Source organism: Pseudomonas sp. MF09150, assembly GCF_059862355.1.
On record NZ_JCBCUS010000018.1, the window covers coordinates 1 to 52,979 of the forward strand.

Sequence of the window (52,979 nt, forward strand, 5' to 3'; positions counted from 1 at the left end):
CGATGCTGCTGCCGCCGTGGGAGGCCAATGAGGACTGCTGCTCGCTGCTGGCCAGCTTCGCGGCGTCACTCCCGCTACGGCGGCCATCCCCGATTGCCACGCTGGACATGGCCCGCTACCTGCTCACCCGGAGCGAAGGCACCATCGGCGAGCTTGCACATCTGCTGGTGGCGGCGGCCGTCGCCGCCGTGGAGAGTGGCGAGGAAGCGATCAACCACCGCACGCTCAGCATGGCCGACTACATCGGCCCCAGTGAGCGGCGGCGACAGTTCGAGCGGGAACTGATGTGAAGTCCGCGCCGCGCTGGCCGCTGCATCCGGCACCCAAGGAAGGCGAAGCCCTGTCCTCATGGCTCAACCGGGTCGCCGCCTGCTACCAGATGGACGTGCACGAGCTGCTGGCCCACGATCTTGGTCACAGCCAACTTGATGACCTGGATACCGCACCATCCTTGTCGTTGCTGACGGCGCTCTGCCAGCGCAGTGGCGTCGAGCTGGAGCGGTTGCGCAGCATGAGTCTTGCAGGCTGGGTGCCGTGGCTGCTCGACAGTCTCGACGATTCGGTACCAGCAGCCTTGGAAACCTATACATTCCAATGCGCGGTGCTCCTGCCCAAGCGCACCCGCAAGGTGCGGTCCATCACTCGCTGGCGTGCCTGGCTACCGAGCCAGACGATTCGCCGGGCGTGTCCGCAGTGTCTGAACGATCCAACGAATCAAGCTGTGCTACTCGTCTGGCAGCTCCCCTTGATGCTGAGCTGCCCGCAGCATGGCTGCTGGCTGGAGTCCTACTGGGGCATGCACGGCCGGTATCTTCAGTGGGAAATCGCCGATGCTGCGCCGCGCCCTGCCGATGACGCAATCGCCTGCATGGACCGGCGCACCTGGCAGGCGCTGACGACGGGTTTTGTGGAGCTGCCGCGTCGGCGTGTCCACGCCGGCTTGTGGTTCCGGCTGCTGCGCACCCTGCTTGATGAGCTGAACACGCCGCTCTCGCACTGCGGCAGTTGCTCGGCGAGCATCCGCCATGTCTGGGAGCGCTGCGGCCATCCGCTGCGCGCCGGGCAGAGTCTGTGGCGTCCCTACGAGATTCTGGCCCCGGCGGTGCAGTGGCAGATGCTGGAGGCGGCGGCCACCGCCATCACGCTGATCGAGTCAAAGGCGCTGATCCCGCGCGGGGAACAGGCCGCGCTGTTTCAGACGGAGCCGCACACTGGTTTCACCAACGGCCTGCCGGCGAAGGTGCCGAAGCCGGAACCCATCAACCACTGGCAACGAGCAGCCCAGGCCATCGATGAGGCCATCATTGAAGCGCGACACAACCCGGAGACGGCCCGCTTGCTGTTCACACTGGCGTCCTACGGGCGACGCGACCCCGAATCCCTGGAACGTTTGCGCGCCACGTTCACCAAGGAGGGCATCCCGCCGGAGTTTTTGTCACATTACGAGCCTGAATGGCCGTTTGCAGGTCTTAGACTAAATGACGGGTTAAGTGACAGTTTTTGACGGCGAGAACTTTCTGGCTCACACTGTCACATAATCGAACGTATATGTGACAGGTACGACATGCTGATAGGCTACATGCGGGTATCGAAGGCGGACGGCTCCCAGGCTACCGATTTGCAGCGCGACGCGCTGATTGCCGCCGGGGTCGATCCAGTACATCTTTACGAGGACCAGGCATCCGGCATGCGCGAGGATCGGCCCGGCTTGACGAGCTGCCTGAAGGCGTTGCGAACTGGCGACACACTGGTCGTGTGGAAACTGGATCGGCTCGGACGCGACCTGCGACATCTCATCAACACCGTGCACGACCTGACTGGGCGCGGCATCGGCTTGAAGGTATTAACCGGGCACGGCGCGGCCATCGACACCACGACCGCCGCCGGCAAGCTGGTCTTTGGCATCTTCGCCGCCCTGGCCGAGTTCGAGCGCGAGTTGATCGCGGAGCGCACGATTGCCGGCCTAGCCTCGGCCCGCGCGCGCGGGCGGAAAGGCGGCCGGCCGTTCAAGATGACCGCCGCCAAGCTGCGGCTGGCGATGGCGGCAATGGGTCAGCCAGAGACCAAGGTCGGCGACCTGTGCCAGGAACTTGGCGTCACGCGGCAGACCCTGTATCGGCATGTTTCACCCAAGGGTGAGCTACGTCCAGATGGCGAGAAGCTACTCAGCCGAATTTGATGCCGGCATGAGGCAACGTAGCGACAGCGTGGTTTGTCTCAATGGGAAGCGCTCATGATCGATCTTTGAAGGCCCGCAGCAGTCGTGTCACAGACAGGACGAACAAACCGGTCAGCGTGAGGGCTGCGATACCCCAGTACTCTCCGATGAACGCGCCGGCCGTCGTGCCGGCCAGCACAATGGCGAGAATCGGCAAATGGCAGGGACAGGTGAGCACGGCCAGCGCGCCCCACAGGTAGCCGGTGATCGGTTTGTGCGTCTCGGACGGCAAGCGCTCGGGGCTGTTCATGGCAGACTCTCCGCGTGCTGTGCCGGCTCGGTCGGCATGGTGGCCAACTGCACCTCCAGATCGGCCAACGCTTCGCGCCGACGCTCGACGAACTGGCGCAGAACGGCAAGCTGCGCGGCCGCTTCATCGCCGTCCGCAGCATCCAGCGCCCGGCACAGCCGCGCCAGCGCGTCCAGGCCGATGCCCGCCTCGAAGGCCGCCCGCACGAAGCACAGCCGTTGCAAGGCGGCATCATCGAACAGGCCATAGCCGCCCGGGGTGCACGCCACCGGACGCAGAAATCCGCGCAGCAGGTAGTCGCGCACGATATGCACGCTCACCCCGGCATCAAGGGCCAGCCGGGACACGGTGTAGGCGCTCATTGAAAACCTCCTTTTTTTATCCAGCGCAGCAGGAAAGCTGCTTCACGTCCTTGTTGAAGGTCTGCGCCGCAAGCTTCAACCCCTCGACCATTGTCAGGTAGGGGAACAACTGGTCGGCCAGTTCCTGCACCGTCATGCGGTTGCGGATGGCGAGCACCGCCGTCTGGATCAGTTCGCCCGCTTCCGGGGCCACCGCCTGCACGCCGATGAGCCGTCCGCTACCTTCCTCGATGACCAGCTTGATGAAGCCGCGTGTGTCGAAGTTGGCAAGCGCTCGCGGAACGTTGTCGAGTGTCAGCGTGCGACTGTCGGTCTCGATGCCATCGTGGTGCGCTTCCGCCTCGCTGTAGCCCACGGTGGCGACTTGCGGGTCGGTGAACACCACTGCCGGCATCGCGGTCAGATTGAGGGCTGCGTCGCCGCCGGTCATGTTGATCGCGGCACGGGTGCCGGCGGCCGCTGCCACGTAGACGAACTGCGGCTGGTCGGTGCAGTCGCCGGCCGCGTAGATGTTCGGGTTGCTCGTGCGCATGCCTTGGTCGATAACGATGGCCCCTTGCGCATTGACAGTGACCCCCGCCGCGTCCAGCGCGAGGCTGCGCGTATTCGGTGCCCGACCGGTGGCAACCAGCAACTTGTCAGCGCGCAATTCACCGTGTCCGGTGGTCAGCACGAATTCGCCGTTCACATGGGCGACCTGGCTGGCTTGCGTGTGCTCCAGCACCTCGATGCCCTCGGCGCGGAAAGCGGCTGTCACGGCCTCGCCGATGGCCGGGTCTTCCCGGAAGAACAAGGTGCTGCGTGCCAGGATCGTGACCTGGCTGCCGAGCCGGGCAAAGGCTTGCGCCAGTTCCAACGCCACCACCGACGAACCGATCACGGCCAGGCGTGCGGGAATGGTGTCGCTGACAAGCGCTTCGGTGGAAGTCCAGTAGGGTGACTCTTTCAGGCCCGGAATCGGCGGCACGGCCGGACTGGCACCGGTGGCGACCAGGCAGCGGTCGAACGTTACCTCGCGCTCGCTACCCTCGTTCAAACGGACGACCAGGCTCTGGTCGTCCTTGAAACGCGCTTCACCGTGCAAAACGGTGATGGCTGGATTGCCGTCCAGGATGCCTTCGTATTTGGCGTGCCGCAGTTCATCGACACGGGCCTGCTGCTGGGCCAGCAGTTTGCTGCGGTCAATCGCAGGCACAGTTGCCGCAATACCGCCGTCGAACGGACTTTCCCGGCGCAGATGGGCAATATGGGCAGCGCGGATCATGATCTTGGACGGCACACAGCCGATATTGACGCAGGTGCCGCCGATGGTGCCGCGTTCGATCAGCGTGACCGTCGCGCCTTGCTCGACGGCCTTCAGCGCCGCCGCCATCGCGGCCCCGCCGCTGCCAATGATGGCGATATGCAAACCGGCGCCCTCAAGTGCATCACGGATTTTTGGTTCATCTTTGAAATCACCAACCCGGATCGAGCCTTGATAACCCAATGCGGCGATGGCGGCCAGCAGTTGGTTGTGGCTCACGGCGGTGTCTGCCATGACTTGCGCGCGGCTTTCTGGATAGGACACCACAGCGGCATTCACGCCGGGAATCTTTTCCAAAGCATCTTTGACATGGGTGGCGCAGGATGTGCAGGTCATGCCATTCACGGTGATTTCGGTCATTTTTTTACTCCATTGAATTTCGGGGTGCAGCAGGCATCGGCTTGGCGTTTTCGTTGGATGGCGTAGATGGTCAAGCCGATGAAAATCGCCAGCGCAGGCAGCAGCACATAGTCCAGATAGCCGGTCAGCGCGGACAAGCCGACCACACCGAGCAAAATGACCAGAACAGGGGTGAAGCAACACAGCGCCACGAGGGTTGTGCCAATGATGCTGACCCGCAGCAGTGTCTTCGGGTCTTTCATGATCAGTTCTTGACTGATGATGGGTAGCCCGCATCCTCGGTAGCCTTGGTCAGTTTCTGCACGCTGGTCTTGGCATCATCGAAGGTGACCACCGCTTCGCGCGTCTCGAAGGTCACGTCAACTTTACTGACGCCATCGACCTTGGAAATCGCCTTCTTGACAGTGATCGGACAGGCCGAGCAGGTCATGCCCGGTACGGACAGCGTAACGGTCTGGGTGGCGGCCCACACGGGGGCAACAACGGCAGCGAGGGCAAGGGCGGAAAGCAGCTTTTTCATGGTGAACTCCTGTGATCAATAGAAAAATGGCACGACGTAGGGAAATCCGAGCGCGACCAAAACCAGCACGGCCACGCCCCAGAAAATGAGCTTGTAAGTAGCTCGCACTTGGGGAATCGCGCAAACCTCACCCGGTTTGCAGGCGGCTGACGGCCGGTAGATGCGCCGCCAGGCGAAGAACAACGCCACCAGCGCCACGCCGATAAAGATGGGGCGATAGGGTTCCAACACCGTCAAGTTGCCGATCCAAGCGCCGCTGAACCCCAAGGCGATCAGAACCAGCGGCCCGAGGCAGCAAGCCGAGGCGAGGATGGCGGCCAGCCCGCCAGTGAAGAGCGCGCCGCGCCCGTTTTGAGGTTCAGACATACGTTTGTCCTTTCGAATCTGAATTGGATAGCTTAAGCTTACTTCCGTAGTTATGTACGGAGTCAAGCGATATGGAAAACAATTTGGAGAACCTGACCATTGGCGTTTTCGCCAGGACGGCCGGGGTCAATGTGGAGACCATCCGGTTCTATCAGCGCAAGGGCTTGCTCCCGGAACCGGACAAGCCTTACGGCAGCATTCGCCGCTATGGCGAGACGGATGTAACGCGGGTGCGCTTCGTGAAATCAGCCCAGCGGTTGGGCTTCAGCCTGGATGAGATCGCCGAGCTGCTGCGGCTGGAGGATGGCACCCATTGCGAGGAAGCCAGCAGCCTGGCCGAGCACAAGCTCAAGGACGTGCGCGAGAGGATGGCTGACCTGGCGCGCATGGAGGCCGTGCTGTCTGATTTGGTGTGCGCCTGCCATGCGCGGAAGGGGAACGTTTCCTGCCCGCTGATTGCGTCACTGCAAGGGAAGAAAGAACCGCGCAGTGCGGACGCGGTGTAGCCCGAGGGAACTACGCCTTAGCGTGCTTTATTTTCCGTTTTCTGAGGCGACTCCAACGTCAGAAAAGACCGTGCGGTCGACTTTTGATATTTCGTGCTGTCGCCTTCTGAAAGTGACAGCGCGGCACGGGAATCAAGGCATTGCGATTCTCGAAAATAGTTCTTGAAATTCTATTCTTGATTGCATATCATCTCAACGAGTTTCGATAAGAAAGGATGCCCATGCGACCGTCTGTTGTGCTTGACATGAAGCGAAGCGCAGTGCGTGAAGCGGTAGGCCGCTTTCGCGCCGCGAACCCGCGCGTCTTCGGCTCGGTGCTGCATGGCACCGACCGGGATGGCAGCGACCTCGACCTGTTGGTCGATGCGCTGCCCGGTGCCACGTTGTTGGACTTGGGCGATTTGGAAGAAGAACTGAAATCGCTGCTCGGCGTTGACGTCGATCTGCTGACTCCCGGCGACCTGCCGCCGAAGTTCCGGGCCAAGGTGCTCGCGGAGGCGCAACCGATATGAGCGAGAACCGCCTGCCCGATTACCTCGACCACATTCAGCAGGCCGCAACCGATGCGCGCAGCTTCGTGGAAGGGATGGCCAAGGACGACTTCTTGGCCGACAAGCGCACCCAGCAGGCCGTCATCATGAGCCTGATCGTCATCGGCGAGGCGGCCACAAAGGTGATGGATGGCTACGTCGAGTTCACCCAGGCGCATGCCGACGTGCCGTGGCGCAGCATGCGCAATATGCGTAATCGCATGGCTCACGGCTATTTCGACATCAACCTCGATGTGGTGTGGGAGACGGTACAGGAATGGCTGCCGGCGTTGCTCCAGCAATTGCCCGCCGTGCGTCAGGATGCCGACGATGAAGACCGTAACGACAAAGGCATGGAGCCATGACCAATCAAGCCGCCGATGTTCGGCCCCTCTGGCGTGTTCGATCCCGCGACCTATGAGCCGCGCTCGGGCAAGACCTTCTGGATGGCCGCAACGGACGTGAGTTCGCTGGTGGGCAAGGAGGCAGCAGCCGACACGCTCATCGGCAACTGCACGACCGCACGACCAGCCTCCCGTTCAAATTCGAGTTAGAACTCATATCCAGCCTGTCTGGGGGCACTGTGAAAGAGGGATCTCCGATGACTGTTGAATCGAGAATATTTTCTGTAGCCGAGTATGTTCAGCCGTCCGAAGGCGAGCCTATTCGTTCCGTTGTGCTTGAAACCCGAGACTCAATTATCGTGGTTTGGCATGTCCATCCCGGGCAGGAAATTGCGGCTCACATTCATCCTCACGGCCAAGACACGTGGACTGTTTTGTCGGGAATGGCTGATTACTTTCAGGGCAATGGGATTGTTCGTGCCCTCAGGGAAGGTGAGATAGCCGTGGCAAGACCGGGCCAAGTGCACGGGGCGCGAAATACAGGTACCGAGCCATTTGTGTTCGTCTCGGTTGTGGCATCAGCCAATGCCGGTTTCGTATTGGCTGAGCGATAGAGCCCAATCTCTGGAGTTGGTCCAATGAGCGGTCGGGGAGATAGGTAACAGACATGCAGCGGACACGGCTGCTAAACCAGGTCGCAAACCTCCTTGCGTCGCAGCGTGCCGCAAGCGACGCGATCAATCGAATGGGGTCGGCATGAGACTGAACACCATCCAGTTCCCGACCGCGTAGCCGCCTGTCCTGCCGATCAGGTCTTGACCATCGACGCCTGGGATCAGTCCTGAATGTTCTTGGAGACCACTACGTTATGAGCCGCAGCCGCCGCAAAACACCCATCGTCGGGCACACGACCTGCGGCAGCGAGCGCGAGGACAAGAAGCTCTGGCATCAGCGCTGGCGCACCCGTGAGCGCACGGCGCTGACCAGCGCGTCGCCCGAAGCCCTGAGCGCCCATCTGCCCCTGCTGGAAAACCAGGCCAGCAGCGTCTGGTCGATGGGCAAGGATGGCCGCTCCTACTGGCCCGTCAAGCGCCAGGCCGCCACGGCGGATCGCATCGCCAATCACAAGGGACGCAACCCGCAAGAACGCGCCTCCCTGAAAAAGCGCCTGCTGCGCAAGTGGATGAGCAAATGAAGCTCTCCTTCCATCAGCACATTGCGCTGTTCTGGATGATCGGTGCTCCGGGCGTCTTCGCGCCCGTGATCGAGAACGCCAAGCGGCCCGATGCCGGCGCCGTCATGGCGTGGGGTGTCGCGATCGTGGCGGTGATGATCCTCTTCACCCCTTTGCTGCTGCGCTGTCCACCATTCCGGCGCTGGTATGGCCGGACGGATGCGCTGTCGGAGCGGCAGCGCCAGGCGCTTGCCGAGCGCGGCCTGCGCCGCTACTACCAGACCGCTTTCGATGACGGCTACGTGCCCCGCGTGATGCCCTACGTGTGGCGCATCATCTGGACGGTCGGCGGGTTGATGGCTGTGACCGCCGTACTGCCTACCAACACCGGACGGCCAGCCTTCGATGCCTTGGTGGTCTTCTCGACCTGGTATCCGATAGGCGTGATGCTGCTGGTTTTCGCGTCGAGGCCCCTTGGCCGGTTGATTCGCCAAAGAGCACAGGAGCGGCGGAAATGAGCACGTCAACCATCGAGGCGCTGGCCAGCGCCTGGGCAAGGATTGCCGAGGAAGCGGAATTCCCCGCTGACTACGAGGGGACTGCCACACCACAAGCGCATCGGGCTAGCGAAGCTATTCAGGAGCAGATTCGGGAGCGCATCGTCGCCACCAACGACATGCGGCTGTTCAGCCTGCTGCACCTGCTGGGTCAGGCGTCGCTGCGCATGGAGCAAGCGCTGTGGCCGGAGGATTACGAGCGGATGACGCGCGAGGTTGAGGAAGCCCTGCGGCAAGCCACCGACGCCAACGCCAGATCGTACACCCACGAAGAAGTGATGCAGGCGATGCAGGAACGCATCGACCGGGCGCGAGACAAGCCATGTTGATTGGCTATGCGCGCGTCTCGACGCAGGATCAGAACCTGGAGCTGCAACGCGAAGCCTTGAGCAAGGCCGGATGTAAAAAGGTCTTCGAGGACAAGGTGAGTGGCACGCGGGCAGACCGGCCTGGCTTGGCCAAGACGCTCGAAATGCTGCGCGAAGGCGATACTTTGGTCGTCTGGAAGCTCGACCGGCTGGGCCGGTCGGTCAAGCAACTGGTCGATCTGGTCGGCGATCTGCACAAGCACGGTGTCCAGTTCAGGAGCCTCACCGACTCCATCGACACCGGCACACCATCCGGGCGGTTCTTCTTCCACGTCATGGCGAGCCTTGCCGAAATGGAGCGCGAGCTGACCGTCGAGCGCACCCGCGCCGGGCTGGAAGTCGCCAAGCAGCTCGGCCGCAAAGGCGGCCGCAAGCCGAAGATGACCGACAGCAAGATCGAGTCGGCCAAGAAGCTGCTGGCCAGCGGGGTGCCGCCCAAGGACGTGGCCAAGAACCTCGGCGTGTCCATTCCGACGCTGTACCGCTGGGTGCCAGCCTCCACGCACGCTTAGCGTGCTTTATTTTCCGTTTTCTGAGACGACCCCATGAGCGATCAATGAGCAACCCCTACCCTATTCAAACCCTCAATCACTCTTACCTGGGCAGTGGCATCTACGAGTTGCTGCGCGAGGCACTGATCACCGGGCGTTTCCAGCCCGATGACCGCCTGCGCATCCGCGACCTGGCCGAACAACTGGGCACCAGCGTCACACCGGTGCGCGACGCGATCCTGCAACTGGCCAAGGAACAGGCGCTGATCCTCAAGACCCCGCGTGACATCCGCGTACCCATCCTCACCGCCGCGCAATACGGCGAGATCCGCAGCATCCGCCTGGCGCTTGAAGGCCTGGCTGCGGAGACGGCCGCCGCGCTGGTGACCGACAGCGAACTCGCAGACCTGCAAGCCTGCATCGAAAACAACATCGCCGCGATCAACGCCCAGGACTTGCAAGCCGCTCTCAAGTGCAATCAGCAATTTCACTACGCGCTGACCACCATCGCGCGCATGCCGGTGCTGGCGGGTTTGCTCGATAGCCTGTGGATGCGCACCGGCCCACTGATCGCCCGTGTCTATGGCAACTTCAACGAGCGCATGGCCATCGACCATCACTGGGAAGTGCTCGACGCACTCAAGCGCCGCGATGGCGCGGCGGCACGGGCGGCCATCTGCCGTGACATTCTCGATGGCAACGAGAAGATGCTCGAGTACATCGAGATGGCGCAGGCGGACTGATTGGCAGTCAATTCGACTGTTGACGAAACATAGATGACCAGTTAGTTTATTAAAACTTTCTCATCACTGGATGTCTCTGTCATGGCTCGCCCGGTCAACCTCGAAGTCAGATCCCGTTTGCTGTCGATTGGCCGCCAGGTGGTTCACAACCGTGGCTTCAACGGCTGCGGCGTCCAGGACATCACCGCCGCTGCCGAGATTCCCAAGGGCTCTTTCTACAACTACTTCGCCAGCAAGGAAGACTTCGCGGCAGAGATCCTCGAGGAATACTGGACCTCGATCGAAACCCGCCACGGGCCGATCTTCTACGACGCCCGGGTCAAGCCGCTGGAGCGCATCGGCCAGTTCTTCCAGGCCCTGGTGCTCGAGCACGGCGAGCATGAATACAGCCTGGGTTGCCTGATTGGCAACCTGTCCCTGGAAATGTCCAATGGCAGCGAACAAACCCGCAAGCGTCTGGCCGATGTGCTGGCGCGCTGGGAAGGTTTGCTCGCGAGCTGCCTGCGTGAAGCGCAGCAGCGCCGCGAACTCTCTGAAACTCACGACGCCGAAGCGCTGGCCAGTGTCATCGTCGAAGGCTGGGAAGGTGCGGTCATGCGCGGCAAGGTCCTGCGCGACGGTGCACCTCTGCAGCGTTTCGTATCGATGGTCTTGCCTCGGCTATTGGAGTGAGTTTTTTTTCCTCATTAATAAGACGACTGGTCATTTATATAAAGCAACATTCACGTCTCATCCACGCAAGCACCCAAGAGGTAAATCGTCATGAGCCATCTGTACGCCGACCCCGCCGAACCCGCACTGCCTGCCACTGGTTTCAAGCTCGACCTGAGCAAAGCCGCCCTGGTGGTCATCGACCCACAGAACGACTTCCTCAGCCCTGCCGGCGCCAGTTGGGCGGTGTTCGGTGAGAGCATCGTCGAGAACAACACCGTCGAAAACCTGGAAAAACTGTTCAAGGCCTTCAAGGCTCACGACCTGCCCGTGGCCGTGTCGCCACACTATTACTACCCGCACGACCACGACTGGCATTTTGGCGGTCCGCTGGAAAAGGTCATGCACAGCATCTGCATGTTCGATCGCAAGGGACCGAACACCCTGGAAAACTTCGAAGGCTCCGGCGCCGATTTCCTCGAGATCTACAAGCCGTACATTCTCGACGGCGAGACCATCATCGCCTCGCCGCACAAGGTCTACGGCCCGGAAACCAACGACCTGGCGCTGCAATTGCGCAAGAAAGGCGTGTCGCAGATCATCCTCGCCGGCATGGCGGCCAACCTTTGCGTGGAATCACACCTGCGCGAACTGCTCGAACAGGGCTTTGAAATAGTCGTGGTACGCGACGCCACCGCCGGCCCGCGCCTGCCGGATGGCGACGGCTACCTGGCGGCCATCATCAATTACCGCTTCCTCGCCCACGGGCTGTGGACCACCGAAGAGACTATCGCGCAACTGCAACCGGCTTGATCGTGCCCGAGCGGCCGGGCATCGCGCCCCCCCGCTCTTTCTCGAGAACCCCCGATGAAAATCCCCGCCCGTTATGAGCATTTCGTTTTCGGCGTCGTTCAATCCGGCCTGACCTGCGCGGTCGCGGCCGCCATCGCCACCACACCCCATGCGCTCGACCTGGCCTTTGCCGGCCGCTGGTTGAACGCGTGGGCGCTGTCGTGGGTATCGATGTTGCCGGTGGTGGTGCTGGCGGCGCCGATGATTCGGCGCGTGGTGAGGCGGATGACGGTGGGCTGAATGACTTGGCTATGACTCACCCAACACACCGCCATCGCGAGCATGCTCGCTCCTACCGGGGGCTTCGGGGCTGCTCGCGACAGGCGCGCAAGCCCGCACCCGACGCACGAAATACTGTGCCCGTTCGCATTTTCGCAATAAACCACTTTTCATCCGCGCATTTGTAGCCGCTTCGTTCACGGACAAGCCGGTACATTAGACCTCCATGGTCCCGCAGAGCGACCGACAACAAAACCTACAGCTCGCCCAAGAAAATCTGCCAACCATTCGGAGTCTTTCCATGAGCACATTGCGCACTACAGCTTTCCAACTCGCGAGTCTGGCCCTGTTCATCGGTAGCGCCACCCAGGCCATGGCCGAGGACATCACGTTCGTATCCCAGGGCGGTGCTTATCAGGAAGCCCAGAGCAAGGCGATCCTGGAGCCTGCGGCGAAAAAGCTCGGTCTGACGCTCAAACAGGACAGCTCGCCCAAGGCCTACCCGATCATCAAGACCCAGGTCGAGAGCGGCAAGGTCACCTGGGACGTGGTGGACCTGCCCACTGGCGACTGCATCCGTGGCGAAGCCGAAGGGCTGTTCGAGAAGCTCGACCTTGCGCTGATTCCCAATGCCGCGCAAATACCCGACAGCCTCAAGGACGAATACAGCGTCGGCTACATCAGCTACTCCACGGTGCTGGCGTATCGCACGGACGCGTTCAAAGGCGCGGACGTACCCAAGACCTGGGCCGACTTCTGGGACACCAAAAAATACCCGGGCCAGCGCTCCCTACGTAACCTGCCACGTCCAACCCTGGAAATCGCGCTGCTGGCCGATGGCGTGCCGATGGACAAGCTCTATCCGCTGGACGTCGATCGCGCCTTCCGCAAGCTTGAGCAGATCAAGCCCGACATCGCCACCTGGTGGACGTCCGGCGGGCAGTCGGCGCAGCTGATCAGCGACGGCGAAGTGGACATGATCCAGGCCTGGAACGGCCGTATCACCGCCGTACAGGCCGCCGGCGCACCCGTGGCATTCGACTACAACCAGGGTGTGCTGGAAACCAACTCGTTGTGCGTCCTCAAAGGCTCGCCGCACAAGGTGGCCGCCATGAAATTCGTCAACGAGGCCATCGATGCCAAACTGCAAGCGGCGTTGCCGATGATCATCGACTACGGCCCGCTCAACCCCGAAGCCTTCAAGACCGGGGTAATCCCGGCCGAGCGCGAGGCCAAGCTGCCTTCCGCACCCGGCAACATCTCGCGCCAGGCCCTGCTCTCGGCGCAATGGTGGGCCTCCGAAGCCGGGGTCAAGGCCGAAGAACGCTGGTTGTCCTTCGTCCAGAAAAAATAGCCATCGGCCGTTGCTGCGCCGCAGGCCAGAGGCCTCGGCGCAGGACATGCCGTCTGCCCCCGCGATTTCGACATAAAGCGCTTGCGCACCGGTCAATTGCGTCCACTTCATTCGTTGGCATCCCGGTACATTAGGCCTGAGGGTCCCGCAGAGTGACCTGTGCAGACAACTCGCGCTCGCCTCAAGTACCTGCCCACCATTGGGAGTTCTTCACATGACATTACCCGAGCACCGCACCCTGCTGTCCGCCAGGACGACTGCCACCGCCAGCGCTACCCGTCAGTGCTGGATACCCTCCAGCACTGCGCAGTGACGAGAGGTCATCATGTCCAACGCCTATCTCGCCAAATCCATGCCCGACTCCAGCGACCAGCAGCACCAGCCGCCCATGACCAGCGAAGACGCCCTGGCCCGTGAAGAACGCAAGGAGCACACCTCCATGCTGTTGCTGCTCACCCCGGCGCTGGTCATGGTCGTGGTGCTGTTGATCATGCCGCTGTGCTGGCTGGCCTTTCAGTCGGTCCAGACCGAGGAAGGGTTTTCCCTGGCCAACTACATCCGGATTTTCCAGGAAAGCATTTACTGGGACACCTTCGCCCTGACCTTCAAGATCAGTTTCCTGGTGACGATCCTGTCGATCGTCATGGGCTTCCCCATTGCCTACGCCGCTTCGCGCCTGCAGGGTTTCTGGGCCAACCTGATTCTGATCTGCGTGATCCTGCCGTTCTGGACCAGCGTGCTGGTGCGGGCCTATGCCTGGCTGGTGCTCCTGCAACGCCGCGGACTGGTCAATCAGACGCTGATGGACCTTGGCATCATCGACCAACCCCTGACGCTGATGCACAACACCACTGGCACGGTAATCGGCACCCTGCACGTCATGCTGCCCTTTATGGTCCTGCCGCTGTATTCGGTGATGAAAAAAATCCCCCAGGACCTCATGCAAGCGTCCGAGAGCCTTGGCGCCAAACCCTTCTACACCTTCCGCCGGGTCTTCCTGCCGATGGCAGCGCCGGGGGTCATGGCCGGTTCCATCCTGGTGTTCGTCATCTGCCTAGGCTTCTTCATCACCCCGGAACTGCTCGGCGGTGGCCGCACGATCCTGGTGTCGATGCTGGTGCAACGCAACGTCGAGCTCTATCACGCCTGGGGCGCAGCCAGCGCAGTCGGCCTGGTGCTGCTGTTTGTGGTGTTCCTGATCTTCTGGGGCATCAATCGCTTCATCCCCATCGAACGCATCCTGGGAGCGCGCTAAATGAACCTGCTTGCCAACCTGCGTCACCTTCGCCTGTCCCACGTGCTGTTCACGGTGCTGGTCGCGGCGATCCTGCTGTACCTGATCATCCCGGTGCTGATCGTGGTACCCATGTCGTTCTCCGAGGCGCGCTTCCTGCAATTCCCTCCCAAGCAATGGTCCTTCCACTGGTACGAGGCGTTCTTCAACAGCGTGGAGTGGATGTCGGCGGCGCGGGTCAGTCTGATCACGGCATTTTTCACCATGGCCATCAGCCTGCCGATTGGTATGGCGGCCGCCTACGCCATCAACAACTCCAGCCTGAAGGTGGTGCGTACGCTGCAGATCATCCTGCTGCTGCCGATGATGGTGCCCATCATCCTGATCGCCGCCGGCGTGTTCTTCGTTTACGCCCGGGTCGGCCTGATCAGCACGCTGACCGGCCTGGTGCTGGCGCACATCATGCTCGCCTTGCCCTACGTGATCATCGCGCTGCTGGCCGGTCTGCGTAACTTCGACATGTCCCAGGAAATGGTGGCGCGCAGCCTGGGCATGAACCGCTTTCGCGCCTTCATGGCCGTGACCCTGCCGCAGATCAAGCCCAGTGTGGTCTCGGCGACACTGTTCGCCTTCATCACCTCGCTGGATGAAACTGTGGTGGCGCTGTTCATCTCCGGCGGCGACAACCAGACTCTGACCAAGCGCATGTTCACGGCGCTGCGCGACGAGATCGATCCGACCATTGCCGCTATCAGTTCGATCCTGATCCTGGCGTCGCTGATCCTGGTGGTGATTGCCGGTCGCAACAAACAATAACCAACAACGCACTCCCCCTCTGCAAACACACTTGCCCGCCATTGCGGGCAAGTGTGTTTTTGCGTCCTGACCACGCACGCCCATGCCGACGTGCAGCCCAGCACAGCCTGCCGTCACACGGCTTAATTCAGCATCTATCACCCGTGTCCAGGCCCATCTCGGGGGAACCGCAGAATTCGGAAAAAATCGTACGCTAAGCTAACGGTGTTCTCGTGACAGCTCTTTGACTAGGCTTTCTAAGGCCATTCTGATAGCCCTGACTTCCTGAAAAGCCATGGCTAAAATTTGTGCGGCTAAAAGGGATAACCGATGGTAAAGTAAGTTATCCCTGTCGAGATACTGAAAAGCGTTATCCTCGTTTTTCCCAAAACTGTTTTGTCAGTTCGCTCAGAGCGCTAGTTAACTGAGCGACAGATTTCGCACTTTGCAAATTATTCTGCCCGGTCTGTACATTGGTATCAGCAGCATCGCGTATATTGATAATACTGCGGTTTATGTCTTCACTTACTGCTCCCTGCTGCTCGACCGCAGTCGCTATTTGCGCGTTCATGTCGGTAATTTCGTTAACGCGTTGGCCAATTCCATCAAGAGCTGTAGCTGCTTCCTCTGCGTGAGCTACACTCGTGTGCGCTTGCCGACTACTTTGCTCCATGACTGTAACAGCGGATTGCGCTCGCTCTTGTAGAGCGCTGATCATGCTTTGAATATCCGTTGTCGATTGCTGTGTGCGAGCAGCAAGACTGCGAACCTCATCGGCGACAACAGCAAAACCACGCCCCTGCTCACCAGCACGCGCGGCCTCAATTGCTGCGTTGAGTGCCAACAAATTCGTTTGCTCGGCGATCCCTCGTATAACGTCAAGAACTTTTGATATCTCGTTACTTTGACCTTCAAGCTCATGAATAACCTGAGCGGCTTGCCTAATTTCACCTTCAAGGGCAGTGATTGACTGGCTTGTGTGGGCTACCAGACGCTGGCCAGATGCCGTCTCAGTGTCTGCTCTTCCGGCCGCATCTGCAGCATGCTGTGCATTGCTCGCAACCTCTTGAATGCTTGCCGCCATTTGGTTTACTGCCGTTGCTATTTGATCTGTCTCTGCCTGCTGCTCAACTGTAAGTACATTGCTTGACTCAATATCCTTTAGTAGGCCTCGGGTGTGTTCGCTAAGCCGATTTGATGCATCACCTATGCGACCTACTATGGCGCCTGTTTCAGCTTGCATCATTCGTAAAGCAAACTCTATTTGGCCAAACTCATCGGTGCGCCCAGTGTAGAGGGATTGACTTAATGGGTTATTGGAAATATTCCTGGCTCTTTCAACCAGTCTTCCAAGAGGAGAGAGAATAGCCAAAACACTAACAGAGCTTAAGCTTCCTGACATTAAAGTGGGCGGTTACAGGAGCTGAGTGCAACACGGTTATTGAATTGAAGCTGGAGCATCATGCCGCATAGCCATAGCTTCCTGCATCACCTCGTCCATAACCTCGATCGGACACTTGAAGTCGAAGCGCTTACGGGGGCGCATGTTCAGTTGCAGTGCGATGGCATCCAGTTCCTCCTGGCTATGCACCGACAAGTCCGTGCCTTTGGGCAGGTACTGGCGGATCAGGCCATTGATGTTTTCGTTACTGCCGCGCTGCCAAGGGCTGTGCGGGTCGCAGAAGTAAATCGCCACCCCGGTCTGCTGGGTGATTTCAGCATGCCGCGCCATTTCTCGGCCCTGGTCGTAGGTCATGCTCTTGCGCATCGCCAGCGGCATGCCATTGAGCGCTGCACTGAAGCCTTCCATCGCCGAGGTCGCCGTCGCGTCGTTCATCTTCACCAGCATCAGGTAGCCACTGGTGCGCTCCACCAGCGTACCTACAGACGAGGCGTTGGCCTTGCCCTTGATCAGGTCGCCTTCCCAATGCCCTGGCATCAGTCGGTCTTCGATCTCCGGCGGACGTACATGAATACTGACCCTCTCAGGGATCTGACCGCGCCGATCCACGCCGCCAGAGCGCGGCCTGCGCATCGTCTTGCTTTGGCGCAGGCAGATGATCAGCTCTTTACGCAGCTCGCCGACTGGCAAGGCATAGATCGCGTTATAGATCGTCTCGCGACAGACGTAGGCATCTCTGAGGCTGGGAATATTCATGCTGCGCAGCTTGCCGGCAATCTGCTCGGGAGACAAACGCTCACGCAGCATATGCGCCACCAATTCGAAGCGCTCGCTACCCGGCAACAGCTTTTGCTTCGGTCGACACACCTGACGGCGGGCCTGCATCTGCTGCTGGGCCACGCGGGCCGAGTAGCCGCCACAGGCATCTCGATTGCGGCGCAGCTCCCGGCTGATGGTCGAAGGGGATCGGTTGATCAAGCAGGCAATCCCGCGCAGGCTGAAACCTTGGGCATGACCGATTTGAATGGTGGCGCGCTCTTCAACGCTGAGTTCGGAATAAGACATAGGGACAGCACCGTACCGGAAAGGTCAGGTGTTGCACTCAGTTTTCGCCGCCGCCCCCTTATTATCACTGCGAGGTGAATAGCTTTTCTGCCAATTGATTATGCCAATGCGATTCTCTTCGCCGAAGATTTCGTCCATGAGCATGCCAAGTCTAAATAGTTCCCTATGATCAATACAGATAGCCATAACCCCGCCTGGGGTTAGCATCTCACGCATCATCCAGATTCTGGGTGTCATGAAGCGCAACCATTTGCTGTGCTTGGACCCATCATCTTTAGGAACTACATCGCCGAGATCTGGATCGTTTGGATCCTTGTCCCACTTGTCGTTATAGCGGAAGTCCTCGCCGGTGTTGTACGGCGGGTCTGTTACTACAAGATCAACTTGACCACGATATTTATAGAGCGTGACCATCGCAGAAAGGTTTTCACCGTCCCAGATCTCATTCTCTGACTGGGCGGTTTCCTCTCCAAAGGATACTTTCTTGATAATACGATGCAGCTTCGGCTTGACCTGGCGGATGATCTGCCAGGGAGCAGCCCGCCCGGTGTAACTCATAACGATGCCATTCTTGCCAGCATCGGCAAGCGCCGCATCATGCTCCTGCAGCATACGGACCAAGGCGGCCCTCGGCAGTTGTTCGTAATCCATGCTTGCCCCTTGAATTCGTGCGGCGGCACCGAAAAGCTGAAAATTCTAGTACCGCTCGTGGATGCTTCACCATCCCTAGGGTGGCGAGTGTACTTGTGAACGTATTGATTTGGCTGTTAAACCGTTGAAAAAGACGGATCAACTGAGTTCCAAACGGGCTGCGTACTGGCTGGCAGATGCGAATCCGGCGCACGCCGCTCCCTTCTGGGCTCAAGCCCGCGAAGCGGGCATAAAGAACCCGGCCGAGGCCGGGATCCTTATGGGCTTATGGGCCGGCGTATTGGTCTGCCCAGTCCAAAGCCGGTGCCACGGGAGCTTGCACCTCCTGAGGCCAGGTTTTGGAGCCCACTGCAAATCGCCCGTAACCCATTAAAAGATAGCTGGGCATCCGACGAAAAGAGCACCAAGGCACCATTACCCTTGAGCTACAGCGCCGCTACGGGGCACCAGTTTGATTTCAACGCGGCGATTTTGGGCGCGACCCTCGGCGGTGTCGTTGGGGGCAATGGGCGAGCTGGAGCCTGCACCAAAGGTTTGCAGGCGCGAAGGATCGACGCCATTGCTGCGCAAAGAGAAAAAGGGGACTGATTTATGTGCGCCAGGCAAAGCTTGGTCGCCTGGGAATGACGGCGCAAGCCGTCACGAAATGGCGTAAGAAACCCAGCGGGTATGACCCCCGCCCGGTAAAGGTTAGCCACCGACCGGAAGCGAGTCTTGCGTGGTGACCGGGTAACCGGCGCTGCGAAGCGTAGACAGCAGAAAAGGGGATTTATTTTCCCTACTCTAAAACGGCCGCTGTTGGCCGATTGCTGCCTGTCGTGGACGACCGTTTAACTTCAAAGCCTGACTGGATTGCAAACTGCTGACACGCGTAGATTCTGTTTTCGACTCGTTTAATGCCGTCGATGCCAGGCCATAAACAGAGAGGAAACAACCGCTCGAAAATTCGAGCCATAGACTCTAGAGCCAGTGGGTAGTCGGAGTCATGTTCCTGCAACCATCAAATCCAGATTCTGCACCGCCGCTCCAGCGGCTCCCTTCCCAAGATTGTCAAACACCGCAGCCAACAAAACCTGCCCCGTCTCATCATTTTCACACACCACCAATCGCAAACTATCAGTCCCGTTAAGCGCCTGAGGATCAAGGCACGTCAACCCTTTGGCCTCCTGCATCGACATCACCTGTACATGGTCCGCATCGACGTAGTGCTGCATAAGACACGCATGCAACCGCACCGCATCCACGCCCGGCGCCAACAAGCGAAGTTGCAACGGTATGGTCAGCACGATCCCCTGCCGAAAAGCCCCATAAGCCGGCACAAACATCGGCCGCTCCATCAGACCGCTTTGCTGCTGAATCTCCGGAATATGTTTGTGTGCCAGCCCCAGACCATAAACCTGAAACGCGGGCGCCTGTGATGCGCCCTCTCCCTCATGCTCTTGCACGCCAACGCGCCCTTTTCCGGAATAGCCCGACACAGCATGAATGTTCGTCGGATAGTCCCTGGGCAGCAACCCGGCCTCCAGCAATGGGCGCAGCAGCCCTATCGCCCCCGTGGGATAGCAACCGGGATTGCTGACCCGCCGTGCCGTGGCGATGCGTTGGGCCTGCTGCGAGTTCATCTCCGCGAAACCATAGGTCCAGTCTGGATGGGTGCGGTGCGCCGAACTCGCATCGATCACCCGAACGGCGGGGTTTTCGATGCTCGCTACAGCGTCGCGTGCGGCTTGGTCGGGCAAGCAGAGAATCGCGATGTCGCAGGCGTTGATGATTTCGGCGCGACGTTGCGGATCCTTGCGATGTTCGGGGCTGAGCGTGATAAGCCGCAGATCGGTCCGGTCGCGTAGACGTTGATGGATTTGCAACCCGGTGGTGCCTTGGTCGCCGTCGATGAATATAAGAGGACTTGCCATGGAATGCTCTCGGACATAGGAAATCAGGAGTTCCAATCTTCAGTGAGGGGCTAAGATAGGAAAAGTTGAATTTCTAAACGATGAAATTCAGCTTTTCTGAACAAGGAGTGACTCATGCGCGAAATCAGCCTGGACCGTCTGCGCACGTTGGTGGCCATTGCCGACCTGGGTTCGTTTGCCGAGGCGGCCCGTGTGCTGCACCTCGCGCCACCCACGGTCAGTTTGCATATTGCCGACCTGGAGTCGCGGGTTGGCGGAAAGCTGTTGTCGCGCACACGTGGGCGCATTCAGCCTTCGGCGATTGGAGAAACGCTGGTGGAGCGCGCGCGGCGCCTGTTGGCGGATGCGGAGCAGGCGCTTGAGGACGTGGAGCGTCAGGTGCAGGGCTTGGCCGGGCGTGTGCGGCTGGGTGCCTCCACAGGGGCCATCGCACAGTTGATGCCGCAAGCTTTGGAGACGTTGGGCCAACGCCATCCCGCTATCGATGTGCAGGTCGCGGTGCTCACGTCGCAGGAAACTTTGAAGAAGCTTGCCGAGGGCTCTTTGGAGATCGGTCTGGTCGCGCTGCCACAGACCCCGGTGAAGGAATTGCGGATCGAGCCATGGCGGCGGGACCCGGTCATGGCCTTCTTGCCGGCTCGCTGGGAATGCCCGGATGTTGTGACCCCCGGTTGGCTGGCCGCCCAGCCATTAATTCTGAATGACAAAACTACTCGGCTTTCGCGCTTGACCTCGGAGTGGTTCGCCAGTGATGGACGGCAGCCCACGCCGCGTATTCAACTGAACTACAACGATGCGATCAAAAGCCTAGTGGCGGCCGGTTATGGTGCGACGTTGTTGCCGCATGAAGCCTCCACGCCATTGCCCGATACCAGGATCGTCATGCGGCCATTACAGCCCTTATTGTGGCGTCAACTTGGTATTGCCCACCGTGGTGGGGACGTCGAGCGGCCTACGCAACATGTGCTGGATGTGTTGTGGGGGTTGAGTGCGGGCTAGGGCGATGTTGTCAGAGAAAGGACCGCTTTCGACCCGGTCATACGGTGATTGAGGTCCCAGGCGTCAGCTACCGCACCTGAAGCCGTCGTTCATCGCTCCAAAGCCGGTGCCTGTCTCCGTTCGCCCAGGCCAGGGTGTCGTAGTACTTGTGCAGCAGCTCGGTAATGGCGGCGGTGTCGTCGGTCATGGGGTTTCCTTGGGGTTGGCGGTGAGGACTGCCTGGACGCGTGCTTGCAGCGCGGGCAGCACGTCTTGTTGGAACCAGGGGTTGCGCACCAGCCAGCGATTGTTGCGCGGGCTAGGGTGAGGCAGGGGGAACGCTTGCGGCCAGTGCTCGCGCCAGGCTTCGACCACCCGGGTGAGCGGCGTCTTGCCAGTACCGAGGTGGTAGTCCATGGCGTAGCTGCCCAGCACGATGACCAGCGACAGGCGCTCGAAACGCTGCATGAAGGCTTCGCGCCAGGCGGGGGGCGCACTCCGGGCGTAGCGGCAGGTCACCGCTTTTGCCGGTGCCCGGATAACAGAAGCCCATGGGCAGAATGGCGATGCGGGTAGGGTCGTAGAAGGTGTCGCGGTCCACGCCCAGCCAGGCGCGCAGACGCGCGCCGCTGGCGTCGTCGAAGGGCACGCCTGAGGCATGGACCCGGGCCCCCGGTGCTTGGCCGGCGATGAGGATGGGCGCACTCGGGTGAAACTGGAAGACCGGCTGCACGCCGTGTGGCAGATGCGGTGCGCAGCGCGTGCAGGCGCGGACGTCGGTCAGAAAGGCGTCGAGTGTCGGCATGGCGCGCTTCCGGAAAGGGTGGCTCGCGCAGGACGGAGGTGCCATCCTGCGCGAAGCGTAACCCGGCAGCAAGTCAGTGCTGGGTCAGTGTCGGATAGCCCTGGATGAATACGCGGTCGGTCTTGGCCGCCGGCACATGGCAGCCCATGCAGTCGGCTTCGTAGCTGACGGCGACATTCTTGGCGGGGGCGTCGGCCTTGAACAGCGCCCAGCCCCAGCCGTCGCCCCACAAGGGGTTGCTGGCGAAACGGCCTTTGGCGTCCTTGACCATCACGAACCACACGGCCGCATCGGAACCCCAGACCACAGGGTTGCCAGTGGTCATGGCGCTGGTTTCGAGCTTGCGGATCTCTTTCACCAGCGTGGCGCCGTCCAAGAACTTGCCGGTCTTGCGGTAGTGCTCGGCCGAGGCCTTTTCGGTGTACACATCGTGCAAGCCGCGAGAGGCGGATTTTTCGTCCAACACCGCATATGAGCCCAGGTGGACGAAGTTTGTGCGGAAGTCTGTGGGGCGGCTGATGCCGCCCTGGCTGTCCACATAGGGCGAAAAGTCGCCGGCCGTGACGGCCAGTGGCAGGACGAGGGCGCTGGCGAGCAGAGCGCCGGTGAGTGCGATTTTCATCGTGTTCTCCTTATATGCCTATGGAGATCAGACGGCGACCACGGGGAAATCCACCGTGGTGTCGGCGATGTGGTTGGTGTAGTTGGTGAGCGTGTTCAGCGCGACGTTGGCGATCACTTCCAGTATCAGGCCGTCGTCGAGCCCCGCGCGGCGGTAGTTGGCCATGGCGTCGGCCGACACCACGCCGCGTTGCTCGACCAGCGCGCGGGCAAAGCCGGCGATTGCATCGTCAAGTGCGTTGGCCGCCTGGCCGGTGCGGGCCGCGGCGATGGCCTCTGCCGACAGTCCGGCACCTTTGCCGATCAGGGTGTGTGCGCTCAGGCAATACTGGCAGCGATTGGCTTGACCGGCAGCGAGCGCAACGATCTCGCGCTGGGAGGCATTCAGGCGGCCGGTGCCCAGCGTTTCGGACAAGCCGAGGTAGCCATTGAGCGCCGCCGGCGCGTGGGCCAGCGTGGCGAACAGGTTCGGCACCATGCCAAGCTTGGCTTTGACGGCCTTGAGTGTGGCAGCGGTAGCGGCGTCAGCGGTGTCGATGGTCAGGGGGGCGATTTGGGTCATGTCTATCTCCGTAGTGGGTGAGGTGCAAGAGCACGTGGGCATGATCGCCCTTTGTTTGGTACGATATGGCACGTAAAGTATCAAATACGTAACCTATCGTCTTATATGGAGAGTGGAATGGCGGATCGACTGGCCGGCTTGCTCCGGCACTACTCGCTTTCGGCGCGCGTTTTTCACAGCGGCGCCTTCTGTGGGCAGCATCATTACGCGGCGCCGCATGGCTATATCCATCTGGTGCGGCGCGGCCCGATTACGGCGCGTTCGCCCGTGCATGAAGATCTGCTGGTTACCGAGCCGAGCCTGCTGTTTTATCCGCGCGTGGCGTCGCATCGTTTTGTCGCCGCCCCCGGCGATACCGCTGAGCGGTTGTGTGCGGAGGTCGACCTGGGCGCTTCGACGGGCAATCCGTTGGCCATGGCCTTGCCGTCGATGCTGCTGATTCCGTTGGCGGACTTGCCCGGCCTCGGGCCGACGCTAGAGTTGCTGTTTGCCGAAGCCGAGCGCGACCAGTGCGGTCGGCAGGCCGCCATCGACCGCTTGTGCGAGTTGCTACTGATCCAGTTGCTGCGTTATCTGATGGATGGGCGGCTTGGCGCCACCGGACTGCTGGCGGGCCTGGCCGACCCGAAACTCGCGCGCGCCATAACCGCCATGCACGATGCGCCGCAGACCGCGTGGTCGCTCGAGGCGCTGGCGGCGAAGGCGGGCATGTCACGCGCGCGCTTCGCCGCCGCGTTCAAGGACGCGGTGGGCGTCACGCCGGGCGACTATCTGGCCGACTGGCGGATGAACGTCAGTTGCACCCTGCTCAAGCAGGGGCGGCCGGTGGCGGTGGTGGCCGACCGCGTCGGCTACGGCAGCCCGAACGCTCTGGCGCGCGCCTTCCGCGTGCGCATGGGCTGCGCCCCGCGCGACTGGCTGGCGCAGCAGCGCGGTGACGCGGCGCTCAGCGGTTCGTGAGTTTGAGTTCGATTCGCCGGTTCTTGGCGTAGGCGGCGCCGGTGTTGCGCTCGTCGAGCGGGTGAAATTCGCATCACGCCGGAACAACTGGCGGAACTCCAGGTGGCGATCCGTCAACGGCTGGTCAGTCTGTTCGTGCGGCGCGGCCGGCTGGACAAGGCTGAGTCAGTGGCGCAGGTAGCTGGATGACGCTGTCCCGCCCTGAGCCGACGCTCACAGGCGGGGATTTCCAGTGTCGTCATTGTCGGCTATTGGCCGGCAGCAGCCCGTCGTTGCCTGATGGATCCAACCCCTCCGCTGCTATAGTGCAGTCGGCTTCTGACGTTCAGTGCAGCCGTCTTCTGAAAACGACAGGTTGAACGCCAAAGAGGGGGCGGGAGCGCTGCAACCGGAGCAGCGTCAGAGCCTCCAGAATCGCCCACACAACGCGGAAGCTGTCAGTCAGGGGGCAAGCCTACCTTGGCACCAGAAACGCGCCCAGGAGGCCGCAGGGGGCGATTTTGGCCGCTGCAACTGTCCAACCTTGGCCGGGCCTCGCCGGGCCGAGTGGGGCGGCCTTCGACCAGGGCGGGCCGGCGACCGTCCGTCGGGCATGGAGGGGACGATAGAGAAAACGGACAAAATCGTACGCTAAGCGTGCGGCCTGTCAGGTTGAGGCCCTAGAGGTTGCAGGCGAGTCGTCAGAAAATGCTGGAATCGGCCCTATTCTGACACTGCCCAAGGTTCCGGCCTGACGCCCAGTTAGGGCATGCCTCAATCTGACGGCGGCGAACCGCAAGCGTTCAGTTCGGCGCTCGTTTCGGTCGCGTTGCTTGCCCGCGCCTGGAAGCGTTGATAACACTCCAGCCCGCAGAAGCGCTCGACGTACTCCGCACCTTCCGGTGTGAAGGCGGCGTCGAGCGGGATTTCCTTGCAGCACACGCAGCAACTGGTGGCAGTCGGATCATTTGCATTCATGGTGGCACCCCTCCATTGACTGACAAAGGCGGCGAATGCCGCCGCCGGCACTGGCTTGGCGAACAGGAAGCCTTGCCCCGTATCGCACTCCGCTTGCCGCAACAGCGCGAGACTGGTCGGCGTTTCCACGCCCTCGGCCACCACGTCCATTCCCAGCCCGTGCGCAAGCTGAATCACGGTGTGCACGATGGTCCGGTCGCGGTGGTCGTCGGCGAGTCCGGCGACGAAGGACTGGTCGATCTTGAGCTTAGTAATCGGGCAGCACTTCAGGTGTTGCAGACAGGAATACCCCGTCCCGAAGTCATCGGCAGCGAAGCGCACACCGATCTGTCGCAAGGCTTCCAGGGCTGGGAAGATCGCCGGATTGCCGAACGCGACCGATTCGGTCAGCTCAATTTCCAGATACTCGGCAGGCAACTCGGCGTCAGCCAGCACGCCCTTTACCCACCCGTCGAAATCCGGTCCTACCTGGCTCGCCGAAACATTGACGGCGAGCCGGAACGGTTGCCATGCCAGCATCCGCCATTCGCGCATCTGGCGGCAGGCGGTGCCCAGCACCCAAGCGCCGATTTCAGGCATCAAGCCGGACGATTCGACCACGGGCAGGAACTGGCCCGGCGGCAAAAGTCCGAGCTGCGGATGACGCCAGCGCAACAGGGCTTCCGCACCGACAATCTGGTCACTGCGCAAATCGACAATCGGCTGGTAGTGCAGCTCAAACTGCCCGCGCACAACCGCCTGCGCCAATTCGGTCGCCGTCCATCTGGCGGGCAGTGATGTGCTCACGATCTTTCCTTGAAGACCCGCAACAGCCGCGTCACGGACAGGACAAACAAGCCGGTCAGCGTGATGGCTGCAATACCCCAATGCTCCCCGATGAACGCGCCGGCCGTCGTCCCCGCGAGCACCACAGCGAGAATCGGCAAATGGCAGGGACAGGTGAGCACGGCCAACGCGCCCCACAGGTAGCCGGTGAACGGCTTGTGTGTCTCGGTCGGCAAGCGCTCGGGGCTGTTCATGGCAGACTCTCCGCATGCTGTACCAGCTCGGTCGGCATGGTGGCCAACTGCACCTCCAGATCGGCCAATGCTTCGCGCCGACGTTCGACGAACTGGCGCAGCACGGCAAGCTGCGCGGCCGCTTCGTCGCCGTCCGCGGTATCCAACGCCCGGCACAGCCGCGCCAGCGCGTCGAGACCGATACCCGCTTCGAAAGCAGCCCGCACGAAGCACAGCCGTTGCAAGGCCGCATCGTCGAACAGGCCGTAGCCGCCAGGGGTGCACGCCACCGGCCGCAGCAGTCCGCGCAGCAGGTAGTCGCGCACGATGTGCACGCTCACCCCGGCATTAAGGGCCAGCCGGGACACCGTGTAGGCGTTCATCGAACACCTCCTTTTTCTCACCCGGCGCAGCAGGAAAGCTGCTTCACATCCTTGTTAAAGGTCTGCGCCGCGAGCTTCAGTCCCTCGACCATCGTCAGATAGGGGAACAACTGGTCGGCCAGTTCCTGCACGGTCATCCGGTTACGGATGGCGAGTACCGCCGTCTGGATCAGTTCGCCGGCTTCCGGCGCGACCGCCTGTACGCCGATGAGCCGTCCACTACCTTCCTCGATGACCAGCTTGATGAAGCCGCGTGTGTCGAAGTTGGCGAGCGCACGCGGCACGTTGTCCAAGGTCAAGGTGCGACTGTCGGTCTCGATCCCGTCGTGCTGGGCCTCTGCCTCGCTGTAGCCCACGGTGGCGACTTGCGGATCGGTGAACACCACGGCAGGCATGGCGGCAAGGTTAAGCGCCGCGTCACCGCCCGTCATGTTGATCGCCGCACGGGTGCCGGCCGCTGCCGCCACATAGACGAACTGAGGCTGGTCGGTGCAGTCGCCGGCCGCGTAGATGTCCGGCGTGCTGGTCCGCATGCCGACGTCGATGACGATAGCGCCTTGCAGGTTGAGCGCGACACCTGCCGCGTCCAGCGCCAGGCTGCGCGTGTTGGGCGAGCGACCGGTGGCGACCAGCAGTTTGTCGGCGCGCAGCTCGCCGTGCGCCGTGGTGAGCACGAATTCGCCGCCCTCGTGCGCGACCTGGCTGGCCTGGGTGTGCTCCAGCACCTCGATCCCTTCGGCGCGGAACGCCGCCGTGATTGCCTCACCGATGGCCGGGTCTTCGCGGAAGAACAGGGTGCTGCGTGCAAGAATCGTTACTTTGCTGCCCAGTCGGGCGAACGCCTGCGCCAGTTCCAGCGCTACCACCGACGAACCAATCACGGCCAGCCGCTCAGGAATGGTGTCGCTGACCAGTGCTTCGGTGGAAGTCCAGTACGGCGTGTCCTTCAGGCCGGGAATCGGCGGCACGGCCGGACTCGCGCCGGTGGCAATCAGGCAACGGTCGAACGCCAGCACACGTTCGCCACCACCGTTGAGTTGCACGGTCAGGCTGTGCGCGTCCTTGAAACGGGCTTCGCCGTGCAGCACGGAGATGGCGGGATTGTCATCCAGGATGCCTTCGTATTTGGCGTGGCGCAGTTCGTCGACGCGCGCCTGCTGCTGGGCCAGCAACCGCTCGCGCAAGATCGTCGGCGGTGTGGGCGGCATGCCGCCATCGAACGGGCTTTCTCGGCGCAAGTGGGCGATGTGCGCGGCGCGGATCATGATCTTGGACGGCACGCAGCCGACATTGACGCAGGTGCCGCCGATGGTGCCGCGCTCGATCAAGGTGACGTGCGCGCCTTGCTCGACGGCTTTCAGCGCCGCCGCCATCGCCGCGCCACCGCTGCCGATAACGGCAATATGCAATCCGCCACCGTCACCACCAGCCTTGTCGCCGCTACCTAGCCATTCGCGCATCTTTCCGAGCAAGCCACCGCCCACCGGAGGCACGGGCGCGTCGGCGAGCGTGGCCCGATAACCGAGTCCGGCCACGGCGGCAGTCAACGCGTCCGGCGATATGCCGGCCTCGACGGCGAGTTTGGCGCTGCCCTTCGTATAGGAGACATCCGCCGACTGCACGCCGGGAACTTTCTCCAGGGCTTCCTTGACGTGCGTCGCACACGAGTCACAGGTCATGCCGGTGATTTTGAGGGTGGTCATTCATCGTTCCTTTTCTGTGTTGGCCGCTGGCTCACGCAGTCAGTCGTGTTTCGCGGGGAGTTCGCAGCCATCCGGGCCGCAGCGGCGATTTACCGGCGAAACCAAGTCCCAGATCGACACGCCGATCATCAGGGCTAGGCCGGTGTATACGAGGCGTGCTGTCCACCAGTTGCCAAGCAGCCAGACGGTTCCGGCGAACACGATGGCTGGCCCGATCATGCCGAGCAGGCTGCGGTGCCATTGCCGATGACTCAGCCAGCCCAGTGCATTCGCCAGCAAAGCCACGACGGCGAACAGCGGTAACAGCGTGGAGATAAACAACCCTTCGTATTCCTGTAGAAAGCTCAGCCCGATGGCCGCGCCCAAGCTGGCGAGGGCCGGGAAGCAGGCGGCGCAGCCCATCGCTGAAACAACGCTGCCGAGCGCGCCAGCCTTGTCGGCAATGCGTGTGATCATCCCCATGATCGCCCTAGGCTCTGGTTCAGTGGCTCACTGCTTGACGCTGGAGGGATAGCCCGCGTCTCTGGTTGCCTTGGTCAGCTTCTGCACGCTGGTCTTGGCATCATCGAAGGTGACCACCGCTTCGCGTGTCTCGAAGGTCACGTCAACTTTGCTGACGCCTTCGACCTTGGAAATCGCCTTCTTGACGGTAATCGGACAGGCAGAGCAGGTCATGCCCGGTACGGACAGTGTGACGGTCTGGGTAGCGGCCCACACGGGGGCAACAACGGCGGCGAGGGCGAGGGAGGCAAACAGTTTCTTCATGGTGAACTCCGATCAGTAGAAAAATGGCATGACATAGGGAAATCCGAGCGCGACCAGAACCAGCACGGCCACGACCCAGAAAATGAGCTTGTAAGTCGCTCGCACTTGGGGAATCGCGCAGACCTCACCCGGTCTACAGGCTTGCGCAGGGCGGTAGATGCGCCGCCAGGCGAAGAACAAGGCTACCAACGCTGCGCCGATGAAAATCGGGCGATAGGGCTCCAGCACGGTCAGGTTGCCGATCCATGCCCCGCTGAATCCCAAGGCGACCAAGACCAGCGGCCCGAGGCAGCAGGTCGAGGCGAGGATGGCGGCCAGTCCGCCAGCGAAGAGCGCGCCGCGCCCGTTTTGTGGTTCAGACATGCGCTTGTCCTTTCGAATTTGAATTGGATAGCGTAACCTTACTTCCGTACTCATGTACGGAGTCAAGTGATATGGAAAACAATTTGGAGAGCCTGACCATTGGCGCTTTTGCCAAGGCGGCCGGGGTCAACGTGGAGACGATCCGGTTCTATCAGCGCAAGGGCCTGCTGCCGGAACCGGACAAGCCTTACGGCAGCATTCGCCGCTATGGCGCGGCGGATGTGACGCGGGTGCGATTCGTGAAATCGGCCCAGCGGCTGGGCTTCAGCCTGGATGAAATCGCCGAGCTGTTGCGGCTCGATGATGGCACCCACTGCGAGGAAGCCAGCAGCCTGGCCGAGCACAAGCTTCAGGACGTGCGCGAAAAGATGGCCGACCTGGCGCGCATGGAAACCGTGCTGTCTGAACTGGTGTGCGCCTGCCATGCGCGGAAGGGGAATGTTTCCTGCCCGCTGATCGCGTCGCTACAGGGCGGAACAAGCCTGGCAGGGTCGGCTATGCCTTAGCGTGCTTTATTTTCCGTTTTCTGAGACGACCCCTATTTCAAAAACCAGCCATCCATGAAATCCCTTTCCGCGGCAATCATCGAACACAGCAGGCTTCTTCCTGAAGGAGGCATCCTTGCACCAAACGAATTCCTTCACTTGGCTGACCGTGCTTCGGTGGACCAAGCATTCTCTCGATTAGCCAAGGGCGGGGAGTTAATGCGGATTTCACGCGGCCTCTATGTGGCGCCGGTCACCGGGCGCTTCGGCAAACGCGCGCCGGCGACGGAGAAGGTTATCAGTGCGATAGCTTCGAAAAGCCATCAGGTAATCGCGTTAAGCGGTGCCCGCGCAGCGAACCTTCTAGGGCTAACGCAACAGGTGTCGATTAGGGAGGTATTTGTTACCGGCGGACGGCCGAGAACCCTGCAGCTAGGCAAGGCTCAGGTGAGAATCGAGCATGCGCCGCATTGGCAAATCGCCCTCGGAACAACCATTGCTGGCGACGCTGTACGTGCGCTTGCCTGGCTGGGGAAACCCCACGCCCCAGAGGCAGTCGCCAAGCTGCGCACGTGCCTGTCGAGTAACGATTGGCAGATTTTGATATCGCATAGATCAAACCTTCCTCAATGGATGGCTGAAGCGATTGGGCGCGAAGCAGTCTTTGCTGAGCAGGGCTTCTGATGCTCGTTTAAATACAATAATTTAGAGAACGAATGTCCTAATTTTGCCTTATCTCGGCAAGACTCAGTTACGTCCTGAAAAGTCTTTATAAAACATGCGGATAGGAGGGAAGTGAGTGAATTTTCCCTTTATCTCGGCATGACCCCTTCTAGGGCTGACGCAGCAGGTGTCGATTAAGGAAGTATTTATCACCAGCGGACGGCCGAGAACCCTGCAATTAGGCAAAATTCAGGTGAGAATCGAACATGCGCCACAGTGGCAGGTCGCCCTCGGAGCGACCATTGCTGGCGACGCTGTACGTGCACTTGCCTGGTTGGGCAAACCCCACGCCCAAGAGGCAGTCGCGAAGCTGCGCACGTGCCTGTCGAATAGCGATTGGCAGGTCTTGAAATCGCATAGATCCAAGCTTCCTCCATGGATGGCTGAAGCGATTGGGCGCGAAGCAGTCTTTGCTGAGAAGGGATTCTAATATTCGTTTAAATACAATAATTTAGAGAACGAATGTCCTAATTTTTGCCTTATCTCGGCATGACCCCTAAAAGTCTTCAACCGCGCCCTGCTCAAACAGTTCTACGGCATTGCCCACTGGGACATTCCTGCCGACTATCTATGCCCGCCGATCCCCGGCCGCGCAGACTACCTGCACTACATCGCCGACTTGCTCGGGAAAAGTAACGCAGGGGTTATTCCTCGTGGCGCACAGGTGAATGCGCTAGACGTGGGTGTTGGCGCCAATTGTATTTATCCGCTAATTGGCCATCGCGAATACGACTGGCACTTCGTTGGCAGTGATATCGCCAGCAGCGCAATTGCCTCAGCCGGTGCGATTCTCAACGCCAATCCGGGGCTCGTTGAAGCCATCGAGCTACGCCAGCAAAACGACAGCACGCATATTTTTCAGGGCGTTATCCGCGCCGAAGATCGCTTTGATATCACCCTGTGCAACCCGCCGTTTCATGCCTCCGCTGAGGAAGCCACGCAAGGCAGCACCCGCAAATGGCGTAACCTTGGCAAGCTCGACCCCAAACGCAAATTGCCGGTACTCAACTTCGGCGGCCAAGCTGCTGAGCTTTGGTGCAAGGGCGGCGAGGCGGCGTTTGTTAGCCGTTTAATCAGCGAAAGCGCTGAACACGCCCAACAGGTGTTTTGGTTCAGTAGTTTGATCTCCAAAGCCGGCAACCTCGGCGGCGTTTACAGTGCCCTGAACAAAGCTGGCGCATTGGAAGTACGCACCGTTGAAATGGCTCAAGGGCAAAAACAAAGCCGTTTTGTCGCTTGGACATTCCTCACCCCAGAACAGCAACAAGCCTGGCGCCAAGAACGCTGGAGCTAAGCCAGCCCCAGAGTTAGCCACGCGTTGCCAGCCCGATAACGCGCGAGCCGCCCACGCGCCAAAGACTCACTGAGCGTAATAACGCAGCATTCACAGAGTCAAAACACGTGTACACAGGCGGCGCGCGTGCGCACCATGGCTGACCGACACTTAGCGAGGCGAACAATATGGATTTTTTACGCACCCCAGATCGACACTTCGAAAACCTTCCCGGCTACGCATTCGAGCCCAACTACCTGATGGTGGATGACAGCGAAGGCGGTGAGTTACGCATGCATTATTTGGATCAAGGTCCAGCCGCTGGCGCAGTGGTTTTATTGCTGCACGGTGAGCCATCGTGGAGCTACTTGTACCGCACAATGATCCCCACACTAGTTGCTGCAGGCCATCGCGTTATTGCCCCAGACCTCATCGGTTTTGGTCGCTCAGACAAACCCAGTAAACGTACCGACTACACCTATCAGCGCCACGTTGACTGGGCGCAATCGCTGCTCGACCAGCTAAAACTGAGTGACGTGACCTTGGTTTGCCAAGACTGGGGCGGCTTGATTGGCTTGCGTTTAGTCGCAGAAAACCCAGCCCTATTTGCTCGCGTGGTTGCCGCCAACACCATGCTCCCAACCGGTGATCACAACCCAGGGGAGGCCTTCAAAAGCTGGCAGCAATACTCACAACAAGTACCAGAGTTCCCCACTGGAGCGATCATCAACCGCGCCACCACCACAGAGCTATCGCAAGCGGTGCTAGACGCCTACGACGCGCCCTTCCCTGACGAAAGCTACAAAGAAGGTGCACGGCAATTTCCCTTGTTGGTGCCCACCACGCCTAACGACCCTGCCGCCGATAAAAACCGCGCAGCATGGGCAGTACTGATGAAGTGGAACAAACCCTTTTTGACCGCGTTCAGTGATTCAGACCCGATCACCAAAGGCGGCGACAAGGTGCTGCAAAAGCTGATACCGGGCACACACGGCCAAGCGCATACCACCATCGTCAATGGCGGGCACTTTCTGCAAGAGGATCAGGGCGAAAAGCTGGCAGAGGTTGTGGTGATGTTTATCGCGGCGAACCCTTGATGTGCCGAGAACTGTACCGAAGACTCAGCGCTTAACGGCAAACTAGCCAGTGCATGCCTCCAGTAATCCTTGCAAAGCATCTGTCTCGATCTCACTCGCCGAGACAGGTGCCTCGCAAAGGACTATACCGCGAAGCGTTTATCCAGCCCGCTGTAGCCCATGCCAATTGCCTTATGCACTTTTAACTGCACCGGGATGCGCTCTTTGAGCGCTTCAACATGACTGATGACGCCGATCATCTTGCCGCTGGCATTCAGGCTGTCGAGTGCATCCAGCGCCACCTCAAGTGTTTCAGCGTCGAGGGTGCCGAAGCCTTCATCGAGGAACAGCGAGTCGATACTGGTTTTGTGGCTGACCAAATCCGACAAAGCCAACGCCAGCGCAAGGCTGACTAAAAAGCTTTCACCACCAGACAAGGTTTTGGTGTCCCGCGCAACATCCGCCTGCCACGTATCGACCACCTCAAGCTCCAGCTCACCCAGAGACTTGCGCGCCAACTGATAGCGTCCATGCAAGCGTTCAAGCTGCTGATTAGCTAAGTAGACCAAGTGATCGAGTGTTAATCCTTGGGCGAACTTGCGAAATTTAGCGCCATCCGCCGAGCCGATCAGGCTGTTGAGTTGCTGCCAAGCATCGTAATTGGATTGTTGCGCACGGATCTGCGCAAACAGGCTTTGTTGGCTCAGGCGCCGCGCATCATCACCTTGCAGTTGTGCACGAATCTCACCTTGGCGCTGGCTCAGGTTGCGCAACTGTGTTGCCAACTGTACAAGCTGTTGCGCCAGCGCCTCATCATCCAGATCGACCAGCACTTTCGACTGCTCAACCGACTGCAATTCAGCAAAGCGCTGCGTGCAATCGTGCGCCAAAGCCTGAGCGGCAGTGGCTGCGTTGTTTAGGCGCTGCTGAAGCTCGCGCAAGCTCGCGCGTTCAGCGTCATCCAATAACGCCGCCATAAACTGCGCCTCATCGGCAAACTGGCTAGCCGCCAAAGCGTTCTGCCAGTCGTTATTTTGCGCGGCTAACTCACGCTGCTCGTGCTCGATACGCACTTGCACCGTTTGCAGTTGCCCCCACAGCTGATCACGCTGCTGTTGCGAAGCCTGCCAACTACGCTGCAATGCTTGTAATTGCTCATGCGGGTTATCAACCGCCGGCAACTCCGCTAACGGCTCTTGCGCTTGCTCAAGCCAGTGCTGCTGCCAGGTTTGTGCGTGCTCGTGCGCCTGTTGCAGTGCATGCGTTTGCGCTTGCAACTGCGTAGCCAAACTCAGGCTTAACGCCTGTTCAGCCTGCCAGCCTTGCCATGCTTGCTGTTGTTCACGCAGCCAATCGGCAGGCGCTACAGGCATGTTCAAACCCAGCACCTGCAAACAGCTACTGAGGCGTTCCAAGCGTTCGGCATGCTTGCTGGTGAGCAACTGCAGTTGGCTAATACTGTCGTGGTGACGCTGTTGCACATGGCTCTGTTTACTGGTCAGCGTATCCAATTGAGCGCTGCATTTACTGTGCTCAAGCTCAGCCGTCATCACCCCATCGGCGGCTTGCTGGGCGACTAACTTGAGTTGGTCGAGCTGGCTCATGCGCAACTGTTGCTGCTGCATGTGCTGCTCGTGGTCGTGTTGTGCGGCCTGCAATGCGCTGGCATCCGCAATTGCCTGCCCGAGCGATTCACAGGCTTGCTGCCAGCGCTGATCCGCCTCAGCCAACCCCTGTCGTGCAGCACTAACTTGCGCTTGAGCCTGGGCTATTTGTGTTTCCACCACAGCCAGGCGCTTGTTCAGCGTCTCGCCTTGTGCCCGCACCGCATCTTGCTCAAGCTGTTTGGCCTGCAAGGCTTGCACAGTTTGCGACGGGTTAAGCGCTTGATACTCGGCAATCGCCGGGTGCTCATGCGAGCCACACAGCGGACAGGCCTCATCGGCTTGTAGGGCGGCGCGGTATTGTTCTAACTGTTGAATACGTTGCTCTTGCTCAAGCAGCTTTTGTTTGTCGGCGATCTGCTGTTTAAGGTCGACAAACTGACTGCGCAGCGCCTCACGCTGCTGATTTAACTGCGCTTGCTCGGCTTGCTGAGCTATCAGTTGCGCCTGCGCTTGAGCCTGCTGATCAACAAACTGCTGACGCTGAGTCAGCAGCATTGCCAAACGCTCCAGCTGACGCCCACGCTCGGTTAATTGCTGAGTTTGCTCACGTAAGGCTGCGTCATTATGGCCGCCAAACAATCCATCCAACTCCGCGCGCGCGGTGTTTGCCGCCAGCTCAGCTTGTTTAAGCTGAGTCGTCGCTGCGTGCAAAACCGTTTGCTGCTGGGGTAACTCAGCTGCTAGCTGAGCCAGTTGGTCATCCAGTTGTTGTTGCTTCTCACGCTCAGCGGCTTGCTCTTGCTCGCTCACCGCCAAGGAGTCGAACTGCTCTTGCCACGCGGCCAGATGCGCACCTATCCGCCTCGTACTCGCCAGCATTCGACCAGCGAAGCATTGCCTTGAGGCCGTTAGCTTCGGCAGTGCGCTCCAGGGTCTGCCACGACTCCAGGGCGCTGTATCCAGGATTGGCGTTCTTGTGGGCTTCCTGGATATGGGCCAATACCTCGGCCTGCTCTTGGCCTAGCTGCGCGGTGTCCACCTGGTGGTCTTGAACTTGCTGCTGTTCAAACGCCAGGACGAAAGCCTGGATTTTCTCGGCATCCGCGGCTGCCCGGAAGATCTCAAGTGGATCTTCTTGCAGCACCTTGATCCATGACCCGACATACGCAACGTGCTGACCAGGATCGTGGCCAATACCCAGCTCGTTGCCCAGGATCATGCTGGAAATCTCTGCCCGCAACTCTTCCTTGGCGTACCCCTCCGACCCGAATGGGTTGGACAAGTCACGGTCAAGCCGCGAAGGGTGGCCAGTCCAATGCCCCAGCTCATGCAGTGCGGTCGCGTAGTAGTTGTCGGCCGAGGGAAACTGGCCGCGCTCGGGCATGGTGATGCTGTCGGTTGATGGCCGGTAAAACGCCCTATCACCGCCTGCATGTGTGATGCGCGCCCCTGATTGTTGCCGCTGACCGAAAACTGACCCAGTAGAGGCTGTTCTGCCGACTGAAAACTGACCCAGGTGTTCAACTGCTTCTGCTCAATTTTTGAGCAGGAGAACACAGGGTGATCAGTATGGAAATGATGGGCAAAATTCGCCGGATGTATTTCCGCGACAAGCTGTCGCTGCATGAGATAGCCAAGCGCACCGGGTTGGCGCGCAACACGATTCGCAAGTGGGTCAGAGCACCTGAGGCCAAGCCGCCGGTCTACCAACGCCGCGCGATCTTCAACAAACTCAGCCCTTTTCACGCCACGCTGGAGCAGGCGCTAAAAGCCGATTCGCTGCGGCCCAAGCAACAGCGGCGCAGTGCCAAGGCGCTGTTGGCGCAAATCAAAGCCGAAGGTTATGACGGTGGCTACAGCCAGCTCACCGCGTTTATCCGTGCCTGGCGAGGGGGACAGGGCAAGGCGTCGCGGGCCTTTGTGCCGCTGACCTTTGCTCTTGGCGAGGCGTTTCAGTTTGACTGGAGCGAGGAAGGCTTGCTGGTCGGCGGCATTTACCGGCGTATGCAGGTGGCACATCTGAAGCTGTGTGCCAGCCGTGCGTTCTGGCTTGTGGCGTATCCGAGCCAGGGCCATGAGATGTTATTTGACGCCCATACACGCTCGTTCGGCTCCTTGGGCGGCGTGCCGCGCCGGGGCATCTACGACAACATGAAGACCGCCGTCGACAAGGTCAATAAGGGCAAAGGCCGGGCGGTGAATGCGCGCTTTGCGGTGATGTGCGCGCATTACCTGTTCGATCCGGACTTCTGCAACGTCGCCGCTGGTTGGGAAAAGGGCATCGTTGAAAAGAACGTGCAAGACAGCCGCAGGCGTATCTGGCTAGACGCCCAGGACTGCCAGTTTCACTCCTTCGAGGAACTCAATGCCTGGCTGGGCCAGCGCTGCCGCGCGCTTTGGAACGAGCTGACGCACCCTCAATACAGCGGGCTGAGTGTGGCCGAAGTGCTGGAGTTGGAGCGCGCTGAACTGATGCCTGTGCCAGCGCCATTCGACGGTTACGTCGAGCGGCCTGCGCGGGTCTCCAGCACCTGCCTGGTCAGCGTCGGGCGCAACCGCTACTCGGTGCCGTGTGAGTATGCGGGTAAGTGGGTCAGCAGCCGTTTGTATCCGACGCGAATCGAGGTGGTGGCTGACGACGCGCTGATCGCCAGCCATGTCCGCTTGCTGGATCGCGACCAGGTCAGCTATGACTGGCAGCACTACCTCCCGCTGATCGAACGCAAGCCCGGTGCGCTGCGCAACGGCGCGCCCTTTGCTGATCTGCCGGCGCCGCTGCGTCAGCTTAAGCACGGTCTGGGGCGTCATGCCGGCGGTGACCGGATCATGGCGCAAGTTCTGGCTGCCGTACCGGTCGCCGGGCTCGATGCGGTGCTGGTGGCTGTTGAGCTGGTACTGGAAAGCGGCAGCCTGAGCGCCGAACACATCCTCAATGTCGTGGCGCGCCTGGCCGCGACCGAACCACCACCCAGCGTCGAAACCCACTTGTCGCTCAAGGAAGCCCCCGTCGCTAACACGGCGCGCTACGACCGCCTGCGTGGCCAGACCGAGGAGATCGGTCATGCGTGATTTGATGGCGGAACTCAAGGAGCTGCGCCTGCACGGCATGGCCACGGCCTGGGCGGAGTTGACTGCGCAGGGTGAGTCGAACACAGCCTCGTCCAAGTGGCTGCTCGAACACCTGCTGGAACAAGAGCACACAGATCGCGCCATGCGCTCGGTGAGCCACCAGATGAACATGGCCAAGCTGCCGATGCACCGCGACCTGGCCGGCTTCGACTTCAGCGCCTCCAGCGCAGACGCTCGTTTGATCAGCGAACTGGCCAGTCTGGCCTTTACCGACACCGCGCAGAACGTGGTGCTGATCGGTGGGCCTGGCACCGGTAAAACCCACCTGGCCACTGCGCTGGCCGTGTCCGGCATCACCCGGCACGGCAAGCGCGTGCGCTTCTACTCCACGGTCGATCTGGTCAATCTGCTGGAGCGCGAAAAGCACGACGGCAAAGCCGGGCGGATCGCCCAAGCTCTGCTGCGCATGGATCTGGTCATCCTCGACGAACTGGGTTATCTGCCCTTCAGCCAGGCCGGCGGTGCGTTGCTGTTTCACCTGCTATCCAAGCTGTACGAACACACCAGCGTGGTGATCACCACCAACCTGAGCTTCGCCGAATGGTCGAGCGTGTTCGGCGACGCCAAGATGACCACCGCCCTGCTGGATCGGCTGACCCACCACTGCCACATCGTCGAAACCGGTAACGAGTCCTATCGCCTGCAACACAGTAGCTTGGCGGCCCAGGCCAAGATCAAATCACGGGAGCGAAAGCGTAAGGGCGGCCAGGAACCGGAGGACGATGAGCCGTTCTGATTTCATGGCGACGACGGCCTGCTACATGGCTGCGTGTGGCAGGTCTTAAACAACTGAACTGGGCTAGCGAAGGAGTGGGGGCAACAGCAGCTGCGCTGGTAGACTTATCCACAGTTGCTGGTAACAAAATCAGCAATCCGCCCTGGGTCAAATTTCAATCGGCAGGGTGGGTCAATTTTCCATCAGCGCCAACACACTAAGCAACCATCAGAAAATTTTGACTGTACGCCAAAAAATTCGCATCTACCAGCATCTAAACAGGCGTTGCAGGGCAATCGCATGAACGCCTGCCGATTTGAATGAGTCCTTTCCCAGCGGGCATCCTGAGCGCCTCTCTACTCAGGATGCCCTGCAATGTCGCATCACATACCAATCTCCGATGTTCTGGTCGCCATCAATGATCCCCGTCAGCAGGGCAAGATTCGTCACGACCTGGTCGAAACACTGGTCGTGGCTATCTGCGGCGTGCTTGCCGGCGCTGACACCTTCATCGAAATCGAACTCTGGGCTGAGCAGCGGCTGGACTGGTTCCGCCGTATTCTGAAACTACCCCACGGCATTCCCTCACACGACACCTTTGGACGGCTATTCAGCCTGATCGATCCAGAGGAGTTCGAGCAGGCCTTCCGCTGTTGGGTTGCGGCGATCCTACCGGCCCTTTCTCCGCAAGTGGTTGCCCTAGACGGCAAGACCAGTCGCCGCTCCGGCAAGAAAAACACGGCCCCGTTGCACCTGGTCAGCGCTTTTGCGGCTGATTCAGGGCTGATTCTCGGGCAGAGGGCGACCTCCCAGAAGTCCAACGAGAAGACCGCCATTCCTGAGCTGCTGGCCACACTGGCGCTTGAGGGCTGCACCGTGACGATCGATGCCATGGGTACCCAGCCGGACATTGCACAGGCCATTCTCGATCGCGGGGCGCACTATCTGCTGGCCATCAAGGGAAACCAGCCGAAGCTGGCCGAAGCGATCGATGACTTCGCTGACACCTTTTTGGACGGCGATCCTGCCCGGGTACCCCATGCGCACTTCGAGCATGTCGAGAAGGACCATGGCCGGCTGGAGGTTCGTCGCTGCCATGTTTTCGACCAACTCCAGTGCCTGCCACAGCCAGAACGCTGGCCAGGACTGCGCACTTTCGTGATGCTGGAGTCCGAGCGGACTGTGGGCAACCAGACCAGCCTGGAGCGCCGTTACTACATCAGCAGTCTTGCTCCGGATGCAGAGCGCATCGCACATGCCATCAGGGCGCACTGGGGCGTGGAGAACCGCGTCCACTGGTGCATGGATGTCATTTTTGGTGACGATCAGATGCGGATCCGAACCGGGCATGCTGCCCACAACATGGCCGTTCTCAAGCAACTTACATTGAATTTGATCCGGTTGGATCCGGTCAAGCGCAAGGGTGGCATCAAGGCACGAAGGCTGATTGCTGCAACCTCTGATGATTATCGGGCTGAACTATTAGGTCTCAGGTGAGCTTCATGCGATTGCCTTGACAGGCGTTGTTGATTATCATAAAACACTGACACTGTATTATATAATCGTGCTTTTGTGTTATTTTTTTAATATTTACTGATTACGTACTTGCTTAACCACTCAGTTGCGCTAGAACTAATAGACGCGAAATTTAAATCTCTAATTTTCCAACACTTAGTAAAACCTCGTTTGCCATCCCACTACCATTGTAGGAGCAAATCAGGAGACATAAAAAATTAGCGGTAGCGTGCCTGGCCCTCTAGATAAGTATTGGAGACTGTAATGAAGTTTGAAAAGTCACAGACAGCAATCGACCACCTGACTCCCGAGCAACACCGAATTACCCAGGAGGCGGGCACCGAAAGGCCCTTCACGGGCGAGTACAACGACAACAAGGAGCCTGGCATCTACGTCGACATAGTGTCGGGAGAGCCACTGTTCGCTTCGACGGACAAGTTCGATTCGGGTACTGGCTGGCCCAGCTTCACCAAGCCGATCGTTTCGGCAAACGTGAACGAGGTGCGGGACAGCGCACACGGCATGGTCCGGACGGAGGTCAGGTCAGTACACGCAGACAGTCATCTCGGCCATGTGTTCCCCGATGGTCCTTCCGACCGCGGCGGTCTGCGGTACTGCATCAACTCAGCGTCCCTTCGCTTCATCCCGCGCGACGAGATGGAGTCCGAGGGATACGGTGAATATCTCGATCAAGTAGAGGAGGCTTAACATGCATCAGCGCGCTGTTCTCGCAGGAGGATGTTTCTGGGGCATGCAGGATCTGATCCGCAAGCGGCCCGGCATCATCTCGACCCGTGTGGGTTACACGGGCGGCGATATTCCGAACGCCACGTATCGTAATCACGGCACGCATGCCGAGGGGATCGAGATTGTCTTCGACCCGACAGTGACGAGCTACCGGAACATCCTGGAATTCTTCTTCCAGATCCACGATCCGACGACGCTGAACCGCCAGGGCAATGATCGTGGGCTCTCCTACCGGTCGGGCATCTATTATGTCGACGAGGAGCAGAAGCGCGTCGCCGAGGATACGATCGCCGATGTGGATGCCTCGGGGCTGTGGGATGGCAAAGTGGTGACCGAGGTCCAGCCGGTCGGCGAGTTCTGGGAGGCCGAGCCCGATCACCAGGATTATCTGGAGAAGCGCCCGGGCGGCTACACCTGCCACTTCGTCCGTCCCGGCTGGGTGCTTCCGAAGCGCCAAAAGGTTGACGACGTACAGCCAGCGGCCGGGACCGCGGCGGAATAGGCTTCACTGCCGTTGCCACTGCGCCGATCCGGTCCGCAATCTTCGTGACCGCGTCGTTCAGCGACGCGGTCATCGAACCCTACTTCAGAGTGACGGCTCGTTCCAGTCAGTCGCCATCGCAACACCAGGATCGCAGATTTATGCCAGACCTCTCGTCCTTTCCGATCACGCAGCGCTGGCCGGCATCTCATCCCGATCGCCTGCAACTCTACGCAGCCCCTACGCCCAATGGCGTCAAGGTCTCGATCATGCTTGAGGAGACTGGCCTGGCGTACGAGCCCCACCTGATCGACATCTCGAACAACGAGTCGAAGGATCCGGCGTTCGTGTCGCTGAACCCGAACGGACGCATACCGGCGATCATCGATCCGGCTGGCCCTGACGGTAGACCCATCGCCTTATGGGAATCCGGTGCGATCCTCCTCTATCTGGCCGACAAGACGGGTCAGTTCATCTCCACCGAACCAGGCCAGCGTTACGAGACCCTAGCGTGGGTGTTCTTTCAGATGTCGGCCATCGGGCCGATGTTCGGTCAGCTCGGCTTCTTCCTGCGATTTGGCGGCAAGGACTATGAGGACAAGCGGCCGCAACAGCGCTTTATCGACGAATCCACGCGTCTGCTGGGGATTCTGGATCGCCGGCTGGAAGGCCGCGACTGGATCGTCGACGACTATTCGATCGCGGACATCGCGACGCTCGGCTGGGTGAATGCGCTGGTGGAATTCTACGCTGCGGGTGACATCCTTGGCCTCAGCAGCTTTTCGAACGTCCGCGCATGGCTTGGACGCGGGCTGGCTCGACCGGCCGTCCAGCGTGGCCTCCACATTCCCGCGAGGCCAGCATGAGCATCATCGCCGCCTATTATTACAACGAAGGCAAGCGAGTTCGCGAAATCGCGCTCGATGAGCACGTCAAGTTGGGCGAGAGTCGCTCGGGCTTCTGCTGGATCGCGCTTAGCGAACCCACCCCCGAGGAACTACTCGCGATCCAAAGGACATATAATCTTCATCCGTTGGCGATCGACAACGCGATGCACCCGCTGTGCCCGCCCAAGCTCGAGGTCTACAACGATGAGTTGTACGTCGTCGCGCAGACCGCCGAGCTGGTCGGCGACCGGATCAGCTACGGCAAGATGGCGATCTTCACCGGTCACAATCACCTTATCACCGTGCGGCACGGCAATGCCGGAGCGCTGGGCAAACTTCGGGAGCAACTCGAGGCATCGCCGACGCAGTTCGGCAAGGGTGTCGACTATGTGCTGCACGCGATCTTGCATCGCGTGGTCGACCAGTATCTGCCCATCTTCGAAATGATCGAGGACGACGTCCTGGCGATGGAGCGACGGTCGCTGCACGATTTCCTCGGGCCAGAAGAGGTGGCGCGAATCTTCGAACTAAGGTCCGAACTCACGCGGTTCCAGCGCACGCTCGGGGCTATGGCCGAGCTGGTGCGAAAGCTCGTTCGCGGCCACTTTCCCTGCATCAGCGCCGAAATGACACCATATTTCCACGACGTCGCGGACCATGTCCACCGCGTGCAGTCCATGGTCGACGGCCTCCTGCTTGTCCTGTCCACGGTCTTTGAGGCCAGCAGCCTTCTTGAAGCGCAAAGGACGGGGGTGATCACCCGCCAGCTGGCGGCTTGGGCGGCAATACTGGCAGTCCCGACGGCGATCGCTGGAATATACGGCATGAACTTTAAGCACATGCCGGAGCTGGACACGGCCTACGGATACTTTGTCGTGCTCGGAGTGATAGCGATATCGTGCGTTTTCCTATTTGTGCGCTTCAAGAAGGCTAAGTGGCTGTGAATACTGCCCATCGTTTTCTTCGCCGTCATCTGACGGTTACAGCGGGCCTTATACGGAAGCTTGTCCAATCCAACTCAAGATGAAGGTGCGTCCATGACATAGCAGCTGACCGACGCTCTACAAGCAGTTCAGTCCTTCATCGCCAAGGGCTAAGACCGCGAATAGCGCGTCAAGGACAGCAATCTCGTCGATCTCGAGCCAGGATCAACCATCGGTCCGTGCGGCATCTGCGTCGACGCGGCGTTTCGCCTCGGAAGCGGTGATGATGGCGATAACGCCTCCACCCTCTACGCGATCACCGATCCGGCGACCGAGCATAAGGGCCTGTTGATCGACGTGTTCGATGAAATCTGCTACCGCGACCCAGTTCAAGAGTCGGGACCTCAATGTAGAAGAAGTTGACTAACGAGCATTCGCGTCATCCGATCAAGCAAGCTGGAGACATTTATGAAAGCCATTGGTTACAAGGTTCCGGGACCCATCGCCGCGGATGCCGCGCTGGTCGACATCAATCTGCCTCGGCCTGTCGCTGCAGGATACGATATCCTGGTTGAGGTGAAGGCCGTCTCGGTCAACCCGGTCGACTACAAGGTCCGCAACAGCACGCCGCCGGCAGATGGCGATTGGAAGGTGCTGGGATGGGATGCCGCCGGGATTGTGCGCGAGGTCGGCCCCGACGTCACGCAGTTCGAGTTAGGCGACGAGGTCTATTATGCCGGATCGATCACACGGCCCGGTACCAATGCGGAGTTCCATCTCGTCGACGCCCGGATTGTCGGTCACAAACCTGCGTCGCTCTCCTGGGCGGAAGCGGCGGCGCTGCCGCTGACGACGTTGACGGCCTGGGAGGCGATGTTCGACCGCCTGGACGTGGCGAAGCCCGTACCCGGTGCGGCGGAGGCGATCCTCATCATCGGTGGCGCGGGCGGGGTTGGGTCGATCGCCGTCCAGATCGCGCGACAGCGCACGGACCTCACCGTCATCGCCACAGCCTCTCGACCGGAAACCCAAGAGTGGGTAAGAGGGCTTGGAGCTCACCACGTCATCGACCATTCTCGTCCGCTCGCGCCACAGATCGCCGAACTCGGCATCGGTGCTCCCGCTTTCGTCTTTTCGACCACACATACCGAGCAACATGTCGCCGACATCGCCGAACTGATCGCCCCACAAGGACGGTTCGGACTGATCGACGATCCCAAGGCATTCGATATCATGGTTTTCAAGCGCAAGGCGGTGTCGATCCACCACGAGCTGATGTTCACGCGGTCGATCTACGGCACGCCCGACATGAATGAGCAGGGCGAGATTCTGGATGCGATGGCAGCGCTGGTTGACGACGGCAAAATCCGCACGACGCTGACCCGGCGACTGTCGCCGATCAATGCCGCCAATCTGAAGACGGTGCATGCACTGATCGAAAGTGGCGCGGCTAAAGGCAAGATCGTCCTCGAAGGCTTCTAACGACCGCGATCGCCAAACATCTTGTCCAACCTCAAAAAGCCGAACGGGTTATGCCCCAGCGATGAGAATCCCATGACCAAATCTATTGCCACCGCCTCGATCAACCGCGAAACCGCAGTCGCCCTCATCGACGCGGCGCTCGCTGCGGCCCGTGCCATCGGCATCCCGGCTGCCGTCGCCGTCGTCGACGCCACCGGTAACCTGCGCGCGTTCGAGCGCACCGACGATGCGCCGTTCCTTACCGTCGATGTTGCCATCGACAAGGCCTGGAGTTCCGCCTCGTTTGGGTTCCCGACCCATGTCTGGAACGACTATGTGACCAACGATCCAAAAGTGGCGCCGCTAGCCTATCGCCCTCGGATGGTCGCTGTCGGCGGCGGTTATCCGATTCTGGAGGATGGGAAGTTGATCGGCGGCATAGGCATCTCCGGAGGCAACTATCAGCAGGATCAGGATGCGTGCGTCGAGGCACTCATGAAAATCGGGTTCCAGTTGCCAGCCTGACGACTGTGAGGCCATCACCGGTGGTAATGGCCAACAGATCCAACCTTTGAGAGGCCTAATGATGGAAGCGTTCGTCGTCTTTACGCGGGAAGAAACCAGCGACCCACATGCACTCGCAACCTATTCTGCAGGCGTCGGACCATCGTTCGATGGTCACGACGTTACCTTTCTCGCCGCTTATGGCGCGATCCAGCATTTGGAGGGGCCGCCCATCGAAGGGGCCGTAATCTTGCGTTTCCCGACGATGCAGGCCGCTCGCGACTGGTATGACAGTCCCGCCTACCAAACCATCGCTGCTCAACGCTTTGCCGGTTCCCGTTACCGCGCCTTTATCATTGAAGGGCGGCGGTGACATACCGACAGAAGCACTTCGGCGCTGACCACGAGGTATCGGCGTGTGAACTCGCATCTTGGGAATCTGTGGGGGGGACCAAGACAGCGGCGCTAGGGGCTCATATCGTCGATCGGATCAGAGAGTTGCTCGGCGAGAATGGGTTATCTATTGCCGAGCTGACGGAGCGGAGCCGCCCTCTCCCAACGGATTGATTCAATCGTTGACGCTCCTCCTATCCGGATCCGGGTTTTCGCACGCTGATCAACAGAGTTACAGCGCGCAACGCCTGTAGTGGGCATCAGGGGATGGGTGGCAATCAGGATGATTGCCCACCTTCCAACGATTAACCTTGCTCAAGTTGCTTCACTAGTCGCTCCGCGTCGAGATGGAAGTCCGAGAAAACAATGCTACCGCCAGCGTCGATAACCGTAAACCACGGAGTTCCTCGTGTGCGGTAGTCTTCCATGAAGGTTGGAAACGGCGAGCCGGTCGGTTGCTCGTCGTGACCGAAAACGATAGGAAGCTCATACTTGAGCTGGTTCACGCGCAACTTCTCGAAGGTATTCTCATGCGTTCCTTCGAAGACGGTCTGGATCACTGCGAACCCCACGTCTTTTGAGCTCAACGCTGCATGCAACTTTTGTAGCGTCGGAAACCCATGCAAATGGCAACCTTGGCACCAATGCTGGAAGGCAAACAAGATTTTCGGGCCGGGCCCGATATCTGACAGTTTGAACGGCGCGATACTTTCCCCATCTTTGCCAATCCATTTTTGCACCCGCAGCTCAGGCGCTTGTCGTTCGATCTCGTTCATCTGATCCTCCAACCCCGATACAGAAGCTTAGTGGATGATCGCGCGTCGCGACGGTGCGCGAACGTCCGACCTTATTTTCCCTATTTCCTGAAGCCAGAATAGATCAGATCGACATTTCGTCCTTAATATACTCAAGCTGCCGGCGAGCGCGAACTGGGCAACCATGCGCTGGTGAGCCTTGAGCTTTGCACGCTGCCCATCCGTTTGAGAGCGAACCTGCAACTTCCGCTCCGCATACCGCAGATCAGCGTACGCAGCCTTGGGGTTATCTACCCTATAGCCATTGGGTATTGGGAATCATGCTGGCCTGACGCTATGTTCGATACGCGATTTTTTACGATGATAGAGCATCTGTATCTGATTTTTAGTCGATTGGCTTATTCGGCGGATGTGCGGGCAAATGCTTTACGCAGAGTACTGAAATGAAGGCCGGCTTCGGTCTGCCGTATCGAGCAAGAGGGGTCACTATGGTCACCAGAGGTTTCACCGGTCGCGGTTCAGGCGACCAGTCCGATCGGATTCCGCCAGGTCAGCATCTGGTGGAGGATTTCCCTGTTCTGTCGGCCGGCCCTACGCCGAGGGTAGAGCCCTCCGACTGGAAATTCACAGTCAAAATTGGTCCGAAGCCCGTCAAAACGTGGAATTGGGGCGAATTCAACACTCTACCAAAGACCCAGGTGACAAAGGATATTCACTGCGTCACCTCTTGGTCCAAACTGGATACCGTTTGGGAGGGTGTACTCATTGAAGACATCCTTGCAGATGCAGAGCTTGATCGGCCTACCGATTTCGTCTTGGCGCACTGCTACGATAATTATTCGACAAACGTCCCTCTGACGGATCTGCTTTCCGGGAAAGCGATGGTCGCCCTCAGTTATGCGGGCAAGCCACTTTCCCGCGATCATGGGGGGCCGGCGCGTCTTCTAGTGCCGCACCTTTACTTCTGGAAATCCGCCAAATGGGTGAATGCGCTGCAATTCACGACGCGTGACGAGGCCGGCTTTTGGGAGCTGCACGGCTATCACATCTACGGCGATCCGTGGCGCGAACAACGATACACCCATGACTGAAAACGAAGCGCAAGTCCGTTCGTGGCAATCATGCGTGATCGACGACATCATCCAGCAAACACCGAGTATCAAGAGCTTCTTCCTTCGGTTGAGCAAGCCGTTCGCGCACACCGCAGGTCAGCACGTCGATATCCGGCTGACCGCGCCCGACGGCTACAGTGCAATGCGCAGCTACTCGATCGCGTCATCGGCAGTTTCGACCCCGATCGTCGAGATAGCTATCGAGCGCATGCCGGATGCCGAAGTTTCGCCGTTTTTTCACGACATCGCGGCGATTGGTGACGAAATCGAAGTTCGCGGTCCGCTCGGTGGCCATTTCCTTTGGCCTGAGCCTGCCATAGATCCGGTTCTGTTGATCGGGGGAGGCTCCGGCCTCGTGCCGTTGATGGCAATGATCCGGCAGCGCCGCGCATTGGCCCAAGCCGTTCCGACAGCGTTGCTCCTGTCCGCACGAACCGCCGAGGACGTTCTCTTCTCAGAAGAACTTCATTGCATCGAAATCAGCGATCCGGCGTTCGTCCTGGCGCTCGCGATTACGCGCGAGAAACCGGTTCGCGCATCGGACTTTGCGCGACGGATCGACGGCATGATGGTCCAAGAAATTCTAACCAGGCTTCAGGGAAAGCCGACGCAAGTGTTCGTCTGCGGGTCTAACGGATTCGTCAACATCGCAACCGATAGCGCGCTGCTGGCGGGCTTGGACGCCTCCATCATCAAGACGGAGCGCTACGGGGGCTAGCGGCGCGAGCTATCTCACGTCGCGCCGATCGTAGACGTGCGCCCTGGGAAGCTTTGGCGATCAACGTGAACCGTTTTGCCGAACACAGTCTTCGTACCCCCCGGCCTCTAGAACGCCTTCGCTCGCGATACCTGGCTCGACATCAAGCTCAATTTGAAAGTTCCTGCACTATCCGTCGTCCTGATATGCTCGACCAGCATGATGGGCGATTCGAGCGGGACCGCTTCCGTCCCAATCGAGGCTCGGTTACCTTAGAGCATCGGCTCGGCGCTACAGGAGGCGCGTGCGGCCTCTGCCTGGCGGTGAAAGCACTTTGGGCCATGTCGCCTGGATAGCGGCCAATCGTCAGCATCTGCTCCGATGTCGGCCAAGGTGCAGTCGCCATCTTTGAACGCCGCGAATTGGAGATCAACGCCATGACAGCGATCCGCGTGCAACTGCCGGAGATGCAATATGACAACTGATGTATTGCTGTACACCACGAATTGGTGCCCGTTCTGCCGCCGAGCGAAGGCGCTCCTCAAGGAAAAGGGCGTGCGATGGAAGGAGCTCGATATTGAGGCGGATCCGGCTCACCGGCAGGCCATGGCGGAAGCGTCGGGGCGAAGCTCCGTGCCGCAGATCTTCATCAATGGCACCCTTATCGGTGGCTCCGATGAGCTATTCGCGCTCGATGTCAGAGGCGAGCTCGACAAACTTCTCGGGCGCAACCCGCCTGCCACCTGAGGAGGTGCGGCTTGGGGCAGCCAGCCCGCGAGCCTTCGCCGGTTGATGAATACAAAAGGAGAGTCCGTTGGTCTCAGCCATCTGGAAAGACACTACTATCGCCACAAGCGACGAAACAGTCATCGTCGAGGGAAATCACTACTTCCCACCGTCAGGAGTCGACCTGAGCCTGCTTGAGATGAGCCCGCACACATCTGTCTGTCCGATCAAAGGCGCCGCGCGCTTCTTTCATGTTCGCGCGGGTGACGCGCTCAACGTGAACGCCGCTTGGACCTATCCCGCCCCCACTCCGGATGCCGAGGGTATCCGGGATTACATCGCTTTCTGGAAAGGCGTGGACGTTGCCTAGCAGACTGGACGGACGACTTCGCTGATAGCCATGCGGGCGCCGACATCTCAATTATCCTGCCCACCCCGGGCCTCGTCGGCTGCAGGAATCTGCCCGGCACCTTAGCGCGACCCGGCACTGGCGGTCTCGCACCCGCCGCGCCTCTGTTCTATCAATAAGGATGGATGACATGGAGCATTCCGAGTTCGATGCCGCTTTCGCGAAGCTTGCGGAGGGATACAGAGAAGGGACTTATGAAGGCCGGCGTTTCAGCTTGATCGTCCGGCGATCTGGGGACGGACGTCGCAACAGTCTGTTCGCCAGGGAGTTGGACGGGACTGACATTGTCAGCTTCAACCTCTTCCGCGTTACATCAGATAGGACATTGTTGAAGCCGTGCGAAATGTCCGCCGAAAAGGTCGTAGCGTTCGTGCTGGAGTTCCGACCGGACACCTGACGGGCAGAAGAAGATCCCGGCCAACCGGCGCGCCTGCGACGGCCGGCTATCTAAGGCTGCGCAAGCCTATAGCCGCAGCTCATTGCACTTCGTCTGGCGAGGAATTCAACATCGATACGTCGCCATCCGCGGGGATATCGGTACAGGCGCCCGTGTAAGCCAGATTGAGAAATCCTAAGCGATGACTAACACCAATGACGCCACCCTTCCGACACATTCTATTCTTGAGGAATGCACAGCGATGGCTGTCGTCAACGCTCTGAAGATTATTCTGAAGAACAGCTACGCGATCTACCTTAAGACAAAAAATGCCACTCGGGCGCATCCCGCCCCTACTTCAGGGACTTTCACTTGCTTCTCGCTCTGTCACTCACAGCATCGGCACGCCCATGACGCATGGTATCCAGGCCTCATAATTTTCCCATATAACCTTCTTGTCTTTTGCGCACCCAGAAAGACTCGAGGCTTTAACTGGACAGATGAGCCCTCGAGGGTAGTGTTCACCTGATTGGCTTTCTCATATCTGATGTTGATTCGCACAGTGTGCCAACCAGGTGATAGTTTCAAAAAACCTGCGCTTCAGAGCGAATTAGACGATCTTCGATAAGAGCGATCCGCCTCAAAATCCAAAACATCTAACATTGTCCTAGAGCCATATTTGTACCTAGTACTATGGCGCTCCCATTAACACATTTGATGATGCACAGAAAACTTAGCTCATGATAGCTTTCAGCTAACAGCTATTCGGAAGCCCGAAAGGATTCAACCGTTTAAGCGTGAACCGTCGATTATAAATACTTTCGTAAGTTAGCTTTAAAGGACGCTTTTAGTCCTTGTAAATACGCATTACGACTCCACAGCTACCAAATCCATACGGCGCCAGCAACCATTAAAACACCCGACACTACTAAAACAATAGTAGAGGCGCGATTGCTGCCTTTCAAAGTATGACCAACACCCACATCCATAACTAGGTGTCGAATTCCGGCTACGAGATGATAAATAAATGAAGAGTATACCAACCAGAAACTAACTTTGCCGAAAGGTGAAGAAAAAATCTCCTTGACTTCATTAAAACCCTTTTCTGACTCCAACGATTTGCTCAGCATATACAGTATCAGTCCCAGAAAAATAAAGAGCATAATTCCTGAAATCCGGTGCAGAATCGATGTAAGCGCCGTGAGAGGAAGCTGAATGGTTCGAATATCAAGATTAACCGGCCGCTTTTTATTCATTTTGACTCCAGTCAACAATTCTAGTGGGGGATTTCAGTTTTCGATCTCATTCATCATAGCAGCTGTAACTAAGGCTGGCGGCGACAATAATGGAGATATTCGGGGCTTACGTTGCATTTTGAGGTCGCAAGTGCATGTGCGTAAATTGAAGCAAATTGCAAGGTTATGCCCAATAGGTAGCTAGCTTATTAATTTAACAAAAGTGACGTGTGTCGTTCTGCAGGGCATGCTGTTCCCCAACCCTGGAAAACCTATCCTCTTTAACACGTCAAAGTCGATTGATAGGCTTGCTGCAACAGCTATCTGCCCGGTTGAAGTCGAAGATCGATGTATCTGTAGGGTTTGGAAATAAATGCGGGCGCCCACCGCACTCACGGCTCAGTTACCATTCTTTGTGCATCGCGGCCGCGCGGCTAGTTGGTAGCTGTTCTAAGCCTAGTCAGTGCCGCCCTTCGCCCCAAGCCCCATAGTCAGATTTGAGAAATGACAGTAGGCGATGCCGCAACGCGCTTCATCGACCTATGTAAAACGACTCCTTTATCGAAATAGTGCACTCATCGCTCTCCACGGCGATCCCTTCATCGCGAATTGCACCGCCCAAGACGATCTGCACTGAAATCAATACTTTCTGATGCCTCTTGATTAGAGATGCCAGCCATAATCATCTCATCGCCAACGCATACGGCGTTCGGCAGCCAACACACTCTCACTCACTACTGGAAGCTCAGACATGAAAACCATAGGCATTGAAAACTCGAAGTCCAGCGTACAGGCCCACTTAACGCTTGGAACCAAAACTATGGGGCTAGGTATCTATGGCGCGTACTTGGCTCTCGCTATTATTTACTTCTGGTTCGGCGGCATGAAATTTACCCACTACGAGGCCGAGGGCCTGGTTCCACTGGTGAGCAACAGCCCGCTTTTGGGATGGGTGTATAGCATTTTTTCGGTCGACATGTTCTCCAGCCTGCTCGGCATACTAGAGATTTCGATCGGCACTCTGATCGCAGGCCGCATGCTGTCGCCCAAACTATCCGTGGTAGGAGGCGCTCTGTCTGCAGGCCTGTTCTTCACAACCCTTAGCTTTATGTTTTCCACTCCGGGCGTCATTGAGCCTAGTTTAGGGTTTCCGGCGATTTCCGTTGCGCCAGGTCAGTTTCTGCTTAAAGACTTAGGGTTGCTTGCTGTTTCGATATTTGTGGCAGGCCATTCGCTGGTTGAACTGGAAAAACGTAAAATTAATGCATAATTTTTTCAATGGCTTAAGGCAGTAATGCCTTAGGCCTTTTTGCCATCATTTTCCCCCGCCAGATCTTTCAACCAGTCACGAGGGCTCAACCCCGTCTTGCGTCTAAATGCGCGAGACAGCGCCGAAGGACTTTCGTAGCCGACTTGAGCTGCAATCAGCGTAATCGAGCGCCCTTCTCGCATCAGCTTCTGAGCCAGGCTAACTCGCCAACTCAACAAATAATCAGCAGGCGTCTGTCCGATGACACTCTTGAAATGCACGGCATACGCAGCGCGTGACATATTTGACTCACTGGCCAGCTCTGCTATTGACCAGGCATGTTCCGGGGAGTTGTGCATCTGTAAAAGCGATCGGGCAAGCCGCATGTCGGCCAGTCCAGCCATCATTCCGGTGCGCAACTGGTGATGATCGAGCAGGTAACGGAGCAACAGAATGATTAGGAGCTCAAATAAGCGCTCAAGCGCGGCTTCCCTTCCACAATGCACATTTGCCGCCTCGGCAAACATCCACTCCAACGTGTCTGCCAGCATGGGCAGATCATCGAGTGCGAGCACCAAACAGTCCGGTAATGAAGCCGACAAAGGATTATCAATTCCGCCCTCAAACTCCATGGAAGCACACAACAACTTTGCGCCATCGGACTCACCCGCAAACAATTGATGCTTGGCGGGGCGTGGCATAAAAATCAAGCTAGGGCGAGTGAGCTGCAAATCCTTGCGATCGGGACCAAGCAACGTCACGCTGCCGGCCTGAAGCAGATGGATATAACCTCGCCGCTCGGCGCCATCGTAAGATGCAGAGCCGCATAGGTCGCCGTCATAGAACAGATTGGCCCGCACGCCGAACCGCGAGAGCAAATTAGACAAACGATCCATTGGCCGATCCTTGACGAGTCAGAACGCACAGACCATACCATCTGCGTTGTCGTTCAGTGCCTGTAGCGAACATGCCGGCGTAAATCAGCCAACGGATAAAGTGATCACTGAGCAGCTCAGCCTCCCTTTCCAGTTCGGCTGTTAAAAAAACAACACCGTTGTTTGAAAGCACCAGCAAATCAAGTGCTCACTCTTCTATTTTACGGGGTTGTACGCCGGAATCCCAGAAATTTCCGTCAGCCCAGCTCCAGTCCCGCCACGAGCGCATCCAGGTCGATGAAC

The 52,979-nt window shown here is 59.3% G+C and carries 64 protein-coding genes and 5 pseudogenes (1 of these 69 running past the window's edge); 41 read left to right on the forward strand and 28 right to left on the reverse strand.

Translation table 11 applies throughout. The features are described 5' to 3' along the window. From AC19YX_RS33845 to AC19YX_RS33855, 3 genes and pseudogenes are all read left to right on the forward strand, one after another. Positions 1-290: pseudogene (locus tag AC19YX_RS33845) on the forward strand (TniB family NTP-binding protein); the annotation flags it as partial. Further along, a complete protein-coding gene (locus AC19YX_RS33850; RefSeq protein ID WP_054471483.1) occupies positions 287-1,504 on the forward strand; it encodes a TniQ family protein in 1,218 nt (405 codons plus the stop codon). The pseudogene AC19YX_RS33845 and the gene AC19YX_RS33850, both read left to right, overlap by 4 nt. 60 nt (positions 1,505-1,564) lie before the next feature. Then, complete coding sequence (locus tag AC19YX_RS33855; protein WP_000904941.1) at positions 1,565-2,179, forward strand: recombinase family protein; 615 nt, start codon at positions 1,565-1,567, stop codon at positions 2,177-2,179. Positions 2,180-2,231: 52 nt separating this feature from the next. On the opposite strand, the gene merE (AC19YX_RS33860) is transcribed toward AC19YX_RS33855, so the two are convergent. The 6 genes from merE (AC19YX_RS33860) to merT (AC19YX_RS33885) are packed head-to-tail and all read right to left on the reverse strand — an operon-like array spanning position 2,232 to position 5,379. Continuing rightward, positions 2,232-2,468, reverse strand: coding sequence for a broad-spectrum mercury transporter MerE (gene merE, locus AC19YX_RS33860; RefSeq protein WP_001087809.1), 237 nt, complete (start codon positions 2,466-2,468; stop codon positions 2,232-2,234). Further along, complete coding sequence (gene merD / locus AC19YX_RS33865; protein WP_010466447.1) at positions 2,465-2,830, reverse strand: mercury resistance co-regulator MerD; 366 nt, start codon at positions 2,828-2,830, stop codon at positions 2,465-2,467. The genes merE (AC19YX_RS33860) and merD (AC19YX_RS33865) overlap by 4 nt, the downstream gene beginning before the upstream one ends. 16 nt (positions 2,831-2,846) lie before the next feature. After that, positions 2,847-4,493 carry a mercury(II) reductase gene (gene merA, locus AC19YX_RS33870; protein ID WP_073656515.1) on the reverse strand — a complete coding sequence of 549 codons (1,647 nt, stop codon included), beginning with the start codon at positions 4,491-4,493 and terminating at the stop codon, positions 2,847-2,849. Then, positions 4,490-4,735: a mercury resistance system transport protein MerF gene (merF, locus tag AC19YX_RS33875; protein WP_000654684.1), complete on the reverse strand. Its 246-nt coding sequence runs from the start codon at positions 4,733-4,735 to the stop codon at positions 4,490-4,492. Before merF ends, merA (AC19YX_RS33870) begins: the two co-directional genes overlap by 4 nt. Before the next feature lie 2 nt (positions 4,736-4,737). After that, entirely contained in the window at positions 4,738-5,013 is a 276-nt protein-coding gene (merP, locus tag AC19YX_RS33880) for a mercury resistance system periplasmic binding protein MerP (protein ID WP_000735441.1), read from the reverse strand. 15 nt (positions 5,014-5,028) lie between these two features. Next, on the reverse strand, positions 5,029-5,379 hold the full coding sequence (gene merT / locus AC19YX_RS33885) for a mercuric ion transporter MerT (protein WP_001294667.1): 351 nt from the start codon (positions 5,377-5,379) through the stop codon (positions 5,029-5,031). Positions 5,380-5,450: 71 nt separating this feature from the next. Between merT (AC19YX_RS33885) and merR (AC19YX_RS33890) the strand changes: the two genes are divergently transcribed. From merR (AC19YX_RS33890) to AC19YX_RS33960, 15 genes are all read left to right on the forward strand, one after another. Next, complete coding sequence (merR, locus tag AC19YX_RS33890; RefSeq protein ID WP_000429838.1) at positions 5,451-5,885, forward strand: mercury resistance transcriptional regulator MerR; 435 nt, start codon at positions 5,451-5,453, stop codon at positions 5,883-5,885. A gap of 245 nt (positions 5,886-6,130) precedes the next feature. After that, entirely contained in the window at positions 6,131-6,397 is a 267-nt protein-coding gene (locus AC19YX_RS33895) for a nucleotidyltransferase family protein (protein ID WP_016487057.1), read from the forward strand. Then, positions 6,394-6,780, forward strand: a complete 387-nt coding sequence (locus tag AC19YX_RS33900) for a HepT-like ribonuclease domain-containing protein (RefSeq protein WP_003100872.1) — start codon at positions 6,394-6,396, stop codon at positions 6,778-6,780. Before AC19YX_RS33895 ends, AC19YX_RS33900 begins: the two co-directional genes overlap by 4 nt. A gap of 236 nt (positions 6,781-7,016) precedes the next feature. Beyond that, positions 7,017-7,373, forward strand: a complete 357-nt coding sequence (locus AC19YX_RS33905; RefSeq protein ID WP_003465043.1) for a cupin domain-containing protein — start codon at positions 7,017-7,019, stop codon at positions 7,371-7,373. A gap of 254 nt (positions 7,374-7,627) precedes the next feature. Beyond that, complete coding sequence (locus tag AC19YX_RS33910) at positions 7,628-7,954, forward strand: hypothetical protein (protein WP_003100858.1); 327 nt, start codon at positions 7,628-7,630, stop codon at positions 7,952-7,954. Continuing rightward, on the forward strand, positions 7,951-8,451 hold the full coding sequence (locus tag AC19YX_RS33915; RefSeq protein ID WP_003100856.1) for a hypothetical protein: 501 nt from the start codon (positions 7,951-7,953) through the stop codon (positions 8,449-8,451). Before AC19YX_RS33910 ends, AC19YX_RS33915 begins: the two co-directional genes overlap by 4 nt. Then, the gene (locus tag AC19YX_RS33920) at positions 8,448-8,819 is read left to right on the forward strand and encodes a hypothetical protein (RefSeq protein WP_003100853.1); all 372 of its coding nucleotides are present in this window, start codon (positions 8,448-8,450) and stop codon (positions 8,817-8,819) included. The genes AC19YX_RS33915 and AC19YX_RS33920 overlap by 4 nt, the downstream gene beginning before the upstream one ends. Then, a complete protein-coding gene (locus tag AC19YX_RS33925; RefSeq protein ID WP_003100847.1) occupies positions 8,813-9,370 on the forward strand; it encodes a recombinase family protein in 558 nt (185 codons plus the stop codon). Before AC19YX_RS33920 ends, AC19YX_RS33925 begins: the two co-directional genes overlap by 7 nt. A 44-nt stretch (positions 9,371-9,414) precedes the next feature. Continuing rightward, positions 9,415-10,092, forward strand: coding sequence for a GntR family transcriptional regulator (locus AC19YX_RS33930; RefSeq protein WP_481860756.1), 678 nt, complete (start codon positions 9,415-9,417; stop codon positions 10,090-10,092). An 81-nt stretch (positions 10,093-10,173) separates the two neighbouring features. Then, on the forward strand, positions 10,174-10,764 hold the full coding sequence (locus AC19YX_RS33935) for a TetR/AcrR family transcriptional regulator (RefSeq protein WP_003465041.1): 591 nt from the start codon (positions 10,174-10,176) through the stop codon (positions 10,762-10,764). Positions 10,765-10,854: 90 nt separating this feature from the next. Then, the gene (locus AC19YX_RS33940) at positions 10,855-11,556 is read left to right on the forward strand and encodes a cysteine hydrolase family protein (RefSeq protein ID WP_003465039.1); all 702 of its coding nucleotides are present in this window, start codon (positions 10,855-10,857) and stop codon (positions 11,554-11,556) included. Between the two features lie 54 nt (positions 11,557-11,610). Continuing rightward, the gene (locus AC19YX_RS33945) at positions 11,611-11,835 is read left to right on the forward strand and encodes a DUF2798 domain-containing protein (protein ID WP_003465037.1); all 225 of its coding nucleotides are present in this window, start codon (positions 11,611-11,613) and stop codon (positions 11,833-11,835) included. A 280-nt stretch (positions 11,836-12,115) separates the two neighbouring features. Further along, entirely contained in the window at positions 12,116-13,168 is a 1,053-nt protein-coding gene (locus tag AC19YX_RS33950; protein ID WP_003465034.1) for an ABC transporter substrate-binding protein, read from the forward strand. Between the two features lie 325 nt (positions 13,169-13,493). Further along, a complete protein-coding gene (locus AC19YX_RS33955; RefSeq protein ID WP_003465031.1) occupies positions 13,494-14,423 on the forward strand; it encodes an ABC transporter permease in 930 nt (309 codons plus the stop codon). Continuing rightward, positions 14,424-15,218 (forward strand): ABC transporter permease, encoded by a 795-nt coding sequence (locus AC19YX_RS33960; protein ID WP_003465028.1) that lies wholly within the window; start codon positions 14,424-14,426, stop codon positions 15,216-15,218. A 349-nt stretch (positions 15,219-15,567) separates the two neighbouring features. Here the strand turns inward: AC19YX_RS33960 and AC19YX_RS33965 are convergent, their stop codons facing one another. From AC19YX_RS33965 to argC, 5 genes and pseudogenes are all read right to left on the reverse strand, one after another. After that, positions 15,568-16,599 (reverse strand): methyl-accepting chemotaxis protein, encoded by a 1,032-nt coding sequence (locus AC19YX_RS33965; protein WP_500607981.1) that lies wholly within the window; start codon positions 16,597-16,599, stop codon positions 15,568-15,570. 36 nt (positions 16,600-16,635) lie between these two features. Beyond that, positions 16,636-17,664, reverse strand: coding sequence for an IS30 family transposase (locus AC19YX_RS33970; protein WP_003465026.1), 1,029 nt, complete (start codon positions 17,662-17,664; stop codon positions 16,636-16,638). A 24-nt stretch (positions 17,665-17,688) separates the two neighbouring features. Beyond that, positions 17,689-18,315, reverse strand: a complete 627-nt coding sequence (locus AC19YX_RS33975; protein ID WP_003465024.1) for a DNA methyltransferase — start codon at positions 18,313-18,315, stop codon at positions 17,689-17,691. A 414-nt stretch (positions 18,316-18,729) separates the two neighbouring features. Beyond that, positions 18,730-18,885: pseudogene (locus AC19YX_RS33980) on the reverse strand (OmpA family protein); the annotation flags it as partial. A 413-nt stretch (positions 18,886-19,298) separates the two neighbouring features. Next, positions 19,299-20,228: an N-acetyl-gamma-glutamyl-phosphate reductase gene (argC, locus tag AC19YX_RS33985; RefSeq protein ID WP_003465021.1), complete on the reverse strand. Its 930-nt coding sequence runs from the start codon at positions 20,226-20,228 to the stop codon at positions 19,299-19,301. A gap of 114 nt (positions 20,229-20,342) precedes the next feature. On the opposite strand from argC, the gene AC19YX_RS33990 reads away from it, so the two are divergent. Then, the gene (locus AC19YX_RS33990; protein ID WP_003465017.1) at positions 20,343-21,227 is read left to right on the forward strand and encodes a LysR family transcriptional regulator; all 885 of its coding nucleotides are present in this window, start codon (positions 20,343-20,345) and stop codon (positions 21,225-21,227) included. Between the two features lie 183 nt (positions 21,228-21,410). Here AC19YX_RS33990 and AC19YX_RS33995 read toward each other — a convergent pair whose 3' ends face one another. The 4 genes and pseudogenes from AC19YX_RS33995 to AC19YX_RS34010 form a co-directional block, all read right to left on the reverse strand. Continuing rightward, the gene (locus AC19YX_RS33995) at positions 21,411-21,674 is read right to left on the reverse strand and encodes a uracil-DNA glycosylase family protein (protein ID WP_003830781.1); all 264 of its coding nucleotides are present in this window, start codon (positions 21,672-21,674) and stop codon (positions 21,411-21,413) included. A 61-nt stretch (positions 21,675-21,735) separates the two neighbouring features. Continuing rightward, a pseudogene (locus AC19YX_RS34000) lies at positions 21,736-22,056 on the reverse strand (uracil-DNA glycosylase family protein); the annotation flags it as partial. A gap of 28 nt (positions 22,057-22,084) precedes the next feature. Then, positions 22,085-22,633 (reverse strand): cytochrome P460 family protein, encoded by a 549-nt coding sequence (locus tag AC19YX_RS34005; protein ID WP_003465000.1) that lies wholly within the window; start codon positions 22,631-22,633, stop codon positions 22,085-22,087. 27 nt (positions 22,634-22,660) lie between these two features. After that, the gene (locus AC19YX_RS34010; RefSeq protein WP_003464997.1) at positions 22,661-23,236 is read right to left on the reverse strand and encodes a carboxymuconolactone decarboxylase family protein; all 576 of its coding nucleotides are present in this window, start codon (positions 23,234-23,236) and stop codon (positions 22,661-22,663) included. A 75-nt stretch (positions 23,237-23,311) separates the two neighbouring features. Here AC19YX_RS34010 and AC19YX_RS34015 point away from each other — a divergent pair, with 75 nt between their 5' ends. After that, positions 23,312-24,154 (forward strand): helix-turn-helix transcriptional regulator, encoded by an 843-nt coding sequence (locus AC19YX_RS34015; RefSeq protein ID WP_003464996.1) that lies wholly within the window; start codon positions 23,312-23,314, stop codon positions 24,152-24,154. Between the two features lie 753 nt (positions 24,155-24,907). Here AC19YX_RS34015 and AC19YX_RS34020 read toward each other — a convergent pair. The 7 genes from AC19YX_RS34020 to merT (AC19YX_RS34050) are packed head-to-tail and all read right to left on the reverse strand — an operon-like array spanning position 24,908 to position 29,323. Further along, complete coding sequence (locus AC19YX_RS34020) at positions 24,908-25,897, reverse strand: DUF3330 domain-containing protein (RefSeq protein ID WP_024552207.1); 990 nt, start codon at positions 25,895-25,897, stop codon at positions 24,908-24,910. Continuing rightward, the gene (merE, locus tag AC19YX_RS34025) at positions 25,894-26,130 is read right to left on the reverse strand and encodes a broad-spectrum mercury transporter MerE (RefSeq protein ID WP_021138754.1); all 237 of its coding nucleotides are present in this window, start codon (positions 26,128-26,130) and stop codon (positions 25,894-25,896) included. The genes AC19YX_RS34020 and merE (AC19YX_RS34025) overlap by 4 nt, the downstream gene beginning before the upstream one ends. Continuing rightward, positions 26,127-26,492, reverse strand: a complete 366-nt coding sequence (merD, locus tag AC19YX_RS34030; RefSeq protein ID WP_021138753.1) for a mercury resistance co-regulator MerD — start codon at positions 26,490-26,492, stop codon at positions 26,127-26,129. Before merD (AC19YX_RS34030) ends, merE (AC19YX_RS34025) begins: the two co-directional genes overlap by 4 nt. 17 nt (positions 26,493-26,509) lie before the next feature. Further along, on the reverse strand, positions 26,510-28,195 hold the full coding sequence (merA, locus tag AC19YX_RS34035; RefSeq protein ID WP_024552206.1) for a mercury(II) reductase: 1,686 nt from the start codon (positions 28,193-28,195) through the stop codon (positions 26,510-26,512). Positions 28,196-28,234: 39 nt separating this feature from the next. Then, a complete protein-coding gene (gene merC / locus AC19YX_RS34040; RefSeq protein ID WP_024552205.1) occupies positions 28,235-28,657 on the reverse strand; it encodes an organomercurial transporter MerC in 423 nt (140 codons plus the stop codon). 27 nt (positions 28,658-28,684) lie between these two features. Continuing rightward, the gene (gene merP / locus AC19YX_RS34045; protein ID WP_045735837.1) at positions 28,685-28,960 is read right to left on the reverse strand and encodes a mercury resistance system periplasmic binding protein MerP; all 276 of its coding nucleotides are present in this window, start codon (positions 28,958-28,960) and stop codon (positions 28,685-28,687) included. A 12-nt stretch (positions 28,961-28,972) separates the two neighbouring features. Continuing rightward, a complete protein-coding gene (gene merT / locus AC19YX_RS34050) occupies positions 28,973-29,323 on the reverse strand; it encodes a mercuric ion transporter MerT (protein WP_024552203.1) in 351 nt (116 codons plus the stop codon). A 71-nt stretch (positions 29,324-29,394) separates the two neighbouring features. On the opposite strand from merT (AC19YX_RS34050), the gene merR (AC19YX_RS34055) reads away from it, so the two are divergent. From merR (AC19YX_RS34055) to AC19YX_RS34075, 5 genes and pseudogenes are all read left to right on the forward strand, one after another. Next, positions 29,395-29,829 (forward strand): mercury resistance transcriptional regulator MerR, encoded by a 435-nt coding sequence (merR, locus tag AC19YX_RS34055; protein WP_024552202.1) that lies wholly within the window; start codon positions 29,395-29,397, stop codon positions 29,827-29,829. Between the two features lie 54 nt (positions 29,830-29,883). Beyond that, positions 29,884-30,492, forward strand: a complete 609-nt coding sequence (locus AC19YX_RS34060) for a DUF6088 family protein (RefSeq protein ID WP_045735839.1) — start codon at positions 29,884-29,886, stop codon at positions 30,490-30,492. Positions 30,493-30,646: 154 nt separating this feature from the next. Next, on the forward strand, positions 30,647-30,961 hold the full coding sequence (locus AC19YX_RS34065) for a hypothetical protein (protein ID WP_224490795.1): 315 nt from the start codon (positions 30,647-30,649) through the stop codon (positions 30,959-30,961). A gap of 66 nt (positions 30,962-31,027) precedes the next feature. Then, positions 31,028-31,825 (forward strand): annotated as a pseudogene (gene rlmF, locus AC19YX_RS34070) (23S rRNA (adenine(1618)-N(6))-methyltransferase RlmF); the annotation flags it as partial. Positions 31,826-31,992: 167 nt separating this feature from the next. Next, positions 31,993-32,901: a haloalkane dehalogenase gene (locus AC19YX_RS34075; RefSeq protein ID WP_045735840.1), complete on the forward strand. Its 909-nt coding sequence runs from the start codon at positions 31,993-31,995 to the stop codon at positions 32,899-32,901. A gap of 122 nt (positions 32,902-33,023) precedes the next feature. On the opposite strand, the pseudogene AC19YX_RS34080 reads toward AC19YX_RS34075, so the two are convergent. Further along, positions 33,024-35,946, reverse strand: a pseudogene (locus AC19YX_RS34080) (zincin-like metallopeptidase domain-containing protein); the annotation flags it as partial. 110 nt (positions 35,947-36,056) lie between these two features. Between AC19YX_RS34080 and istA the strand changes: the two are divergent. The 7 genes from istA to AC19YX_RS34115 all read left to right on the forward strand — a co-directional run bounded on the left by istA (position 36,057) and on the right by AC19YX_RS34115 (position 42,905). Beyond that, on the forward strand, positions 36,057-37,556 hold the full coding sequence (gene istA, locus AC19YX_RS34085) for an IS21-like element ISPst3 family transposase (protein WP_232867069.1): 1,500 nt from the start codon (positions 36,057-36,059) through the stop codon (positions 37,554-37,556). Further along, a complete protein-coding gene (gene istB / locus AC19YX_RS34090; protein WP_010454871.1) occupies positions 37,549-38,352 on the forward strand; it encodes an IS21-like element ISPst3 family helper ATPase IstB in 804 nt (267 codons plus the stop codon). The genes istA and istB overlap by 8 nt, the downstream gene beginning before the upstream one ends. A gap of 354 nt (positions 38,353-38,706) precedes the next feature. Then, positions 38,707-39,828, forward strand: a complete 1,122-nt coding sequence (locus AC19YX_RS34095; RefSeq protein WP_010455375.1) for an ISAs1-like element ISPa60 family transposase — start codon at positions 38,707-38,709, stop codon at positions 39,826-39,828. 282 nt (positions 39,829-40,110) lie between these two features. Continuing rightward, the gene (gene msrB / locus AC19YX_RS34100; protein ID WP_003464965.1) at positions 40,111-40,554 is read left to right on the forward strand and encodes a peptide-methionine (R)-S-oxide reductase MsrB; all 444 of its coding nucleotides are present in this window, start codon (positions 40,111-40,113) and stop codon (positions 40,552-40,554) included. A 1-nt stretch (position 40,555) separates the two neighbouring features. Next, complete coding sequence (gene msrA, locus AC19YX_RS34105) at positions 40,556-41,095, forward strand: peptide-methionine (S)-S-oxide reductase MsrA (RefSeq protein WP_003464967.1); 540 nt, start codon at positions 40,556-40,558, stop codon at positions 41,093-41,095. Between the two features lie 140 nt (positions 41,096-41,235). Then, positions 41,236-41,940, forward strand: coding sequence for a glutathione S-transferase N-terminal domain-containing protein (locus tag AC19YX_RS34110; RefSeq protein ID WP_003464969.1), 705 nt, complete (start codon positions 41,236-41,238; stop codon positions 41,938-41,940). Continuing rightward, complete coding sequence (locus tag AC19YX_RS34115; RefSeq protein WP_003464971.1) at positions 41,937-42,905, forward strand: magnesium and cobalt transport protein CorA; 969 nt, start codon at positions 41,937-41,939, stop codon at positions 42,903-42,905. The genes AC19YX_RS34110 and AC19YX_RS34115 overlap by 4 nt, the downstream gene beginning before the upstream one ends. A gap of 204 nt (positions 42,906-43,109) precedes the next feature. Here the strand turns inward: AC19YX_RS34115 and AC19YX_RS34120 are convergent, their stop codons facing one another. Next, positions 43,110-43,277, reverse strand: a complete 168-nt coding sequence (locus tag AC19YX_RS34120; protein ID WP_016487060.1) for a hypothetical protein — start codon at positions 43,275-43,277, stop codon at positions 43,110-43,112. Positions 43,278-43,352: 75 nt separating this feature from the next. On the opposite strand from AC19YX_RS34120, the gene AC19YX_RS34125 reads away from it, so the two are divergent. The 3 genes from AC19YX_RS34125 to AC19YX_RS34135 all read left to right on the forward strand — a co-directional run bounded on the left by AC19YX_RS34125 (position 43,353) and on the right by AC19YX_RS34135 (position 45,222). Next, positions 43,353-44,366, forward strand: a complete 1,014-nt coding sequence (locus AC19YX_RS34125; RefSeq protein ID WP_002118279.1) for a zinc-binding alcohol dehydrogenase family protein — start codon at positions 43,353-43,355, stop codon at positions 44,364-44,366. 72 nt (positions 44,367-44,438) lie between these two features. Continuing rightward, positions 44,439-44,870, forward strand: coding sequence for a GlcG/HbpS family heme-binding protein (locus tag AC19YX_RS34130; protein ID WP_005006001.1), 432 nt, complete (start codon positions 44,439-44,441; stop codon positions 44,868-44,870). 61 nt (positions 44,871-44,931) lie between these two features. Further along, positions 44,932-45,222 carry a DUF1330 domain-containing protein gene (locus AC19YX_RS34135; protein ID WP_005005999.1) on the forward strand — a complete coding sequence of 97 codons (291 nt, stop codon included), beginning with the start codon at positions 44,932-44,934 and terminating at the stop codon, positions 45,220-45,222. Positions 45,223-45,547: 325 nt separating this feature from the next. Here the strand turns inward: AC19YX_RS34135 and AC19YX_RS34140 are convergent, their stop codons facing one another. Next, a complete protein-coding gene (locus tag AC19YX_RS34140; protein ID WP_003464979.1) occupies positions 45,548-46,018 on the reverse strand; it encodes a TlpA family protein disulfide reductase in 471 nt (156 codons plus the stop codon). A 422-nt stretch (positions 46,019-46,440) separates the two neighbouring features. On the opposite strand from AC19YX_RS34140, the gene AC19YX_RS34145 reads away from it, so the two are divergent. From AC19YX_RS34145 to AC19YX_RS34165, 5 genes are all read left to right on the forward strand, one after another. After that, on the forward strand, positions 46,441-47,088 hold the full coding sequence (locus AC19YX_RS34145) for a sulfite oxidase-like oxidoreductase (protein ID WP_002118288.1): 648 nt from the start codon (positions 46,441-46,443) through the stop codon (positions 47,086-47,088). Beyond that, entirely contained in the window at positions 47,081-47,827 is a 747-nt protein-coding gene (locus AC19YX_RS34150) for a ferredoxin reductase (RefSeq protein WP_002118292.1), read from the forward strand. The genes AC19YX_RS34145 and AC19YX_RS34150 overlap by 8 nt, the downstream gene beginning before the upstream one ends. 453 nt (positions 47,828-48,280) lie before the next feature. Then, positions 48,281-48,553: a glutaredoxin 3 gene (gene grxC, locus AC19YX_RS34155; protein ID WP_005005995.1), complete on the forward strand. Its 273-nt coding sequence runs from the start codon at positions 48,281-48,283 to the stop codon at positions 48,551-48,553. A gap of 67 nt (positions 48,554-48,620) precedes the next feature. Continuing rightward, on the forward strand, positions 48,621-48,902 hold the full coding sequence (locus AC19YX_RS34160) for a DUF427 domain-containing protein (protein WP_003464986.1): 282 nt from the start codon (positions 48,621-48,623) through the stop codon (positions 48,900-48,902). Between the two features lie 169 nt (positions 48,903-49,071). Continuing rightward, on the forward strand, positions 49,072-49,338 hold the full coding sequence (locus AC19YX_RS34165) for a hypothetical protein (protein ID WP_003464988.1): 267 nt from the start codon (positions 49,072-49,074) through the stop codon (positions 49,336-49,338). Between the two features lie 860 nt (positions 49,339-50,198). On the opposite strand, the gene sdhC is transcribed toward AC19YX_RS34165, so the two are convergent. Continuing rightward, the gene (sdhC, locus tag AC19YX_RS34170) at positions 50,199-50,573 is read right to left on the reverse strand and encodes a succinate dehydrogenase, cytochrome b556 subunit (protein WP_005005993.1); all 375 of its coding nucleotides are present in this window, start codon (positions 50,571-50,573) and stop codon (positions 50,199-50,201) included. A 730-nt stretch (positions 50,574-51,303) separates the two neighbouring features. Here sdhC and AC19YX_RS34175 point away from each other — a divergent pair. After that, positions 51,304-51,822 (forward strand): YkgB family protein, encoded by a 519-nt coding sequence (locus AC19YX_RS34175; RefSeq protein ID WP_003464991.1) that lies wholly within the window; start codon positions 51,304-51,306, stop codon positions 51,820-51,822. A gap of 29 nt (positions 51,823-51,851) precedes the next feature. Here AC19YX_RS34175 and AC19YX_RS34180 read toward each other — a convergent pair whose 3' ends face one another. Then, positions 51,852-52,697 (reverse strand): AraC family transcriptional regulator, encoded by an 846-nt coding sequence (locus AC19YX_RS34180; RefSeq protein WP_003464995.1) that lies wholly within the window; start codon positions 52,695-52,697, stop codon positions 51,852-51,854. Positions 52,698-52,933: 236 nt separating this feature from the next. Then, positions 52,934-52,979, reverse strand: the end of a protein-coding gene (locus AC19YX_RS34185; protein WP_010799689.1) for a Tn3 family transposase. It continues 2,984 nt past the right edge of the window; 46 of the gene's 3,030 nt are visible here — the last part of the coding sequence; its start codon lies off the right edge, out of view; its stop codon occupies positions 52,934-52,936.

What these genes read in the sequence shown, in the direction of transcription:
- AC19YX_RS34075 (WP_045735840.1), top strand. Translation starts at nt 31,993, where the DNA reads ATGGATTTTTTACGCACCCCAGATCGACACTTCGAAAACCTTCCCGGC.
- AC19YX_RS33930 (WP_481860756.1), top strand. Translation starts at nt 9,415, where the DNA reads ATGAGCAACCCCTACCCTATTCAAACCCTCAATCACTCTTACCTGGGC.
- AC19YX_RS34110 (WP_003464969.1), top strand. Translation starts at nt 41,236, where the DNA reads ATGCCAGACCTCTCGTCCTTTCCGATCACGCAGCGCTGGCCGGCATCT.
- AC19YX_RS33855 (WP_000904941.1), top strand. Translation starts at nt 1,565, where the DNA reads ATGCTGATAGGCTACATGCGGGTATCGAAGGCGGACGGCTCCCAGGCT.
- istB (WP_010454871.1), top strand. Translation starts at nt 37,549, where the DNA reads ATGCGTGATTTGATGGCGGAACTCAAGGAGCTGCGCCTGCACGGCATG.
- AC19YX_RS34115 (WP_003464971.1), top strand. Translation starts at nt 41,937, where the DNA reads ATGAGCATCATCGCCGCCTATTATTACAACGAAGGCAAGCGAGTTCGC.
- merP (WP_045735837.1), bottom strand. Translation starts at nt 28,960, where the DNA reads ATGAAGAAACTGTTTGCCTCCCTCGCCCTCGCCGCCGTTGTTGCCCCC.
- AC19YX_RS34145 (WP_002118288.1), top strand. Translation starts at nt 46,441, where the DNA reads ATGAAGGCCGGCTTCGGTCTGCCGTATCGAGCAAGAGGGGTCACTATG.
- AC19YX_RS33950 (WP_003465034.1), top strand. Translation starts at nt 12,116, where the DNA reads ATGAGCACATTGCGCACTACAGCTTTCCAACTCGCGAGTCTGGCCCTG.
- AC19YX_RS34135 (WP_005005999.1), top strand. Translation starts at nt 44,932, where the DNA reads ATGGAAGCGTTCGTCGTCTTTACGCGGGAAGAAACCAGCGACCCACAT.
- AC19YX_RS33915 (WP_003100856.1), top strand. Translation starts at nt 7,951, where the DNA reads ATGAAGCTCTCCTTCCATCAGCACATTGCGCTGTTCTGGATGATCGGT.
- AC19YX_RS33935 (WP_003465041.1), top strand. Translation starts at nt 10,174, where the DNA reads ATGGCTCGCCCGGTCAACCTCGAAGTCAGATCCCGTTTGCTGTCGATT.
- sdhC (WP_005005993.1), bottom strand. Translation starts at nt 50,573, where the DNA reads ATGAATAAAAAGCGGCCGGTTAATCTTGATATTCGAACCATTCAGCTT.
- AC19YX_RS34125 (WP_002118279.1), top strand. Translation starts at nt 43,353, where the DNA reads ATGAAAGCCATTGGTTACAAGGTTCCGGGACCCATCGCCGCGGATGCC.
- AC19YX_RS34005 (WP_003465000.1), bottom strand. Translation starts at nt 22,633, where the DNA reads ATGAAAATCGCACTCACCGGCGCTCTGCTCGCCAGCGCCCTCGTCCTG.
- AC19YX_RS33905 (WP_003465043.1), top strand. Translation starts at nt 7,017, where the DNA reads ATGACTGTTGAATCGAGAATATTTTCTGTAGCCGAGTATGTTCAGCCG.
- AC19YX_RS34095 (WP_010455375.1), top strand. Translation starts at nt 38,707, where the DNA reads ATGTCGCATCACATACCAATCTCCGATGTTCTGGTCGCCATCAATGAT.
- AC19YX_RS33910 (WP_003100858.1), top strand. Translation starts at nt 7,628, where the DNA reads ATGAGCCGCAGCCGCCGCAAAACACCCATCGTCGGGCACACGACCTGC.
- AC19YX_RS34130 (WP_005006001.1), top strand. Translation starts at nt 44,439, where the DNA reads ATGACCAAATCTATTGCCACCGCCTCGATCAACCGCGAAACCGCAGTC.
- merA (WP_073656515.1), bottom strand. Translation starts at nt 4,493, where the DNA reads ATGACCGAAATCACCGTGAATGGCATGACCTGCACATCCTGCGCCACC.
- AC19YX_RS34165 (WP_003464988.1), top strand. Translation starts at nt 49,072, where the DNA reads ATGGAGCATTCCGAGTTCGATGCCGCTTTCGCGAAGCTTGCGGAGGGA.
- AC19YX_RS34180 (WP_003464995.1), bottom strand. Translation starts at nt 52,697, where the DNA reads ATGGATCGTTTGTCTAATTTGCTCTCGCGGTTCGGCGTGCGGGCCAAT.
- AC19YX_RS34175 (WP_003464991.1), top strand. Translation starts at nt 51,304, where the DNA reads ATGAAAACCATAGGCATTGAAAACTCGAAGTCCAGCGTACAGGCCCAC.
- merD (WP_010466447.1), bottom strand. Translation starts at nt 2,830, where the DNA reads ATGAGCGCCTACACCGTGTCCCGGCTGGCCCTTGATGCCGGGGTGAGC.
- AC19YX_RS33975 (WP_003465024.1), bottom strand. Translation starts at nt 18,315, where the DNA reads ATGGATTACGAACAACTGCCGAGGGCCGCCTTGGTCCGTATGCTGCAG.
- AC19YX_RS34010 (WP_003464997.1), bottom strand. Translation starts at nt 23,236, where the DNA reads ATGCCCACGTGCTCTTGCACCTCACCCACTACGGAGATAGACATGACC.
- merP (WP_000735441.1), bottom strand. Translation starts at nt 5,013, where the DNA reads ATGAAAAAGCTGCTTTCCGCCCTTGCCCTCGCTGCCGTTGTTGCCCCC.
- merC (WP_024552205.1), bottom strand. Translation starts at nt 28,657, where the DNA reads ATGGGGATGATCACACGCATTGCCGACAAGGCTGGCGCGCTCGGCAGC.
- AC19YX_RS33970 (WP_003465026.1), bottom strand. Translation starts at nt 17,664, where the DNA reads ATGTCTTATTCCGAACTCAGCGTTGAAGAGCGCGCCACCATTCAAATC.
- AC19YX_RS33955 (WP_003465031.1), top strand. Translation starts at nt 13,494, where the DNA reads ATGTCCAACGCCTATCTCGCCAAATCCATGCCCGACTCCAGCGACCAG.
- AC19YX_RS33965 (WP_500607981.1), bottom strand. Translation starts at nt 16,599, where the DNA reads ATGTCAGGAAGCTTAAGCTCTGTTAGTGTTTTGGCTATTCTCTCTCCT.
- merE (WP_001087809.1), bottom strand. Translation starts at nt 2,468, where the DNA reads ATGAACAGCCCCGAGCGCTTGCCGTCCGAGACGCACAAACCGATCACC.
- AC19YX_RS34060 (WP_045735839.1), top strand. Translation starts at nt 29,884, where the DNA reads ATGAAATCCCTTTCCGCGGCAATCATCGAACACAGCAGGCTTCTTCCT.
- merE (WP_021138754.1), bottom strand. Translation starts at nt 26,130, where the DNA reads ATGAACAGCCCCGAGCGCTTGCCGACCGAGACACACAAGCCGTTCACC.
- AC19YX_RS34140 (WP_003464979.1), bottom strand. Translation starts at nt 46,018, where the DNA reads ATGAACGAGATCGAACGACAAGCGCCTGAGCTGCGGGTGCAAAAATGG.
- AC19YX_RS33920 (WP_003100853.1), top strand. Translation starts at nt 8,448, where the DNA reads ATGAGCACGTCAACCATCGAGGCGCTGGCCAGCGCCTGGGCAAGGATT.
- AC19YX_RS34150 (WP_002118292.1), top strand. Translation starts at nt 47,081, where the DNA reads ATGACTGAAAACGAAGCGCAAGTCCGTTCGTGGCAATCATGCGTGATC.
- AC19YX_RS33895 (WP_016487057.1), top strand. Translation starts at nt 6,131, where the DNA reads ATGAAGCGAAGCGCAGTGCGTGAAGCGGTAGGCCGCTTTCGCGCCGCG.
- istA (WP_232867069.1), top strand. Translation starts at nt 36,057, where the DNA reads ATGGAAATGATGGGCAAAATTCGCCGGATGTATTTCCGCGACAAGCTG.
- AC19YX_RS33900 (WP_003100872.1), top strand. Translation starts at nt 6,394, where the DNA reads ATGAGCGAGAACCGCCTGCCCGATTACCTCGACCACATTCAGCAGGCC.
- AC19YX_RS33960 (WP_003465028.1), top strand. Translation starts at nt 14,424, where the DNA reads ATGAACCTGCTTGCCAACCTGCGTCACCTTCGCCTGTCCCACGTGCTG.
- merD (WP_021138753.1), bottom strand. Translation starts at nt 26,492, where the DNA reads ATGAACGCCTACACGGTGTCCCGGCTGGCCCTTAATGCCGGGGTGAGC.
- AC19YX_RS33995 (WP_003830781.1), bottom strand. Translation starts at nt 21,674, where the DNA reads ATGCAGCGTTTCGAGCGCCTGTCGCTGGTCATCGTGCTGGGCAGCTAC.
- merF (WP_000654684.1), bottom strand. Translation starts at nt 4,735, where the DNA reads ATGAAAGACCCGAAGACACTGCTGCGGGTCAGCATCATTGGCACAACC.
- grxC (WP_005005995.1), top strand. Translation starts at nt 48,281, where the DNA reads ATGACAACTGATGTATTGCTGTACACCACGAATTGGTGCCCGTTCTGC.
- msrB (WP_003464965.1), top strand. Translation starts at nt 40,111, where the DNA reads ATGAAGTTTGAAAAGTCACAGACAGCAATCGACCACCTGACTCCCGAG.
- AC19YX_RS33925 (WP_003100847.1), top strand. Translation starts at nt 8,813, where the DNA reads ATGTTGATTGGCTATGCGCGCGTCTCGACGCAGGATCAGAACCTGGAG.
- AC19YX_RS33945 (WP_003465037.1), top strand. Translation starts at nt 11,611, where the DNA reads ATGAAAATCCCCGCCCGTTATGAGCATTTCGTTTTCGGCGTCGTTCAA.
- merR (WP_024552202.1), top strand. Translation starts at nt 29,395, where the DNA reads ATGGAAAACAATTTGGAGAGCCTGACCATTGGCGCTTTTGCCAAGGCG.
- merT (WP_001294667.1), bottom strand. Translation starts at nt 5,379, where the DNA reads ATGTCTGAACCTCAAAACGGGCGCGGCGCGCTCTTCACTGGCGGGCTG.
- argC (WP_003465021.1), bottom strand. Translation starts at nt 20,228, where the DNA reads ATGGCAAGTCCTCTTATATTCATCGACGGCGACCAAGGCACCACCGGG.
- AC19YX_RS33940 (WP_003465039.1), top strand. Translation starts at nt 10,855, where the DNA reads ATGAGCCATCTGTACGCCGACCCCGCCGAACCCGCACTGCCTGCCACT.
- merA (WP_024552206.1), bottom strand. Translation starts at nt 28,195, where the DNA reads ATGACCACCCTCAAAATCACCGGCATGACCTGTGACTCGTGTGCGACG.
- AC19YX_RS34015 (WP_003464996.1), top strand. Translation starts at nt 23,312, where the DNA reads ATGGCGGATCGACTGGCCGGCTTGCTCCGGCACTACTCGCTTTCGGCG.
- merT (WP_024552203.1), bottom strand. Translation starts at nt 29,323, where the DNA reads ATGTCTGAACCACAAAACGGGCGCGGCGCGCTCTTCGCTGGCGGACTG.
- AC19YX_RS33990 (WP_003465017.1), top strand. Translation starts at nt 20,343, where the DNA reads ATGCGCGAAATCAGCCTGGACCGTCTGCGCACGTTGGTGGCCATTGCC.
- merR (WP_000429838.1), top strand. Translation starts at nt 5,451, where the DNA reads ATGGAAAACAATTTGGAGAACCTGACCATTGGCGTTTTCGCCAGGACG.
- msrA (WP_003464967.1), top strand. Translation starts at nt 40,556, where the DNA reads ATGCATCAGCGCGCTGTTCTCGCAGGAGGATGTTTCTGGGGCATGCAG.